Source organism: [Clostridium] clostridioforme AGR2157 (genome assembly GCF_000424325.1).
GTDB classification, from domain to species: Bacteria; Bacillota; Clostridia; order Lachnospirales; family Lachnospiraceae; genus Enterocloster; species Enterocloster clostridioformis_A.
On the sequence record NZ_AUJR01000006.1, the window covers coordinates 114513 to 169131 of the forward strand.

General features: G+C 51.0%; 50 protein-coding genes and 4 pseudogenes (1 of these 54 running past the window's edge). 45 read left to right on the forward strand and 9 right to left on the reverse strand.

Going from position 1 to position 54619, the window contains the following annotated elements; genetic code table 11:
• From G614_RS0103570 to G614_RS0103615, 10 genes and pseudogenes are all read left to right on the forward strand, one after another.
• Window positions 1-241, forward strand: partial view of an NAD(P)-dependent oxidoreductase gene (locus G614_RS0103570; protein WP_027640831.1) — the 3' portion only. 719 nt of this gene lie to the left of the window's left edge; the window shows 241 of its 960 coding nt (coding positions 720-960); its start codon lies off the left edge, out of view; it ends in the stop codon at window positions 239-241.
• A 74-nt stretch (window positions 242-315) separates the two neighbouring features.
• Window positions 316-1041, forward strand: a complete 726-nt coding sequence (locus tag G614_RS0103575; RefSeq protein ID WP_027640832.1) for a FadR/GntR family transcriptional regulator — start codon at window positions 316-318, stop codon at window positions 1039-1041.
• A gap of 198 nt (window positions 1042-1239) precedes the next feature.
• Complete coding sequence (locus G614_RS0103580; RefSeq protein ID WP_027640833.1) at window positions 1240-2094, forward strand: sugar phosphate isomerase/epimerase family protein; 855 nt, start codon at window positions 1240-1242, stop codon at window positions 2092-2094.
• 48 nt (window positions 2095-2142) lie between these two features.
• The gene (locus G614_RS0103585; protein ID WP_027640834.1) at window positions 2143-2802 is read left to right on the forward strand and encodes an aspartate/glutamate racemase family protein; all 660 of its coding nucleotides are present in this window, start codon (window positions 2143-2145) and stop codon (window positions 2800-2802) included.
• Window positions 2803-2804: 2 nt separating this feature from the next.
• Window positions 2805-3632: a transketolase gene (locus G614_RS0103590; RefSeq protein ID WP_027640835.1), complete on the forward strand. Its 828-nt coding sequence runs from the start codon at window positions 2805-2807 to the stop codon at window positions 3630-3632.
• A complete protein-coding gene (locus tag G614_RS0103595) occupies window positions 3632-4567 on the forward strand; it encodes a transketolase family protein (protein ID WP_027640836.1) in 936 nt (311 codons plus the stop codon). The genes G614_RS0103590 and G614_RS0103595 overlap by 1 nt, the downstream gene beginning before the upstream one ends.
• 217 nt (window positions 4568-4784) lie before the next feature.
• A complete protein-coding gene (locus G614_RS0103600; RefSeq protein ID WP_027640837.1) occupies window positions 4785-5687 on the forward strand; it encodes a sugar phosphate isomerase/epimerase family protein in 903 nt (300 codons plus the stop codon).
• A 93-nt stretch (window positions 5688-5780) separates the two neighbouring features.
• The gene (locus G614_RS0103605; RefSeq protein WP_027640838.1) at window positions 5781-6740 is read left to right on the forward strand and encodes a D-2-hydroxyacid dehydrogenase; all 960 of its coding nucleotides are present in this window, start codon (window positions 5781-5783) and stop codon (window positions 6738-6740) included.
• Between the two features lie 142 nt (window positions 6741-6882).
• Window positions 6883-8784: a sigma 54-interacting transcriptional regulator gene (locus tag G614_RS0103610; protein ID WP_027640839.1), complete on the forward strand. Its 1902-nt coding sequence runs from the start codon at window positions 6883-6885 to the stop codon at window positions 8782-8784.
• A 70-nt stretch (window positions 8785-8854) separates the two neighbouring features.
• Window positions 8855-9088 (forward strand): annotated as a pseudogene (locus G614_RS0103615) (RpiB/LacA/LacB family sugar-phosphate isomerase); the annotation flags it as partial.
• 98 nt (window positions 9089-9186) lie between these two features.
• On the opposite strand, the gene G614_RS0103620 reads toward G614_RS0103615, so the two are convergent.
• From G614_RS0103620 to G614_RS0103635, 4 genes are all read right to left on the reverse strand, one after another.
• Window positions 9187-9984: a GntR family transcriptional regulator gene (locus tag G614_RS0103620; RefSeq protein WP_049948040.1), complete on the reverse strand. Its 798-nt coding sequence runs from the start codon at window positions 9982-9984 to the stop codon at window positions 9187-9189.
• A 242-nt stretch (window positions 9985-10226) separates the two neighbouring features.
• The gene (locus G614_RS31880) at window positions 10227-10391 is read right to left on the reverse strand and encodes a hypothetical protein (protein ID WP_166430214.1); all 165 of its coding nucleotides are present in this window, start codon (window positions 10389-10391) and stop codon (window positions 10227-10229) included.
• A 17-nt stretch (window positions 10392-10408) separates the two neighbouring features.
• Entirely contained in the window at window positions 10409-11701 is a 1293-nt protein-coding gene (locus tag G614_RS0103630; protein WP_027640842.1) for a cytosine permease, read from the reverse strand.
• 63 nt (window positions 11702-11764) lie between these two features.
• The gene (locus G614_RS0103635; RefSeq protein ID WP_027640843.1) at window positions 11765-12250 is read right to left on the reverse strand and encodes a nucleoside deaminase; all 486 of its coding nucleotides are present in this window, start codon (window positions 12248-12250) and stop codon (window positions 11765-11767) included.
• A gap of 86 nt (window positions 12251-12336) precedes the next feature.
• On the opposite strand from G614_RS0103635, the gene G614_RS0103640 reads away from it, so the two are divergent.
• Window positions 12337-12534 carry a hypothetical protein gene (locus G614_RS0103640; protein WP_027640844.1) on the forward strand — a complete coding sequence of 66 codons (198 nt, stop codon included), beginning with the start codon at window positions 12337-12339 and terminating at the stop codon, window positions 12532-12534.
• A 62-nt stretch (window positions 12535-12596) separates the two neighbouring features.
• Entirely contained in the window at window positions 12597-12914 is a 318-nt protein-coding gene (locus tag G614_RS0103645) for an ArsR/SmtB family transcription factor (protein ID WP_027640845.1), read from the forward strand.
• 298 nt (window positions 12915-13212) lie between these two features.
• On the opposite strand, the pseudogene G614_RS26695 reads toward G614_RS0103645, so the two are convergent.
• Window positions 13213-13602, reverse strand: a pseudogene (locus G614_RS26695) (IS110 family transposase); the annotation flags it as partial.
• A 169-nt stretch (window positions 13603-13771) separates the two neighbouring features.
• On the opposite strand from G614_RS26695, the gene arsD reads away from it, so the two are divergent.
• From arsD to G614_RS0103670, 5 genes and pseudogenes are all read left to right on the forward strand, one after another.
• The gene (gene arsD, locus G614_RS33330; protein ID WP_080664465.1) at window positions 13772-14281 is read left to right on the forward strand and encodes an arsenite efflux transporter metallochaperone ArsD; all 510 of its coding nucleotides are present in this window, start codon (window positions 13772-13774) and stop codon (window positions 14279-14281) included.
• A 24-nt stretch (window positions 14282-14305) separates the two neighbouring features.
• Window positions 14306-16042 (forward strand): arsenical pump-driving ATPase, encoded by a 1737-nt coding sequence (gene arsA, locus G614_RS0103660; RefSeq protein ID WP_027640846.1) that lies wholly within the window; start codon window positions 14306-14308, stop codon window positions 16040-16042.
• A pseudogene (locus tag G614_RS34925) lies at window positions 16039-16348 on the forward strand (hypothetical protein); the annotation flags it as partial. The gene arsA and the pseudogene G614_RS34925, both read left to right, overlap by 4 nt.
• A gap of 21 nt (window positions 16349-16369) precedes the next feature.
• A complete protein-coding gene (gene arsB / locus G614_RS0103665; RefSeq protein WP_420341520.1) occupies window positions 16370-17347 on the forward strand; it encodes an ACR3 family arsenite efflux transporter in 978 nt (325 codons plus the stop codon).
• A gap of 483 nt (window positions 17348-17830) precedes the next feature.
• Entirely contained in the window at window positions 17831-18913 is a 1083-nt protein-coding gene (locus G614_RS0103670) for a transglutaminase-like domain-containing protein (protein ID WP_027640848.1), read from the forward strand.
• A gap of 36 nt (window positions 18914-18949) precedes the next feature.
• Here the strand turns inward: G614_RS0103670 and G614_RS26705 are convergent, their stop codons facing one another.
• Window positions 18950-19162, reverse strand: a complete 213-nt coding sequence (locus tag G614_RS26705; protein ID WP_044917382.1) for a helix-turn-helix domain-containing protein — start codon at window positions 19160-19162, stop codon at window positions 18950-18952.
• Window positions 19163-19510: 348 nt separating this feature from the next.
• On the opposite strand from G614_RS26705, the gene G614_RS0103680 reads away from it, so the two are divergent.
• From G614_RS0103680 to ade, 3 genes are read left to right on the forward strand one after another with little or no spacing between them, the layout of a single operon-like run.
• Window positions 19511-20749: a Zn-dependent hydrolase gene (locus G614_RS0103680; protein WP_027640849.1), complete on the forward strand. Its 1239-nt coding sequence runs from the start codon at window positions 19511-19513 to the stop codon at window positions 20747-20749.
• Between the two features lie 14 nt (window positions 20750-20763).
• On the forward strand, window positions 20764-22095 hold the full coding sequence (locus G614_RS0103685) for an NCS2 family permease (protein WP_027640850.1): 1332 nt from the start codon (window positions 20764-20766) through the stop codon (window positions 22093-22095).
• Between the two features lie 46 nt (window positions 22096-22141).
• Complete coding sequence (gene ade / locus G614_RS0103690; RefSeq protein ID WP_027640851.1) at window positions 22142-23920, forward strand: adenine deaminase; 1779 nt, start codon at window positions 22142-22144, stop codon at window positions 23918-23920.
• Window positions 23921-24016: 96 nt separating this feature from the next.
• Here the strand turns inward: ade and G614_RS0103695 are convergent, their stop codons facing one another.
• Complete coding sequence (locus G614_RS0103695) at window positions 24017-28348, reverse strand: 2-hydroxyacyl-CoA dehydratase (RefSeq protein ID WP_027640852.1); 4332 nt, start codon at window positions 28346-28348, stop codon at window positions 24017-24019.
• 422 nt (window positions 28349-28770) lie between these two features.
• On the opposite strand from G614_RS0103695, the gene G614_RS0103700 reads away from it, so the two are divergent.
• The 11 genes from G614_RS0103700 to G614_RS34215 all read left to right on the forward strand — a co-directional run bounded on the left by G614_RS0103700 (window position 28771) and on the right by G614_RS34215 (window position 38469).
• On the forward strand, window positions 28771-29712 hold the full coding sequence (locus tag G614_RS0103700; protein ID WP_027640853.1) for a magnesium transporter CorA family protein: 942 nt from the start codon (window positions 28771-28773) through the stop codon (window positions 29710-29712).
• Window positions 29713-29747: 35 nt separating this feature from the next.
• Complete coding sequence (locus G614_RS0103705; protein ID WP_027640854.1) at window positions 29748-30578, forward strand: hypothetical protein; 831 nt, start codon at window positions 29748-29750, stop codon at window positions 30576-30578.
• 56 nt (window positions 30579-30634) lie between these two features.
• Window positions 30635-32071 carry a pyruvate kinase gene (gene pyk, locus G614_RS0103710; RefSeq protein ID WP_027640855.1) on the forward strand — a complete coding sequence of 479 codons (1437 nt, stop codon included), beginning with the start codon at window positions 30635-30637 and terminating at the stop codon, window positions 32069-32071.
• Window positions 32072-32324: 253 nt separating this feature from the next.
• On the forward strand, window positions 32325-33593 hold the full coding sequence (locus G614_RS0103715) for a diaminopimelate decarboxylase (protein WP_027640856.1): 1269 nt from the start codon (window positions 32325-32327) through the stop codon (window positions 33591-33593).
• A gap of 96 nt (window positions 33594-33689) precedes the next feature.
• The gene (gene proC, locus G614_RS0103720; RefSeq protein WP_027640857.1) at window positions 33690-34487 is read left to right on the forward strand and encodes a pyrroline-5-carboxylate reductase; all 798 of its coding nucleotides are present in this window, start codon (window positions 33690-33692) and stop codon (window positions 34485-34487) included.
• Between the two features lie 41 nt (window positions 34488-34528).
• Entirely contained in the window at window positions 34529-35125 is a 597-nt protein-coding gene (locus G614_RS0103725) for an NUDIX hydrolase (protein ID WP_027640858.1), read from the forward strand.
• Window positions 35126-35217: 92 nt separating this feature from the next.
• On the forward strand, window positions 35218-35760 hold the full coding sequence (locus G614_RS0103730) for a hypothetical protein (protein WP_027640859.1): 543 nt from the start codon (window positions 35218-35220) through the stop codon (window positions 35758-35760).
• Between the two features lie 39 nt (window positions 35761-35799).
• The gene (locus G614_RS0103735) at window positions 35800-36663 is read left to right on the forward strand and encodes an EamA family transporter (RefSeq protein ID WP_027640860.1); all 864 of its coding nucleotides are present in this window, start codon (window positions 35800-35802) and stop codon (window positions 36661-36663) included.
• Window positions 36664-36816: 153 nt separating this feature from the next.
• Complete coding sequence (locus G614_RS32420) at window positions 36817-37071, forward strand: hypothetical protein (protein WP_242827992.1); 255 nt, start codon at window positions 36817-36819, stop codon at window positions 37069-37071.
• 228 nt (window positions 37072-37299) lie between these two features.
• Window positions 37300-38184, forward strand: a complete 885-nt coding sequence (locus tag G614_RS0103745; RefSeq protein WP_027640861.1) for a site-specific tyrosine recombinase — start codon at window positions 37300-37302, stop codon at window positions 38182-38184.
• A gap of 135 nt (window positions 38185-38319) precedes the next feature.
• The gene (locus tag G614_RS34215; RefSeq protein ID WP_278245976.1) at window positions 38320-38469 is read left to right on the forward strand and encodes a M56 family metallopeptidase; all 150 of its coding nucleotides are present in this window, start codon (window positions 38320-38322) and stop codon (window positions 38467-38469) included.
• A gap of 108 nt (window positions 38470-38577) precedes the next feature.
• Here G614_RS34215 and G614_RS0103760 read toward each other — a convergent pair whose 3' ends face one another.
• Window positions 38578-39684 (reverse strand): ribonuclease H-like domain-containing protein, encoded by a 1107-nt coding sequence (locus G614_RS0103760; protein ID WP_027640862.1) that lies wholly within the window; start codon window positions 39682-39684, stop codon window positions 38578-38580.
• A 219-nt stretch (window positions 39685-39903) separates the two neighbouring features.
• Between G614_RS0103760 and ruvA the strand changes: the two genes are divergently transcribed.
• The 6 genes from ruvA (at window position 39904) to G614_RS0103790 (ending at window position 48214) form a co-directional block, all read left to right on the forward strand.
• Window positions 39904-40533, forward strand: coding sequence for a Holliday junction branch migration protein RuvA (gene ruvA, locus G614_RS0103765; protein WP_027640863.1), 630 nt, complete (start codon window positions 39904-39906; stop codon window positions 40531-40533).
• Window positions 40534-40574: 41 nt separating this feature from the next.
• Window positions 40575-41567 (forward strand): Holliday junction branch migration DNA helicase RuvB, encoded by a 993-nt coding sequence (gene ruvB / locus G614_RS0103770; protein WP_027640864.1) that lies wholly within the window; start codon window positions 40575-40577, stop codon window positions 41565-41567.
• Window positions 41568-41885: 318 nt separating this feature from the next.
• Entirely contained in the window at window positions 41886-42764 is an 879-nt protein-coding gene (gene zapA, locus G614_RS0103775) for a cell division protein ZapA (protein WP_027640865.1), read from the forward strand.
• Between the two features lie 82 nt (window positions 42765-42846).
• Complete coding sequence (locus G614_RS0103780) at window positions 42847-45339, forward strand: U32 family peptidase (protein ID WP_027640866.1); 2493 nt, start codon at window positions 42847-42849, stop codon at window positions 45337-45339.
• A gap of 5 nt (window positions 45340-45344) precedes the next feature.
• A complete protein-coding gene (locus G614_RS0103785; RefSeq protein ID WP_027640867.1) occupies window positions 45345-46700 on the forward strand; it encodes an FtsW/RodA/SpoVE family cell cycle protein in 1356 nt (451 codons plus the stop codon).
• Window positions 46700-48214, forward strand: a complete 1515-nt coding sequence (locus tag G614_RS0103790) for a peptidoglycan D,D-transpeptidase FtsI family protein (RefSeq protein WP_027640868.1) — start codon at window positions 46700-46702, stop codon at window positions 48212-48214. Before G614_RS0103785 ends, G614_RS0103790 begins: the two co-directional genes overlap by 1 nt.
• Window positions 48215-48270: 56 nt before the next feature.
• On the opposite strand, the pseudogene G614_RS34930 reads toward G614_RS0103790, so the two are convergent.
• Window positions 48271-48378, reverse strand: a pseudogene (locus G614_RS34930) (LysR family transcriptional regulator); the annotation flags it as partial.
• 154 nt (window positions 48379-48532) lie between these two features.
• Between G614_RS34930 and G614_RS0103800 the strand changes: the two are divergent.
• The 8 genes from G614_RS0103800 to G614_RS32135 form a co-directional block, all read left to right on the forward strand.
• Window positions 48533-49327, forward strand: coding sequence for an FAD binding domain-containing protein (locus G614_RS0103800; protein WP_022202628.1), 795 nt, complete (start codon window positions 48533-48535; stop codon window positions 49325-49327).
• Window positions 49324-49782 carry a (2Fe-2S)-binding protein gene (locus G614_RS0103805; RefSeq protein WP_027640869.1) on the forward strand — a complete coding sequence of 153 codons (459 nt, stop codon included), beginning with the start codon at window positions 49324-49326 and terminating at the stop codon, window positions 49780-49782. The genes G614_RS0103800 and G614_RS0103805 overlap by 4 nt, the downstream gene beginning before the upstream one ends.
• A 4-nt stretch (window positions 49783-49786) precedes the next feature.
• The gene (locus G614_RS0103810; protein ID WP_027640870.1) at window positions 49787-52153 is read left to right on the forward strand and encodes a xanthine dehydrogenase family protein molybdopterin-binding subunit; all 2367 of its coding nucleotides are present in this window, start codon (window positions 49787-49789) and stop codon (window positions 52151-52153) included.
• 254 nt (window positions 52154-52407) lie between these two features.
• The gene (locus G614_RS0103815) at window positions 52408-52860 is read left to right on the forward strand and encodes an NUDIX hydrolase (RefSeq protein ID WP_002567924.1); all 453 of its coding nucleotides are present in this window, start codon (window positions 52408-52410) and stop codon (window positions 52858-52860) included.
• Window positions 52861-53039: 179 nt separating this feature from the next.
• Window positions 53040-53339, forward strand: coding sequence for a hypothetical protein (locus tag G614_RS0103820; protein WP_162142729.1), 300 nt, complete (start codon window positions 53040-53042; stop codon window positions 53337-53339).
• Window positions 53340-53715: 376 nt separating this feature from the next.
• A complete protein-coding gene (locus tag G614_RS0103825) occupies window positions 53716-53955 on the forward strand; it encodes a hypothetical protein (RefSeq protein WP_027640872.1) in 240 nt (79 codons plus the stop codon).
• Window positions 53930-54361 carry a PIN domain-containing protein gene (locus G614_RS0103830; RefSeq protein ID WP_049948041.1) on the forward strand — a complete coding sequence of 144 codons (432 nt, stop codon included), beginning with the start codon at window positions 53930-53932 and terminating at the stop codon, window positions 54359-54361. The genes G614_RS0103825 and G614_RS0103830 overlap by 26 nt, the downstream gene beginning before the upstream one ends.
• A 55-nt stretch (window positions 54362-54416) precedes the next feature.
• The coding region (locus G614_RS32135) for a hypothetical protein (RefSeq protein WP_027640874.1) at window positions 54417-54619 on the forward strand (203 nt) is incomplete at its 3' end.

Consider the following 54619-nt stretch of genomic DNA (forward strand, 5'->3'; position numbering starts at 1 on the left):
CATCGTAGATGAGCGCGCCCTGGTGGATGCCCTTAATAACCATAAGATTAAGGGGGCGGCGCTGGATGTACATGAGTTTGAACCAAATATCTCGGCTGATATCGCTGAGCTTCCTAATATTGTAATCACGCCTCATTGCTGTACAAATATAGCGGAGGTCAGGGTTGGCATGCTGCATGAGCTGTTGGAGGGAATCAGGCAGCTGTTAGAGGGAAAGAATGCCCATAATATTGTCTGCTGACGGACAGAAGATATGTTTAAATCTGGCATAAAAGGTGGTATACTTTAAGGAAAAGAAAAAAGGCGGTATTTGTCATGAACTTAAAAGCTGTCAAGAAAGTTAATATTGGAGACCAGGTGTACAATCAGATGAAAGACCAGATTATGTCGGGTGTTTGGGTGCCAGGCGAGAAGATACCTTCGGAAAATCAGCTTATGGAAGTATTTGGAGTCAGCCGGGGGACAGTGCGCCAGGCGATTCAGAAGTTGTCAGCAGTGGGACTTCTGGAAACCAGGAGGGGGGAAGGATCATATGTGGGCCAGCTGGGGCTGGCCAACTACTTTCAGAGTGCTGTGCCGGCTGCTTTCTTAAATGAAGATGAATTGAAAGAAGTGTTTGAGTTCAGGATGCTGTTTGAATGTGGGGTGGCTGAGATGGCTGCGGAAAATGCCACTGATGTTCAGATTAGGAAGCTGGAGAAAAATTATAAAAAGATGCTGCAAAACCTGGGGAATCTGGAAAAATACATAGAGATTGATTTTGAGTTCCATTGTCTTCTGGGAGAATGTACCCATAATACGTTAGTGTGCCAGATGTATAAAACCATAGAAGATGCGCTGGTAATGTCCATCAGGGAAGGCACGGAGATGATTGGGTTTGAGCATGGCAGGAAGGACCACGGGCTGATTCTGAAAGCAGTACAGAATCATGATTCCCAGGCGGCCAGAGAAGCTATGCGGCATCATATAATCGATCATCCGGCACTGGCACTGGATGTTCCGGCTGAAACAAAAGTTGACAGCTTAGTGAAACACATTTAAACGTATTTAAACAACTGAGACGATTGAAACAAAACGAAACAAAATAAGCGGGCATAAAACATGACGTTCCATTGAAAAAAAGGATGTATATTGGGGAACAATGGAGTTGGCATGTTTTTTGCTTATTATATAATTTACAGAAGCTGCTGCTCTCAGTGCACAAGGGTAAGCAAGGAACAAGGTAAGGAGGAGTGTAAGGTGAAACTATGTTATCAGGTGGCTACGCCGGATGTGGCGATTGCTGATTCCGTGACAGCATACCAGGGAAGCCTGGATAAAAGTTTCGGGGATCTGGGAAGGCTGGGATATGACGGGGTGGAGCTTATGACCTTGAATCCCGGTGAATTAGACTGGAAGGAAGTTAAGGATACAGCAGAGAAGAATGGCTTGTCTGTGGTCCTGGTGTGTACCGGGGAGATTTACGGGCAGTTGGGCTTAAGCTATACGAATCCGGATGAAAGAATCCGTATGGAGGCCATCCGCAGGAGCAAGGAAATCATTGACTTTGCCAGTTATCTTGGGGCGAATATCAACATTGGCCGGGTACGGGGACAATATTGTAAGCAACTGACCAGAGATGAAACACAGGAACTGGCAGTGAAAGCCTTCCGGGAATTGGCAGATTATGGGGCGCCAAAGGGAGTGAATATCGCGCTTGAGACAGTGACAATCATGCAGACAAATTTTATCAATACCCTGGCAGAGGGAGCGGATATGGTTGACCGGGTGGACCGGCCTAATTTCCGCCTGATGATGGATATCTTCCATCTGAACCTGGAAGAGAAGGATATATATGAAGCCATCCGCCGTTACAATCCGTATAATATTCATGTACATCTGGCGGACAACAACCGGCGGTACCCTGGCCACTGCGGACTGGACTTTGAGAAGATATTGAGCACCTTTAAGGAATGTGGTTATGATGGGAATTACTGTACCGAGATATTTCAGATTCCTTCGATGGAAGAGGCGGCGAAAGGGGCAATCGCCCACCTGAGGCCCATTGCAGACAAGGTGTATGGAAAAAAGACGGAAAACTTATATAATAACTGATAACAGATAACTGGCAGCGCCAACTGCCGGTTGGAGTCGGAGGATCACATGAAAAGTATAGCATTAATCCATACAGTAAAGAGCGTGGCGGCAGGCTTTGACGACAGCCTGAGGAATTACCTGGGATATGAAGTGAAGATACATAACCTGTGGGACGATTTTCTGGCAAATAATCCCAACGAGATTGGGGAGTTCACCATACAGAACCGCAACCGCCTGCTCTGCGATATGAAGGCCCAGGAGCTGACAGGAGCGGATATCATTGTCACCACCTGCTCCACGCTGACCCCTGTGGTGGAGATGATTCGGCCCTTTATCCGGGTTCCCGTCATTGCCATTGACGATGCCATGGCCAGAAGGAGCGTCCTCTACGGAAAGCGCATTATGGTCATGGCCACAGCGGAGAGCACGGTGGGCCCCACTGTCTCAAAGATTAAGGCTGAGGCGGATAAGGCGGGAAGGGAAGCAGACATATCCACCTGCGTGTGCATGGACGCATTCCATGCCATGAAAGCCATGGACATGAAGAAGCACGACATGATTCTCAGGGAAAAGGCCGGGGAACTTAGCGGCTATGACTGTATTGTCCTTGCCCAGGCATCCATGGCCCATCTGGAAGACGAGATAGCTTCCATCACAGGCTGCCCTGTCCTTACCAGCCCCAGGCTGTGCATGGAAGAAATCAAGAATAAATTGGAGGAGATATAGAGATGACGAATGAGAGAAAAGAGGAGTTACAGAGACAATGCAGCAAATTCCGGAACGACCTGATTGACCTGCTTCACAGCATCCAGACAGGCCACCCCGGCGGTTCCCTGTCATGTACGGAGATACTGACGTCCCTTTATTTTGAAATCATGCATGTGAATCCCGAGAATCCTGAGATGGAGGGAAGGGATCACCTGATTCTGTCCAAGGGCCACGCGGCACCCATGCTGTATCTGGTGCTGGCAGAGAAAGGCTTTTTCGCCAAGGAGGAGTTAAAGACCCTGCGCCAGATGAACAGCATGCTTCAGGGCCATCCGTGCGTACATAAGACTCCGGGCGTGGAGCTGTCCACAGGTCCTCTGGGGCTGGGACTTTCCGCCGGCCTGGGCATGGCCATGGCAGACAGGATTAAGGGACTGGATTCCTATACCTATGTGGTCATGGGCGACGGAGAGATTGAGGAAGGCTGTATCTGGGAAGCTGCCATGTCCGCATCCAAGTTCGGGGCAGACCATCTGATTGGAATACTGGACAACAACGGAGTACAGCTGGACGGCACCCTGGAGGAAATCATGCCAATGGGAGACATCGGGGCAAAATGGAGAGCATTTGGGTGGAACGTGGTAACATGTGACGGCCATGATGTGGAGGATTTCTGCCGGGCCGTTGAAGAGGCGAAGAAGACCAAAGGCCAGCCTTCCCTGATTCTTGCAAACACCGTGAAGGGCAAGGGCGTTTCCTTCATGGAAGGAAAGAACACCTGGCACGGCAAGGCCATCAATGATAATGAATACGCACAAGCGAAAGCAGAATTAGGAGGTGCCAGATAATGGGAGAAAACATAGCAATCCGTGACGCTTACGGCGCAGCGCTTAAGGAGCTGGGAGAACAGAATGAGAAAATCGTGGGCCTGGAGGCGGATGTGGCTTCCTCCACAAAGAGCGGTATTTTTGGAAAGGCATTTCCGGAACGTTACTTTAATGTGGGCATAAGCGAGCTGGATATGGTATCCATGTCAGCCGGGGTTGCCAGGGAGGGGTTGATTCCTTATGTAAATACATTCGCGGTGTTCCTGACCACCAGAGGAGCAGACCCCATACAGAGCCTGATTGCCTATGACAAGCTGAACGTGAAGCTCTGCGGCACCTACTGCGGGCTTTCCGACTCCTATGACGGGGCCAGCCACCAGGCCATTACCGACCTGGCGTTTGTAAGAGCCATCCCCAATATGACGGTGATTACAGTGGCTGACGCAGTGGAGACAAAAAAGGCGGTATTTGCCATCGCAGACCATCAGGGCCCTGTATATTTAAGGCTCAGCCGCGCGGCAGCTCCTGTGTATTATACTGAGGACATGAAATTTGAGATTGGCAAGGGCATCACGGTCAGGGAAGGCAGGGATGTGACCATCATCACCACGGGAACCGTGCTGCACAAGGCCCTGGCAGCGGCAGAGCTTCTGGAAGCAAAAGGAATTCAAGCAAGAGTGGTGGATATGCATACCATCAAACCCATTGACGAGGAACTGATTATAGAATGCGCCAGGGAGACAGGCGCCATCGTGACAGTGGAGGAACACTCTGTCTGCGGCGGACTGGGAAGCGCTGTGGCGGAAGTCCTGGCAGAGCATATGCCTGTACCCATGACCCGCATCGGGGCGACTGACTTTGCAGAATCCGGGGATTACGAGCAGCTTTTGGTGAAATACGGCTATGGCCCGGAATCCATTGCGGAAAAATGCGCGGAAGTGATGAAACGCAAGTAGGTACAGAACGGCCAGTATAGAAAAATCAGTACAGAGAAATCAGTACAGAAAAGTCAGGAGGGAAGGCGCGCCTATAACGTACCCTGAACCTGGCCTGGGAGCTGGTGTGACAAGGACCTGATGATACAGGACCTGCATTTGATATAGATATACATTTGGAAGTAAATGGAATTGAATCAAACAAGATTTGCAAACAGAAATAAGGAGGTATATAATTATGAAAGACCCAATTCAGAAATATTTTCAGGTAGGAACCATACAGTGGATGACCCATCCTCCGGTGAATTATCCCATAGTGGATTCCGTTAAGACCATCTGCTGTGACGAATACTTCAGTGCCCTGGAAATAACCCACATCGAGGACCAGGAGACAAAGGACAAGGTAAGGGATATGCTGGCCCAGGGCCATATGAAGGTGTGCTACGGCGCCCAGCCCCGTCTGCTGGGACCCAAGCTTAACCCCAATGACCTGGACGAGGAAGGCAGGAAGAAGGCGGAGGCTGTCCTGATTGATTCCATTGATGAGGCCCAGTACATGGGTGCAAAGGGAATTGCATTCCTGGCAGGAAAATGGGAACCGGAGACAAAGGACCAGGCATATGTCCAACTTCTTAAGACCACCAGGGCTGTGTGCGGCCATGCTGCATCCAAGGGAATGATGGTGGAGCTGGAAGTCTTTGACTTTGACATGGATAAGGCAGCCCTCATCGGACCGGCTCCCTATGCGGCCAGGTTTGCGGCGGATATGCGCACCACCCACAACAATTTCGGCCTGCTGGTAGACCTTTCCCATTTCCCCACCACCTACGAGACTTCCAGGTTCGTGATTCAGACACTGCGTCCCTATATCACCCACCTGCACATCGGTAATGCAGTGGTGAAGGAAGGCTTTGAGGCATACGGCGATCAGCATCCAAGGTTCGGGTTCCCTGACAGTGCCAACGACACAGAGCAGCTTGTGGACTTCTTTACCGTCCTGAAGGAGGAAGGCTTCTTTAATAAGGAAAATCCCTATGTATTGTCTCTGGAGGTAAAGCCGTGGGCAGATGAGGACGGAGATATCATACTGGCTAACACCAAGAGAGTCATCAACAGGGCCTGGGCGCTGGTAGAGGATTAAAGCGCGTCTGTAAAATCCTTGTGCCAGGAGCGGGCCTGACAGAGGCCTGCAAGAGCGGATAGAATAGAACAATCAGAAAACGGAGGAATAAACATGAAAATCGTAGTTTTAGACGGATATACAGAGAATCCCGGTGATTTAAGCTGGGAGGGACTTGCAAGTTTAGGGGAGCTGACCGTATATGACAGGACTCCTGCTGACAAGATTGCAGAGCGGATTGGGGATGCCGAGGCGGTTTATACCAATAAGACCCCAATCAGCGCAGAGACCATCAAACAGTGCCCTAATTTAAAGTTCATCGGAGTGCTGGCTACGGGCTACAATGTGATTGATACAGCGGCAGCCAAGGCAGCAGGCGTGATCGTGTCCAACATCCCAACCTATGGTACGGATGCGGTTGCGCAGTATGCCATTGCCCTTTTGCTGGAGCTGTGCCACCACATCGGGGAGCATTCTGACTGCGTGAAGGCAGGGGAGTGGACCCACAATGCTGACTGGTGCTTCTGGAAGCATCCCCTGGTAGAGCTGGCCGGAAAGACATTTGGCGTCATCGGCTTTGGAAGGATTGGACAGAGGACAGCCAAAATCGCGGAGGCACTGGGCATGAAGGTGCTGGCGTATGACGAGTATCCCAACAAGGCGCTGGAAACAGACAACTGCAGATATGCTTCCCTGGACGAGCTTCTGGCACAGGCTGATGTCATCAGCCTTCACTGCCCGCTGTTCCCGTCCACAGAGGGAATCATCAACAAGGATTCCATTGCAAAGATGAAGGATGGAGTAAAAATCATCAATACCTCCAGAGGTCCTCTGATTGTGGAAAAAGACTTAAGAGAAGCGCTGGACAGCGGAAAGGTCAGCGGGGCAGCCGTGGACGTGGTATCCAAAGAGCCTATCCGCGAGGACAATCCTCTTCTGGGCGCCAAGAATATGATTATTACCCCACATATTGCCTGGGCTCCGAAGGAATCCAGACAGAGACTTATGGACATTGCAGTGGATAATCTGAAACATTTTGTAGACGGAGCGCCACAGAATGTGGTAAATAAATAGTAGGACAGTCAGACAGCCTGCAGCGCAGGCCCATGACAGACGCCGGGCGGAGAAGCGGGCATGAGAATGCTTTGATTCCCCCCGGCGTATTTCCGTATTGGCGGATACGGGGCAGATACAGAGGGAAAGAGGGCGTGAATTCATGGTTACAGTGCGGATGTTTATTCCATATATGAATATGAAGAGCAGGTTCGAGGCGGCGGTGAGCCGTCTGGAGCCTCAGGATGATGTCAGGGTGGAGCTGCTTCACGTATTCGGCACCCCGGAATCCCTGTCGCGGTACGGGGACGCCGACATTTTAGTGGCCAGGGGCATGACCTATGACCGTCTCAGGTATCTGTTTCCGGAGAAGCATGTGGTGGAGATACAGCTCTCCAGCTTTGATATACTGAAAGCCCTGATTTGCGCCAGACAGGAGTTCCATCCTAAGAAGATAGCTCTCTGTGTGCGGTATATGGATGAGAGCGCTGTGTCCGAGCTGGAGAAATTGTGCCAGGCGGAGATTGCGTATTATACGGTCCATGACGAGGCATCCACCCTGGAGGCCATCCACAGGGCCAAGGCAGGCGGCGCCGACGTGTTCGTGGGAGCCGGAACCATGTGCGGACTGTGCGATAAGGAGGCATTGAACCGGGTCCATATCCACACAAAGGATATAGCCATAGAGCAGGCCCTGAAGCAGGCCATGGATGCGGCCAGGACCATCAATATGGAGCGGGCCAGGTCCAAGATGACCAGCACCATTCTCAACACCAGTGCCGATGCCCTGATTGCTGTAAACGGCAGCGGGCTGATTCAGGCGTTGAACAACCAGGCATACCGTACCTTTCAGCTTTCCTCCCAGGCTGACTTCACAGGCCGTCCCGTGGAGGAGGTCTGCCCTGCCCTTAAATGGAAGGATGTGGTGGAGACTGGACGGGAACGGGAGGAGGTTATCCAGTGGAAGGACAGGAAACTGTACACTGAATACCGGCCCGTACTGGTGGACAAGATGGGAAAGGGCGCCATCATTGTTGCCCGCTACACCGAGCAGATTATTGAGGCAGAGACTAAAATCCGGCAGAGCCTTGCGAAACAGGGACTTACGGCCAAGTATTCCTTTGACGACATCATTGGAAGCAGCCTTGCCATCCGGGAGAATATCCTTATGGCAAAGCGTTACAGCCGGGTGGATTCCAATGTGCTGATTGTGGGAGAGACAGGAACCGGCAAAGAGCTTTTCGCTCACAGCATCCACCGGGAGAGCAGGCGCAGCGCGGAACCTTTTGTGGCGTTAAACTGTGCCGCCCTGCCTGAAAACCTGCTGGAGAGCGAGCTCTTTGGATACGAACCCGGCGCGTTTTCCGGGGCGTCTAAAAACGGTAAGACGGGCCTGTTTGAACTGGCCCATAAGGGAACCATTTTTCTGGATGAAATCGGGGAGATTCCCATATCTCTCCAGGCAAAGCTGCTGAGGGTGCTTCAGGAAAGGGAAATCCGCCGCATCGGCAGCAACCGGGTACAGCCGGTGGATGTGCGTGTTATTTCCGCTACAAATATAAATATTGAGGAAAAAATCCGGGAAGGACAGTTCCGCGCTGACCTGTATTACCGCCTTAACCTGTTGGACATCACCATCCCGCCTCTCAGGGAACGGGGAGACGATATCCGGGAAATGGTGGATTTCTACCTGACCCGCTTTGCCTGCGAGATGGGAAAGCCTATCCCCAGGCTGTCAAGGGAGGCAGTGGATTTGATGACCCATTACGGCTGGCCCGGCAATGTGCGGGAGCTGCGCAATATCTGCGAGCGTCTGATTGTGCTGAGCGACACCACGGAAATCGGACTCAGGGAAATACAGATGCTAAAGATATTCCGGAAAAAAGAAGGCCTCTTGCCCGGCACAGAGACGCCTGTAAAGGAACAGGCCCTGCCGGAAACCGAGATTATGTATGCCAATCTGAAGCCCAGGAAGAAAAAACAGGATATAGCAAAGGAGCTGGGGGTCAGCAGGACGACCCTGTGGCGCATGGAGAAGATGGCGCGGGAACAGAAGAAACAGTGATGTCTGTTTATGATGTCTATTGACAGAAAAACCTTTGGGAGATATGCTTACAATATCAGGAAAAACCAAAGGCAAGGCAGCGGATTATGTGATTACGGACTGCGGCACGGGCGAGGGAGCCATGCTGGCCCGCAACTCGTTCCCAGGTGTGATTTGCGGCCATGTGGAGGATGCGCTGGACGCCTATACATTTGCCCAGATTAACGATGGGAACGTTGGCTGGGGAGGCGATCTGAACCTGGAATATATATTTGAGAAACTGTTCTGCGAGCCTTCCGGCCAGGGATATCCCAGGGAGAGGGCTGCTGGTCCAGTCCCTTAAAGATTTCCACCAGGTCTTTTAAGGAGGTGCCGCCAATGGCCTGAATGCGTTTCTCTGCATTGATAGGAACACCGCTATTTTTATGTCACCTTTTCATAATGAAGAATTCTCTTACGTATCTGGCTATACTTCAATATATTAGTATCCACATACTCCCAAGTATAAACTGCCGGCGTACTGTCCTCATCAAAGTTAACGCCTTTTAAAAGGAGAAATGCTTTAGGGGGAATCCCTGCTTCTCCCAGTAGCCGGTCTAACAGCTCCACATCTTTGCTGTACACCGCATTCAGCTCCACCTTTTCCCATTCCAGTTTTTTCCTGCTGGCTCTGTACATGAAGTAAAATACAGAATTAACATAGGTGTCCAGTTCATCCATGTCAATCCCATTTAAATAGGAAAGAGGGATATAGTCCCGGGTGACGGCGCATATCTGCATGTCAGCGTAGAAAATCTTGTCACACTCAAGGGCATCCCGCCCTTCTTCCATGCCCAGATGGGAAGCCACATCCCTGTCTGCCCTGACAATCCGGTGGTTAATCATCTCCACCCTGGGCTTATATCCGCTGTTACGTATCATATCTGCAAAATGCATTACAGGATTAAAACTCACTTTTATTTCAAAAAAGCTGCTGTTTACAAAGGTTCCTTTCCCGTGTCTGCGAAATATCATGCCTTTGGCTGCCAGGTCGTCCAGGACACTGCGCAGGGTGATACGGCTGACCCCCAGCATACGGGCAAGCTCTTCCTCCCTGGGAAGCTTGCTGTTCACTGCTAAATCCATTTGCTTGATAAAACGGAGAAGCTCCTCCTCCACCTGTACCTTCAGGTCAGTTTTCCTGACCCGTCTGGGTACGGATTCCATATAATCTTCCGCCATTTTTCCCTCCCATAAATGCCGCTGGCACTGCACTCCGTAAGCTTCGTGCTTACATGATGCAGTACTGGGAGCATGTTCTTAATATACTCCCGGCAAACAAATATAAATTATGCCTACCCTGTCGCTTATAGACAGGGCAGGCACGTCCCTACAAAGGACAAATACATTATTTATATGATAACATGTTTCCCGCTTTCTTTCAAGCGGACCGAAGGTTTTAACATTTGTTCCTCAATATCTGTTTATGGCTGCCACTTGAAATACCCATATATCATAATAAGAATACTCACAATCAAAAGTCCATTTCCTATATTGATAAACAGTGGATTTTCAGCCAGACATCCCATAAAGGAGCCGATACCCATAATAACTGTTCCGAATAAAGCACTGAATTTATATCTGTCCATATATACCATACCCCTTTCTATTCTTCTGAAGCCACACTGGTGGTTACACGCTGCTTACTTAAGGCCATAAGGACTGTATAGATAACTGAGCCCAGAATAATTCCATTTAGGGATGGCAGGCCAAAGGGAACCATGTACACCAGGGCAATTGAGATGGCCCAGGTAATCCAGGGAACCGGATTCCATTTACAAAACTGCGCCTTGTCATATGCAGCGTAGCTGCCCTTATGTACCAGAAAATAATCTGACAGGATGATTCCTGAAAGGGGAGGTACCACGGTGCCAAGTATATCAAGGAAGGTGAACAGAAAGCCAATTTTATATGGCTCTGTCAGGGTGGCCAGTGCTGACAGCGCCAGCAGGATGGACAGCATCTTCTTGCGCTCCATCTTGAATGCATTGGAAAGATTCAGGGATGTGGAGTACAGGTTGGCTGCATTGGTGGTGAAAATGTTGGTGGTCATGAGAATCAGGCTGGGGATGACCAGGCCAAAGCCCAGAAGGATTACGGTCAGGTCACTGTTCTGCATGGAAATTGCTGCAATGGCACCGCAGACAATCATCAGGATATTGCCCCCCAGCAGTCCTGTAAGGGTGGCTGACACCGCTGCCTTGGTATCCTTGGCATAGCGCATGATGTCGGCAATACAGGTTGCAGTGGACAGGATCCAGGTGCCTATAACGGCTGTGATGCCTGTAAACAGCGGCATGTCAGTAGCCGGGACATAGGAGAACAGGGCATCCACCCCGCCTATGACTCCTAGGGAACGGATGGCAGTGGCAATGGACAGGAATACAATGGCCGGGATGGCAATGTAACCCAGAATGGTGATGGCGCTGATTCCAAACATGGCGAATATACCCATGATAATAGCGCTGGCAGCCATGCACACTCCCTCGCCAACATGATCCAGATTGAATACCTGTGCCACGAAATGTCCATAGGTTGCTGCCTGGATGGTGTACCAGCCAAGGTTAACCACCGGCACGAAAATGGAGGCTGCCTTGGAACCGCCGGAACCAAAACTGTAGCTGGTAAGCAGTGCAAAGGTAAGGCCTGTCTTACAGGCAATGATACTGATTAACACGGCAATGATGCTCAGGAAAATATTACCTCCCAAGGTTGCCAGTATAATATGCTTAAAATCCATTCCAGCGGCAAGTCCGCCTCCTGCCATCATACTGGTGATGACAAATACAAATCCGGTCCAGACAATGGTAAGGCTGAAGTATGTCTTACGCTGGTTTAAAGGTACGGCGCAGCGGGAATATTCCGTATCTGCTGCCTGATTCTGATTCTTCTGCTCCATCTCATATCCTCCACGTATCCACTATATTAGTTTTTCCTGTACATTCTGATTCGCACATCCCTGCTAATTATTCCAGTATCCCCTGTGTACGTCTGTTATCTCCTCCACCAGTTCGGGAAATGGCCCCACTACTTCAATGGCTTTCTGTCCTCTTGCAAATACCACACGGCAAGGAAGGTCAAAGGTAGGATTCTGCGGGTCAGCCCCGGTCTGTGCCAGCAGGTCCTTTTCCGTCATGCCATATACCACACGCCCTATGCCTGCCCAGTAGATGGCGCCTGCACACATGGCGCATGGTTCTGCCGTGGTGTAAAGGGTGCAGTCCTTGAGGTAATCCTTAGTGTACAGCTGGGATGCCCGCTCAGCAACCTGAGTTTCTGCATGTCCGGTACACTTATTCTCTGTGATTTCAATGTTGGGCTGTTCCAGCAAAATGTTGCCGTCCTTATCTGCCAGCAGCGCGCCAAAGGGAGTGTTGCCGCTTTCACGTGACTGCCTGGAGATTTCTACACAGCGTTTTAAGTTCTTAATGTCAATTGAGTGCTCCATCATTATCCTCCTATGTGATATAAGGTATTACCTTATATTTGTGATTTTAATTTAACATAATCCAAGGGGGGTTGTAAATCATTAATATGTATAAGGAAAAGGAAATTTATTGTGCATATTTGCAAATGGAAACTATCTTCGTGGGCCTGGATGACCGTCTGTCCATTTCCTGGGATAAGGATGCAGGCGGCGGAATGGTAGTTAAAGATATCACACCAGATATAACAATACCATATAATATAGGGGGAATGAACTGGAATAAGAATTTTTCTGTTTTTGGTTGACATGAAAGAAAAAAGCGCATATAATAACATATAGAAAATATTCTATACAAGAGGTGAGCGATTTGGAACAGATTTATACTGATACATCGAAAATGTTAAAGGCGATTTCTGATTCGAAACGCTTACGCATAGTGGATATGCTTTCCTGCGGAGAGTTGTGTGCCTGTAAAATCCTTGAAGCGTTCCATATCACCCAGCCGACCCTTTCACATGATATGCGGGTGTTGATTGAGGCAGGACTTGTGAATGATCGGCGTGAGGGTAAGAATATTTTTTATTCGCTCAACAAAGCGCGTCTTATCGAACTTGAAAACACCTTGCATAGAATTATGACACCAAAGGCAGATTGTATTTGCCATTCGGGAGACTGTTGCAAATAAAAATGATACCGATGCTTATGAATACTGTAACATTCTGGCATCGGATTTCATAAAATCTAAATTTAGAATAATTTCTATATTTTAAAGGAGGACTTAAGGTTGAAAATGAAAAGTAGAGGGTATCCATCCCCTTAATCGCACGACAAATAAGCCATCTTTCGGTGGCTGCTTTAAAAATTGAATATTGGGAATGTTAAGGTTATGCAGTTGCTGACGGTCTGCTGCAGGTATGTGCTGGTTACGACAGCATTGGCGCACTGTAATGGCAAGTTCCTGCTGATAGGGAGCGGCGAGCGCAAAGCTGGCGGATGTCAGCAGGGGGCATAAAGCTACCGGCAACAAGATCGTGCTTAAAGAGGTCAGCAATCCATTTGGCATCTTTCTTGTCAGTTTTCTTTCCACGGATAGCCTTAACATATTTGGGATGAGCAAGGACAATCGTACAATCGTTTTCTAAAACGTTGTAAACAGGAATCCAGTATTTACCAGTAGATTCCATACAGACATCCTTGCAGTTATGTTTGAGAAGCCATTGTAACAAATCTTTCAGACCGCTCGTGTAGGTCGAAAAACGGTGGCTCTCATAAGTGGTCACGCCCTGCTTGTCAGTAGAGGCGATGCAGGCCACTACAAAAGTCATGTGGACATCAATGCCACAACAGATTTTGTACACGATTTTTAAAGCCATAGGGACTCCTTACCGAACCGGGAGGTTCGCTAAAGATGATAGGGAGATTCCCCGTGATTTGTAATATACCGAGTTCCCTACAAACAAGAATTATAACGAAAAAATAGGCTCAGGAAAACATTTTCATTACGTTTTGTGCCTGAGCAAAGCGAAAGGAATGGATATATCTATGAAAACCATGAAAATCTTTGAACCGGCTATGTGCTGCCCCACGGGACTTTGCGGTGTAGGTGTTGACCCCGAACTGCTCCGCATTTCCACCGTACTGAACACGCTGAAACAGAATGGTGTGGAGGTACAGCGGTTTAACCTGACCAGCGCCCCAACGGAATTTGTGAAGAATAAGGCTGTCACTGAATATTTGCGGAAGTTTGGCCCGGATAAACTGCCGGTAGTGCTGGTGGATGATTTCATCGTGCTTGCTGGACGCTATCCGACCAACGAGGAATTTACAAGCTGGCTGGAATTGTCTGCCGATATTCTGGGCGTTTCCTGTTGTGGGAATGATACTCCCTGTTGTTGCGATACATCTGCCCCCGCAAGCTGCTGCGGAGAGGACACCGACACCGAAAGCTGCTGCTGTTGTGGCGATACCTCCGCAACTGACGGATGCTGCACTGCTGATTGCTGCTCTGACGGTTCTGCCCCGGAGGGATGCTGCACGAATGGCTGCTGCTGATTTAATCAAGAAAGGAAATCGCCTATGAATACGTTTAATCCGCTTGAAGTGACAAAAACCAAATATTTGTTCTTTACTGGAAAGGGCGGCGTAGGTAAGACTTCGGCTGCCTGTGCTACTGCCTTATCGCTGGCCGATTGGGGGCAAAAAGTTCTGCTTATCAGCACCGACCCGGCTTCCAATCTGCAAGATGTGTTTGCAATGGAATTAACCAATAAAGGGACGCCCATCCCTGCCGTTCCCAATTTGGTAGTGGCGAACCTTGACCCCATCCAAGCAGCGGCTGAATACCGGGAAAGTGTAATTGCCCCTTATCGTGGCATCATGCCGGATTCAGTAATTGCCAATATGGAGGAACAACTTTCCGGTTCCTGTACCATCGAAATTGCAGCGTTTAACGAGTTTTCCAACTTCATCACTGACCCGGACGTACAGCAAAAGTACGACCACATCATTTTTGACACTGCTCCTACCGGCCACACCTTGCGGATGCTCCAGCTTCCTTCTGCGTGGAGCAACTTTATCAGTGAAAGCACCCACGGGGCGTCTTGTTTAGGCCAGCTCTCCGGTTTGGAAAGTAAGAAGGCGGTCTATAAAGAGGCGGTTGCGACATTAGCCGATAGAAAACGCACAACCCTTATTCTTGTAACTCGCCCGGAAGATGCCCCGCTGAAAGAAGCGCAGCGGGCTTCATTGGAACTGGCTGATTTGGGTGTGAATAATCAAATTCTGGTGGTGAATGGCGTCCTGCTCCAAAGCGACGATGCCATATCTGAAAAGCTATACCAGAAACAGCAGGCAGCATTGGCAGCTATTCCCGATAGTCTGAAGGCACTCCCCACTTACCAGATACCGCTGCGGGCCTACAACATCACCGGCCTTGAAAATGTCCGCTCTATGCTGCGGGAAGATCGTCAGGAGGTAAAAGTAGAGGCTCCTAACACAGAACATTTTTATGGGCTACACGATGTTGTGGATTCCATTGACACAGCCGGGAGAAAGGTCATTTTCACAATGGGCAAAGGTGGTGTAGGCAAGACAACTGTTGCCGCCGCTATCGCCCTGGGGCTGGCGCAGAAAGGGAAAAAGGTTCATTTGACGACCACTGACCCCGCGGCCCATCTGAAATTTGTGCTGGAACGGGCTGACAATATCACTATGAGCCATATTGATGAACACGCCGAACTGAAAAAGTATCAGGAGGAAGTGTTGTCCAAAGCAAGAGCCAACGGCCTTTCCGGGGAAGATATTGCCTATATTGAGGAAGATCTGCGTTCCCCCTGCACACAGGAAATTGCCGTGTTCCGTGCATTTGCAGAAATTGTGGAAAAGGCAGACGAACAGATTGTTGTCATTGATACAGCTCCCACCGGCCATACACTGCTCCTGTTGGAATCCACCGAGAGCTACGACAAGGAGATACAGCGTACCAAGGGCGAAACGCCGGAATCTGTCAAGCGGCTGCTGCCCCGGTTGAAAAGCGAGGAAACAGAGGTTGTCATCGTTGCCTTGCCGGAGGCCACCCCGGTCTATGAGGCCCTGCGGCTAGAAGATGATCTTAAGCGGGCACAGATTGCGGCGAACTGGTGGGTCATCAATCAATCTTTCTATCAGGCGGGAACCACCAACACCCTGCTGAAAGCAAAGGCCAGTAACGAAGTGGAGTGGATCAACCGCATCGACAAACACATGGGCGGAAAGTTTGCTCTTGTGGCATGGAGCGCCGACCAGATTAAAGGCGATAAACTGCTGGAACTATGAGAGGAAAAATTGTGAGCCAAAAACCAAAAGTTGCTTTTATATATTCACAATTCCTGCCGAAGTCAAATTGCGGAGGCATTAGGCAGACATTTTGTTGCTGATATATTCGACAGCTATTCTGCCGGAAGTGAAACCAAGCCGCGAATCAATCAGGATGCTGTCCGGCTGATGAAAGACCTCTATGGGATAGATATGGAGAGTGCGCAATATAGTAAAACCTTTGACAGCATCCCGCAGCCACGCAAATTTAAGGAGGTGATTGCCATGAAAAAAGGAAGTGATACAGGTATCAATTTCTTTCAACGGTATCTGACAGTATGGGTATTCTTGTGCATGGTGGTAGGTGTGCTTCTGGGGCATTTTGCTCCAGCGTTCCCGGAATTGCTGGCCCAGTTTGAATATGCCCGCATTTCTATTCCGATGGTTATTCTGATTTGGGTTATGATTTACCCAATGATGCTGAAAGTGGATTTCCAGAGCATCCGCAATGTCGGCAAAAATCCAAAAGGGCTTTTTGTAACATGGATTGTAAACTGGCTTATCAAGCCGTTTACCATGTATGGGATTGCCAGTCTGTTTTTCTTTGTACTGTACAAGGGTTTCATTACACCGGAACTGGCAACGAAGTATCTGGCCGGTGCGGTGCTGCTGGGGGCGGCCCCCTGCACAGCGATGGTGTTTGTGTGGAGTACGCTGACAAAGGGAAATCCGGCCTATACAGTGGTACAGGTGGCGACTAACGATTTAATCATTTTATTAGCCTTTGTGCCTATCGTTAAATTCCTGCTGGGGGTGTCCAACGTCAGCGTTCCCTTTGATACGCTGATTTTAAGCGTGGTGCTGTTTGTAGTCATCCCGCTGGCAGGCGGCATATTAACCCGTATCTTTGTGACCCACAGCAGGGGTACAGAGTATTTTGAAAATGTGTTTGTCCACAAATTTGACTCCGTTACCACGGTGGGGCTGCTGCTGACACTGATTCTTATTTTTATGGGACAGAGTAAGGTCATTTTGGAAAATCCGTTGCACATCGTATTGATTGCGGTGCCGCTGATCTTGCAGACCTTCTTAATCTTCTTTATCGCCTATGGCGCCTGTAAGCTGTTGAAGTTACCGCACGATATTTCCGCTCCGGCGGGGATGATCGGCGCATCCAACTTCTTTGAACTGGCCGTTGCCGTTGCGGTTGCCCTATTTGGAACGACAAGCCCTGCGGCACTGGCAACTACCGTCGGCGTGCTGACAGAGGTGCCAGTTATGCTGACGCTTGTAAAGATTGCTAATAAAACTCATAAAAGATTTTAAGTAGGTGTATAGAGGTAGGCTAAAATGTGTCGCCCTTACCCTGAATTTAATAATTTTCCCACAACTCATTGATAATATTGGATACGGCTAGTCCGTAAACTCTTTCGGACTGGCTGTTCTTTCTTTAAAATATGCGCAATGTAAAGATACTGTGCATATTTTGCGTACATTTTTAAAACAGTAAAAAAAATAATAGTAAAATAATTTATTTTGCGCTTTACATTTATACAAAAATAATATATTCTTCTTAATGAAAAAATGTTTACATATTCTTAGGAGAAAATTAGGGAGGAAAGAGTGAAAAATAACTGAATGGTTTAGAAAGACTTTACCATCTGCGGGGGTGAAATAAATTCGCCACTCCTCCTTGCTCTGTAGTATATTGCTATTCCATATAAGAATTATAAAACAAAGAGTGGAGGGGCACAACATTTTTCATAACTTGTTTGTGCCTTGAGCGAAGCGAAAGGAATGATAAAAAATATGAAGAAAATATTTGTAATTCTGCTTGTAGCTGCTATGACGGCTTCACTTGCTGTTGGTTGTGGTAACAATTCAGACAGTAACAAAACAACTGATGAGGCATCCGAGGAGACGGCAGAGCCAGAGAAAAACAAAGAAGAAGGCGCAATTCAAAGTGGAACAGTTACTTGCAACATTGATATGTCTCAGTATGAAAAAGGCAAGGTTGTTCGTGTATGGCTGCCGGTTGCTCAGTCAAACGATTATCAGACAATTGAAGATGTAAACTTCGATGCAAATGGCATAGATGCAGAGATTAATGAGGATGCCCTCGGCAATCAAATGTTGTATGTTGAGTGGGATGCTGATGCAGAGCCAGAAAGCCGTACAGCAAGCTTATCCTTCCACGTTACCAGACCGGAAATTTTACGCCCTGAGTTAGTTGAAGAAGGTACCGTAGACTCAGACTTAGATGAGTATCTTGTAGCTTCCAGTACAATTCCGGTAAATGGAGAGGTAAAAGAGCTGGCTGATGAGATTACGAAAGACGAGACAACTTATCTCGGCAAGGCCAGAGCAATCTATGACTGGGTTATTGCCAATATGAATCGTGATGAAAGTGTTGTAGGATGCGGAAAAGGCGATGTGTGCGCGCTGCTAGACACAAAGAGCGGAAAGTGCACCGATATCAACTCTGTTTTCATCGGATTATGCCGATCAGTTGGTGTTCCTGCCCGCGAGATGTTCGGTGTTCGTATCAATGATACCGATATCACTAAAAATCAGCATTGCTGGGCAGAGTTTTATCTGCCTGGAACCGGATGGGTTGCAGCAGATCCGGCAGACGTTCTGAAGGCTGTTTTAAAGAATAATTGGGATAAGGAATCTGATGAAGCAAAAGAGATGCAGGAATATTATTGGGGAAATTGTGACGAGAAACGAGTTGAGCTTTCAAGTGGTCGTGACATTACGTTATCCCCTACACAGAGCGGAGAAGCACTGAATAATTTCGGATACCCATACGCTGAGATTGATGGAGAAGCAGTGGATTATTATTCTCCGGATACCTTTGTATATACCATTTCATTTGCAGAAGATAATTAGATCTCTTGTTGTTAGAATATTGCTATTATTGATATGTTATAAAGGAGTTGTTGGTGTGAGCCCCGTCAAGCAGACAATATAAAATTTTGTGTTGCCCAGTTTACGCTGGGCAACATCAGCTCCTCCATCCGGTTTATGACGGGAGACTGTCTTGTTGGTGACACCCAGCTTTTCACCCAGCTCTGCCTGGGTCATCTTTTTGTCTTTTCTCAGTCCAGCTATAAATTTCCCTATTTGATTTAGATTCATACTATCACCTCTTGGATAGAGTATACCAAATTTGAGCTGCTTTTTCTTCCCCGCAAACAGCGAATATAAATAAAATGATACCGAGCCCCATGCCGAGCTCTATGCTGTGGGCAGATGTTTGCTGATAAATGCCTGCCGGAAAATTTCTGCGGGTAGATTTTTTCGGACAAATCCTGCCCTGGCAAATTTATCCTTGGCCGGGAATTGCGAAAAACAGTATTGACAAAGATAACAATACGAGTAATAGTGATATTATAGCATTGTATGCAGAAATCGTGGAACACTAGAAACTGAATTTTTAAACAGATTCCGGTACAGCCCACGCCGCGCAGCAGAGGAGGTGTAAGTATGGATATTAACGAGGACAGGTTGTGGTCAGATATCCAGGAGTTGGGAAGGATTGGGCGAAATTCGGACGGCGGCATCACGCGTCTGTCCTTTACGCCCCAGGACCGGCAGGCACAGGACTGGCTGGAAACCAGGATGAGGGACGCCGGGCTTGCCGTGAGGGAGGATGCGGCCGGCAATCTGATCGGGGAGCTTTATGGCAGCCGGCCTGAAAAGCCATGCGTCATGTGCGGCTCCCATTACGATACCGTGCCGGAGGGCGGGCGGTTTGACGGGACCCTTGGCATCCTCTCGGCCCTGGAGGCGGTACGGAGGATTCGGGAACAGGGAATTGCCACGGAGCGGACCATACGCCTGGCAGCCTTTAAGGACGAGGAGGGAAGCCGTTTTGGATATGGGATGGTGGGCAGTAAATCCATCTGCGGCATACTGGACCCCGCGGGACTTACGTCCAGGGACAAGGATGGAATCTCCCTGGAACAGGCCATGACTGATTACGGATGCAGGCCCCGCCAGCTGGCCTCCTGCAGAATGGAGGATGTGGGGGCGTATCTGGAGCTTCACATCGAGCAGGGAAAGGTGCTGGAGGACTATGGGGCATCCATCGGAGTTGTAAGCGGCATAGCCGGGCTGGTGCGGTATACTGTGGAGATTCGGGGAGAAAGCGGACACGCAGGCGCCACGCCCATGAAGGACAGAAAGGATCCGGTTCCTGCCATGTGCCGGTGGATTGGCAGGGTGACGGAGCTGGCAGAGGGACGGGAGTCATGCGTGGCCACCGTGGGCTCCATTGCCGCATATCCCGGAGCACGAAATGTAATCTGTGAGCGTGTAGTGTTTTCGCTGGACCTGCGCTCCATCTATGAGGAGGACCTGAGGGAAATCGTGGACGAGATGGAACGATACGGGGCAGAGCTGTCCTCACTCCACGGAGTGGGAGTCGGCCTGCGGCTGGACCTGGCACTTCCCCCATGCCGCTGCCATGAACCCTTCCGGGAAGCCATAAAGAATATCTGCCGGTCAGAGGGATATTCTTTTATGGAACTGATGAGCGGGGCAGGCCATGACTGCATGAATTTTAAGGATGTGTGCCCTGCTGCCATGATTTTCGTGCCGTCAAGGGGCGGCCTGTCCCACCGGAAGGAGGAGTTTACTTCCAGGGAAGACTGCGCCCGCGGTACCAGGGTTTTACTGAGGCTTCTGCTTGAGACGGCAGGCGTTTCTGATATGATTGACTGACAAAGGAGATTACTATGGAGAAATTAGAAGAATTTTTTAAATTAAAAGAAAGGGGAACCAGTGTCAAGATAGAGGTCCTGGCGGGTATTACCACGTTCATGACCATGGCCTATGTGCTGGTGGTCCAGCCCGGCGCCATCATTGGTTTTGGGGATGCGGTATCCTTTACGGACATCAACGGGCTGGTTATCACCAAGGAGGCAATTGCGGTTACATGTGCTGTCATCAGCGCGCTCATTACCCTGCTCATGGGCTTTTATGCCAACCTGCCCTTTGCGCTGGCAACGGGAATGGGAACCAACTTCATGTTTGGCGCTCTGCTTCAGTCCAATACCCTGTCCTTTGGCGCCATCATGGCCATAACCCTGATATCCGGCCTGATTTTTGTGGTCCTGACTATTTTCGGGGTAAGGGATTTGATTGTCAAGGCCATACCTAAGAACATAAAGGTGGCCATTGGGTCGGCAATCGGTTTTTACATTGCCTATCTGGGATTTAAGAATTCGGGCATCGGCACCTTTACCAATGGAATCGGAATGGGGAATTTCAAGGAGCCGGCTGTATTCATCGCCCTGCTGGGGCTGATTATCATTGCCATTCTGACGGCATACAGGGTAAACGGCGCCATCCTCATCGGCATTATCGCGGTCACAGTGATGGGAATTCCTCTGGGCGTGACCACCCTGCCGGATACCTTTGCCAAAATGCCGGATTTTTCATCCTGGGGAAATATTGTGTTCTGCTTTGACTTCAAAGGACTGTTGTCCTTCCAGGCCATCATATATGTGTTCATTGCCTTTTGCGGGGACTTTTTTTCCACGTTGGGAACCGTGCTGGGAGTGGCCGGCAAGGCCGGTATGCTGGATGAGGACGGGAACATGCCCGGAATCCAGAAACCCTTCCTGGTAGACGCCATCGGCACCTGTGTGGGAGCCTGTACCGGCAATACCACCATCACCACCTTTGTGGAATCCACATCAGGCGTGGAGGCAGGCGGCAGAACCGGCCTTACCAGCATTGTGGTAGCCATTCTCTTTGCCGTCATGGTATTCTTTTCGCCCCTGATTCTGATGATTCCGGACGCGGCCACTGGACCTGCCCTTATCTTTGTGGGATTTCTGATGGTATCAGGTATCAGGAACATTGATTTCAGCGATTTCACGGAAGCCTTCGGCCCGTTTGTCATGATTATGTTTGTTATTTTCTGCGGAAGCATTGCGGCTGGAATCGCGGCAGGCATCCTGGCATATATCATAATCAAGACTGCTACGGGTAAGTTCAGGGAGCTGCATCCGGTCATGTATGTGCTGGCCATTCCGCTGGTCATGTATTTTGTGTTTAAATAGAAGAATTGTTAACAGAATTATATTTGTAAAGAAGGGAAGGATAGAGATGAAGATACAGCCAAGAGATAAAAGGGCCCTTCTCAGGGCGGCTCTGGGAGAGATAAAAAGTGATTTGGCCGTAAGGAATGTACAGCTGGTCAATGTTATTACCGGGGAAATTTACCCGGCCAGCGTGTTTGTATATGACGGCTTCATTGCCCATGTGGAATATAAGGCATTGGGCCAGGAAGAACAGTATGCAAAGGAGGTGGTGGACGGACAGGGAAAATACCTGATTCCGGGCCTGATAGACGCCCATGAGCATATTGAGAGTTCCATGATGACGCCCAGGAATTTTGCAAAGGCAGTGATTCCCAAAGGAACCACCACTGTCATCACAGATCCCCATGAGATTGGCAATGTCTGGGGCATTGAGGGAGTGCAATACATGCACGAGGCTTCGGAGGGCCTTCCTATGCGCCAGCTGATAGACATACCCAGCTGTGTGCCTGCCGTACCTGGCCTGGAACATGCAGGCGCCGAGTTTGGGCCGGCGGAGATTGAGGAGCTGGCAAAGCTGGAGCGCGTGGTGGGGCTGGCGGAAGTCATGGATTATCTGGATGTGATTTATGGCGGCGACCGCATGATGGACATTATCAGGACAGCTGAGGAGCACGGCTTGTACCTCCAGGGACATGCCCCCTTTGTGGAGGGAAGGATGCTGTCCGCCTATCTGTGCGGAGGCCCCAATACCTGCCACGAGTCCAGGACGGCTGAGGAAGCCCTGGAAAAGATGAGAAGCGGCATGCGGGTGGATGCCAGGGACAGCTCAATCACCAAGAATGTGGAGGCCATATGGAGCGGGGTTAAGAATTGCCGTTTCTTTGACAACTTCTGTCTGTGTACCGATGACAGGGAGGCGGATGATATCCTCCACAACGGCCATATCAATGATGTGGTCAGGGCAGCCATAAGATACGGCATGGAGCCGGTGGCGGCCATCAAGAGCGCTACACTGAATTCAGCCAGGGAGGCAGGATTGCAGAACCTGGGCGCTATTGCGCCGGGATATGCGGCTGATATGCTTCTGGTAGATGATTTGAGGGAACTGACGCCCAGCCACGTGTTCTATGGAGGTAAGCTGGTGGCACAGGACGGCAGGCTTCTGGCAGAAATTGAGGACAAATCCTACCCGCTGGAATCAGCCAACTCAGTCCACGTAAGGAAGCTGACACCGGAGGACTTTACCATCCACCCGCCCGTATCCCAGGGAAAAGTAAAGGTCAACCTGATGAAATACTATGATATGAACCTCTCCACCACGGATATCGTGTGTGAGGAGGTTTGGGTGAAGGACGGCAGAATCGATATAAGCGGGGATGAGGACCTGAAGTTTGTGGCAGTGGTCAACCGCTATGAGGGCAATGACAACATAGCCCTGGGTCTGGTCAGGGGCTTTGGCACAAAGACAGGCGCCCTGGCATCCACGGTATCCCATGACAGCCACAACCTGACCATTGTGTACGGCGACCCGGAGGAGGCCCTTATGGCGGCAGAGGAGCTGGCGCGGACAGGCGGCGGTATGTGCGCCGTGAAGGAGGGAAAGATTCTTCATACTTTGGCTTTGCCTCTGGCAGGCCTTATGTCCCTCAAGCCGGCAGAGGAGCTGGCAGAGGACAGCGCCATGATGAAGGATGCCAACCGGGTCCTGGGCCTGACCAACATGGAAAATCCTTTACTTCGCATTGTGACCCTTGCCCTTCCGGTCATACCCGATGCCAAGATGTCGGATATGGGGCTGGTGCAGGTGACTGCAAAACGGATTGTGCCGCTGTTTCCGGAATAGTATAGGATTCTATAATATGTAATCCAACTTAAATATACAGATAAAAAAGGGGGCTGGAAGTGCTATTCAAGCACACTCCAACTCCCTTTTATTATCTTATGTATGAGACATGGTTCCCAGGCAGGGGCTGTAGGCAGCTACAGGACGCCTTCCGTTTCCGCGGTCCTCCCTGGAACTCTCTGTTTTCAGGTTCTTATGAGCTGTGGCCAGCATCAGCTTGATTCTGTTCAGCTGGTTCACTTCGCTGGCGCCAGGGTCGTAGTCCACGGCAATGATATTGGACTGGGGGTAATTCCGGCGCAGTTCCTTGATGACGCCCTTTCCCACGATGTGGTTGGGCAGGCATCCAAAGGGCTGGGTACAGATGATGTTGTTCACGCCGCTGTGAATCAGCTCCAGCATCTCGCCTGTCAGGAACCATCCTTCGCCGGTCTGGTTGCCCAGGGATACAAAGCCCTTGGCCATCTGGGCCAGCTCGTTGATGGCTGACGGAGGCGTAAAATGCATGCTGGCCGTCAGTTCCTTCCTGGCTGTCCTGCGGAAATACTCCAACAGGGCAATTCCCGCGTTGCACAGCCTGGCAGTGGATTTCCTGGAGCCCAGGTGCTCGGCCTTAAAGTTGCTGTTGTAGAAGGAATACAGCAGGAAATCCATCAAATCCGGCATCACTGCCTCGGCGCCCTCGGATTCCAGCAGCTCCACAATGTGGTTGTTGGCCAAAGGAGAGAATTTCACCAGGATTTCCCCTACAATGCCCACCTTTGGCTTCTTTACATCCAGCCTGGGGAGAGCGTCAAAATCCCGGATGATTCCCTTTATATTGCGTCCGAATTCCATCATGGCTGCATTTTTCTTGGACAGGGAGGCAATACAGCGGGCCTTCCATTTCTCATGAAGGGCATTGGCACTGCCTGGCTCCGCCTCATAGGGCCGGGTGGCATAGAGCACCCGCATGAAGATATCGCCGTACACAATGGCCTGCATGGCCTTTGTCAGCAGGGGCACGGTGAAGGTAAAGCCGGGATTGGTCTCCATGCCGTTGGCATTGACGGAGATAACCGGTATCTGGGGCATTCCCGCCTTTTCCAGGGCCCTGCGGATGAAGCCGATGTAGTTGGATGCACGGCAGCCGCCGCCGGTCTGGCTCATGAGGACAGCCGTGTGGTCCAGGTCATATTTGCCTGACAGCAGAGCGTCCATGATTTGTCCGATGACAATGAGGGACGGGTAGCAGGCGTCGTTATTAACATATTGGAGTCCCACATCCACGGCGTTGCGGTTGTGGTTCTGCAGTACTTCAATCTTATATCCAAAGGAGCGGATAGCCGGCTCCAGAAGGTCAAAATGAATGGGCGACATCTGCGGGCAGAGAAGGGTGTAATCCTTTTTCATCTCCTTGGTGAACATCACGCGGTGATAGGCGCTTGACACCACTCTGCGCTCAAAATGTCTCTGGTCCCTTACCTTTAAGGCTGCAATGAGGGAGCGGATTCGTATTCTGGCAGAACCCAGGTTATTGACCTCGTCAATCTTTAATACCGTATAAATCTTGCCGGAACGGGTCAGGATATCAGCCACCTGGTCCGTGGTCACTGCATCCAGTCCGCATCCAAAGGAGTTGAGCTGAATCAGATCCAGATTATCCTGGGTCTTCACAAAGCTGGCAGCCGCGTAAAGGCGGGAGTGGTACATCCACTGGTCCGTCACCACCAGAGGCCGTTCCACCCTGCCCAGATGGGATACGGAGTCCTCGGTGAGGACGGCAAATCCGTAAGAGGTAATCAGCTCCGGTATGCCGTGGTGAATCTCAGGGTCCACATGGTATGGCCTGCCGGCCAGGACAATGCCTCTCTTCCCATGTTCCTTCAGCCAGGCCAGAGTCTCCTCGCCTTTTTTCATCAAATCATCGCGGGAGGCAGTCAGTTCCTGCCAGGCGGCATGGGAAGCCATCCTGACTTCGGCAGCCGGAATCTGGAATGTCCTGGAAAATTCCTTTACAAGGGCATCGGTGAGAATCTCCTCATTGGTAAACGCCATAAAGGGATTCATGAAACGTACGTTTTCCTCGGCCAGCGCCTCCACGTTATTTTTAATGTTTTCCGCATAGGAGGTGACCATGGGACAGTTGTAGTGGTTGCCTGCGTCCGGGCTCTCATTGCGCTCATAAGGGATGCAGGGGTAGAAGATGAACTTTACGCCCTGCCTGATAAGCCAGGTCACATGTCCGTGTACCAGCTTGGCAGGATAGCATTCGGATTCGCTGGGGATGGATTCGATTCCCAGCTCATAGAGCTGCCTGGTGGACTGGGGAGACAGCACCACATGGTAGCGCAGCTTCTTAAAAAACACAGCCCAGAAGGGGAAGTTCTCATACATGTTGAGCACCCTTGGAATGCCCACCGTACCGCGGTCCGCCTGGTCCAGGGGCAGGGATTCGTAGTCAAACATCCGGTGATACTTGTAATCAAACAGGTTGGGTATCTCCTTCTTGGCCTTTTCAAGGCCAAGTCCCCTCTCACAGCGGTTGCCTGAGATAAAGCGGCGTCCGCTTCCGAACTGGTTGATGGTCAGCACACAGTGGTTGTTGCATCCCTTGCAGCGGGTCATGGAGGTGCTGTACTTAAGACCGATGATTTTCTCAAGGGAGAGCATGGAGGTCTCCGGTTCATTGGCCATGTGATAGCGTTCCCTGGCAATGAGGGCAGCGCCAAAGGCGCCCATGATGCCTGCGATGTCCGGGCGCACTGCCGGGCATCCTGATATTTTTTCAAAGCTTCTGAGCACGGCGTCGTTGTAGAAGGTGCCTCCCTGGACCACCACGTGGTCTCCAAGGTCGGAAGCGTTTGTAATCTTAATTACCTTGAATAATGCGTTCTTGATGACGGAATAAGCCAGACCTGCGGAAATGTCGGCCACGGTGGCCCCTTCCTTCTGGGCCTGTTTTACGTTGGAATTCATGAATACCGTGCAGCGGGTGCCCAGATCAGTGGGATTTTCCGCAAACAGGGCCTCCCTGGCAAAATCCTCCACACTGTAGTTCAGGCTCTTGGCAAATGTCTCGATGAAGGAACCGCATCCGGAGGAGCATGCCTCGTTGAGCTGTACGCTGTCCACTGTGCCGTCCTTAATCTTGATGCATTTCATGTCCTGTCCGCCGATGTCCAGGATACAGTCCACATCCGGCTCAAAGAAGGCAGCCGCATAGTAGTGGGATATGGTCTCCACCTCGCCTTCATCCAGCATCAGAGCTGCCTTTAACAGGGCCTCGCCGTAACCGGTGGAACAGGAGAACGCGATACGGGCGGTTTCAGGCAGCTGCTCCTTTATCTCCCGGATAGCCCGGATGGCGGTGGCCAGAGGGCTTCCGTTGTTATTGTCATAGAAACGGTACAGCAGTGTGCCGTCCTCGCCTACCAGGGCAGCCTTGGTGGTGGTGGAGCCGGCGTCAATGCCCAGGTAGCAGCACCCCTCATAGGTGGACAGGTCTCCGCTCTTTACATGGTTGCTGGCATGACGGGCACAGAACCGGTCATAGTCTGCCTGGTCCTTAAAGAGGGGATCCATGCGCTTGACCTCAAAATCCATCTTAATGCCTGAGGACAGTCTCTGAATCAGGGTCTCCAGGGGAATGGCCTCCTGGTTATCCTGGGGATTCATGGCTGCTCCCACAGCCGCGAAGAGGTGGGAGTGGTCCGGCGCAATAACCTGCTCCGGTGTCAGGCGGAGCGTGCGGATGAAGCTTTCCCGAAGCTGAGGCAGGAAGTGGAGGGGACCGCCTAAGAACGCGACATTTCCCCGAATGGGCTTGCCGCAGGCCAGACCGCTGATGGTCTGATTGACCACTGCCTGGAAAATGGAGGCAGCCAGGTCTTCCCTGGTGGCGCCCTCATTAATCAGGGGCTGTATATCGGATTTTGCAAACACACCGCAGCGGGCCGCAATGGGGTAGATGGCCTTATAATGTTCCGCGTAATCGTTAAGGCCGGAGGCGTCTGTCTGGAGCAGGGCAGCCATTTGGTCAATAAAAGAACCGGTGCCTCCCGCACAGATTCCGTTCATTCTCTGGTCGATGCCTCCGGTGAAATAAATGATTTTTGCGTCCTCACCGCCCAGCTCGATGGCAACATCGGTCTGAGGAGCGAAGTCCTGAAGCGCAGAGGCCACGGCCACCACCTCCTGGACAAAGGGAACCTCCAGATGGGAGGAGAGAGTGAGCCCTCCGGAACCGGTTATGACAGGGATTACCTGAATGGGGCCGGTTATCTCACGGGCTTTTTTTAAAAGTCCCGCCAGAGTTTCCTGTATATTGGCATAATGGCGTTCGTAATCGGAGAATACTATATGGGAAGCCTGATTTAACAGTGCAACTTTGACGGTTGTGGAACCGATATCGATTCCAAGCGTAAGGGTATTTGTATGTAATTTCATATATGCGGGGTTTTACCCTGACCTCCTTTGTAACTTGACGGCTGTTCTGCCATGCCATGGGGAAAACCATGTCCGGCAGTACTGGGGGACCGTAAAGCTGTTTTACATGTATCATAATACAGTTTTATGGGGAATACTGTGACTTATGCAACAAATTCCGGCATTGGGATGCTGGATATTCATAGTAGAGTTTAACATAAAATATGTATAAATACAATTGGGGACAGGCGTTAAAAAGTCGTGAAGAAATGGCGAAAATTGTGCATGTTTCTACGGGTCCCATTATACTGTTCAGGTAAAATTTATGTATTCTCTCTGAAAAATATTCGGTATAATATTAAATGAGAGGCTATTTCATTTGACAAAAGCGGGGGCAGTCACTATAATGAGAACGTATAATTTCAGAATGGGGGAGAGTTCGCATGATACGGATTTTTAAGACCGAAGACGGTGCTATGCACGAAAAGGAAGAGATGCAGCCTGGCTGCTGGATTGCGTTAACAAACCCTACAGCCTCAGAAATCATTGACATCGCAGATGCCTATCAGATTGACCCGGACCATTTGCGGGCGCCTCTGGATGAGGAGGAGCGGTCCCGTATAGAGGTGGAGGATGAATACACCCTGATTCTGGTGGACATTCCTTCCATTGAGGAGCGCAACGGCAAGGACTGGTTTGTCACCATCCCTCTGGCTATCATCACCACCAAGGATGTGCTGATTACGGTCTGCCTGGAGGAGACGCCTGTGCTCACTTCCTTTATGGACGGAAGGGTGAGGGATTTCCACACCTTCATGAAGACCAGGTTTATCCTGCAGATTCTCTATAAAAATGCTACCCAGTTCCTTCAATACCTCCGAATCATTGATAAGAAGAGCGAAGTCATTGAGCGCAAGCTTCACCAGTCTCAGAAGAACGAGGAACTGATTGAGCTTTTGGAGCTGGAGAAGTCTCTGGTATACTTTACCACGTCCCTTCGTTCCAACGAGGTGGTGCTGGAGAAGCTGCTGCGCATTGAGAAGATAAAGAAGTACCCGGAGGACACGGACCTGCTGGAGGATGTAATCGTGGAGAACAAGCAGGCCATTGAGATGGCTAATATATACAGCGGCATCCTGAGCGGCACCATGGATGCATTTGCATCAGTCATCTCCAACAACCTTAATATTGTCATGAAGTTTTTGGCTACCGTTACCATCGTGCTGTCCATACCAACCATGATAGCCAGCTTCTACGGCATGAACGTTAACTCACATGGGATGCCTTTCGCGGACAGTCCCTATGGATTTGCCATTGTACTGGGCCTGACCCTGCTGCTGTCACTGTTTGTTGCGTATATATTTAATAAGAAAGACCTGTTTTGATTTAAAACATACAGGCAAATGAAAAGGATGATAGGATGAGATTTTTTAATAAGCTTGAGCGCAGGTTTGGCAAATATGCCATCCATAACCTGATGTATTACATCATCATTATGTATATCATGGGTTTTGTCATGATGTACATGGACCCCATGTTCTTTACCCGGTACCTGAGCCTGGACGCGGAGGCCATTCTTCACGGACAGGTCTGGAGGCTGGTGACATTTCTGCTGTACCCGCCCACACTGAGCCCATTCTGGATTATATTTGCGGCGCTCATGTACTATTCACTGGGCCGTTCCCTGGAGGCAGTGTGGGGGGCGTTCCGTTTTAATGTGTTCTTTTTTATGGGAGCCATCGGCATCATACTTGCCGAGTTTATTGTATACTTTATCTGGGGCTGGGATATGCACCTTAACACCTCATACCTGAGTATGTCCATATTTCTGGCATATGCGGTGATTTTCCCGGAGGATTACTTTTATATTTACTTTATACTTGCCATCAAGGCTAAATGGCTGGCGCTGTTTGACGCCTTTTTCCTGGTGTTCGGGTTCGTATACGGCAGTTTACCCCAGCGAATCGCCATTTTCCTGTCCCTTGCCAACTTCATCATTTTCTTCCTGATGACAAAGGATTTTAAGAAGTACAGTCCTAAGGAAGTGAAGCGCAAGCAGGATTTCAAGGTAAAGACCATGCGGCCCGTAAACCGCACCCATCATAAGTGTGCGGTCTGCGGCAGGACGGACGAGGAAAGTCCTGGCATGGAGTTCCGCTATTGCTCAAAATGTGAAGGCAGCTATGAGTACTGCATGGATCATTTATATACACATCAGCACGTGAAGAAATCGGATTCCCCCAAATCATGATTCCGTTTCACGTCTGAATCTGTCGTTACACTATAAACTTTTATGGAGGAAAAATCATGAAAAAAACCAAGATTATCTGTACTATGGGCCCCAATACCAGCGACAAGAATGTTATGATGGAGCTTGCCAGGAATGGTATGGATGTGGCCCGTTTTAACTTTTCACACGGAGACTACAACGAGCATCAGGGACGCCTGGAGCTGTTAAAGGAAGTGCGCAAGGAGTTAGATATTCCGGTTGCAGCGCTCCTCGATACCAAGGGACCGGAGATTCGTACCGGACAGCTGAAGGACGGCAAAAAGGTGACGTTGAAGGAAGGCCAGACCTATACCCTGACCACCAGGGAACTGGTGGGAGACAATACCATCGGCTATATCAATTACAGCGGACTGAATGAGGATGTTGCTGCGGGCAATCGGATTCTCATTGACGATGGACTGATTGAGCTGGAAGTGCGCGAGGTGAAGGATACGGACATTGTCTGTGAGGTCTTAAGCGGAGGCGAGCTGGGAGAGAAGAAGGGCGTCAATGTTCCCAATGTAAAGATTAAGCTTCCGGCCCTGACGGATAAGGATAAAGAGGATATCCGTTTTGGAATCAGACAGGGATTTGACTTCATTGCGGCATCCTTTGTACGCACGGCTGACTGTATAAAGGAAATCAAGGCCATGCTGGATGAGCAGGGTTCCAGCATGAAGGTCATTGCAAAGATTGAGAACGCGGAGGGCATCGAGAACCTGGACGCCATCATAGAGGCAGCGGACGGCATCATGGTAGCCAGAGGCGATATGGGTGTGGAGATACCGGCTGAGAAGGTTCCCCACATCCAGAAGAAGATTATCCGCAAGTGCAACGAGGCATGTAAAATTGTTATCACGGCAACCCAGATGCTGGATTCCATGATCCGCAACCCAAGACCTACCAGGGCTGAGGTGACGGACGTTGCAAACGCAGTGTATGACGGCACGGACGCGGTGATGCTTTCCGGCGAGACAGCCATGGGCAAGTATCCTGTGGACGCCCTTAAGATGATGGTATCCATTGCACTGGAGACAGAGATGCATCTGGACTATGCAGGATACCGTCAGAGGAAGGTGACAGAGCAGAACATGAAGAATGTTTCAAACGCCGTGTGCTTTGCCTCGGTGTCAACCGCTCATGACCTGGATGCGGATGTCATCATCGCTCCCAGCATCACAGGCTTCACCACCCAGATGCTCTCCAAGTGGAGACCGGGTGCCAGAATCATCGGCATGTCCCCCAGCATGGCTACCGTACGCCAGATGCAGCTTCAGTGGGGCGTGGTACCGGTATGGTCCCGCCGCGCAGAGTCCACGGACGAACTGATCGAGAACTCCGTGGAAGAGCTTAAGGACAGAGGACTTGTGGAGGAAGGCGAACTGGCTGTCATCACAGCCGGAGTCGTAACCTACGCAAGACGCCATGAGGCAGCCACCCAGACCAATATCATGAGAGTCATTAATATTGAATAAAGGACATCTTCCCGCCCCTGAGAGGCGGGAAGATGTCCGCTACCCAAACGGAGCGTAGCGGAGTTCGGGTTTCCCGGGCCCGCCCCTGAGAGGCGGGAAGATGTCCGCTACCCAAACGGAGCGTAGCGGAGTTCGGGTTTCCCGTACAATTGAAAAAAACACTGGACAAGGAAGTCTGCCCGGGAGTACAATTGAACATATTGTACTTCCTGACAGGCTTTTTGCGCAAAAAGGGAAAGGAGACACATAGATAATGGATAAGAAGCCATTCGTAACACTGGAACAATTAAGAGAGATTGAGAAGACATACCCCACGCCCTTTTATCTATACGATGAGAGGGGAATCAAGGAGAATGCAGCCAGGCTTAAGCAGGCGTTTTCCTGGAACAAGGGATATAAGGAATATTTTGCAGTCAAGGCCACGCCCAATCCATTTCTGTTAAATATACTGAAGGACATGGGATGCGGCACGGACTGCTCATCCATGACAGAGCTTATGATGTCCAAGGCATGCGGTTTTTCCGGCCCTGACATCATGTTTTCCTCCAACGATACGCCCCCTGAGGAATTTGCCTATGCAGAAAAGCTGGGAGCTATCATTAACCTGGACGACATCACCCATATACAGTGCCTGGAGGAGACTCTGGGACATATTCCGGAGACCATCAGCTGCCGCTTTAATCCGGGCGGTCTGTTTAAAATCAGCAATGACATCATGGACAATCCCGGAGATTCCAAATACGGAATGACCACAGAGCAGATTGGACAGGCATTTAAGATTCTGAAGGAAAAGGGCGCAAAGCATTTCGGCATACATGCGTTCCTGGCCAGCAATACGGTGACCAATGAATATTACCCCATGCTGGCAAAAATCCTGTTTGAGCTGGCTGTTAAACTGAAAGAGGAGACAGGCGTCCATATCGCATTCATCAATCTGTCCGGCGGCATCGGGATTCCCTACCGTCCGGACCAGGAGCCCAATGACATCCTGGCAATCGGTGACGGCGTAAGGAGGGTCTATGAGGAGATTCTGGTTCCTGCCGGCATGGATGATGTGGCTCTGTGCACGGAACTGGGGCGTTTCATGATGGGGCCTTACGGCGCCCTGGTGACAAAGGCCATCCATGAGAAACACACTTATAAGGAGTATGTGGGCGTGGATGCCTGCGCCGTGAACCTGATGCGGCCGGCCATGTACGGCGCTTACCATCACATCACTGTCATGGGCCGGGAGGATGAGCCCTGCACCCACATGTATGATGTGGTAGGTTCCCTGTGCGAGAACAATGATAAATTTGCCATTGACCGTATGCTTCCGGAAATCAGAAAGGGAGACCTTCTGTTTATCCACGATGCGGGCGCCCACGGATTTGCCATGGGATATAATTATAACGGCAAGCTGAAATCAGCGGAGCTTCTGTTAAAGGAGGACGGCACTGTGGAGATGATACGCAGGGCAGAAACTCCTGAGGATTACTTTGCTACCTTTGATTTTTGTGATATACTGAGGGATATTGACTGATGAATGAAGCGGCATCAGGTATGCCCGGGAGCCCTGGCGCACTGCAGAAGGCAGTCTGCCGGGGCTTTGCTGCGGTTTTGACAAGGAGGTATGAGGTTGGTAAGGATTGGTTTCATAGGAATGGGCAATATGGGAAACGCCATTTTAAATGGGCTTCTCAAGACACATGGACCGGAGGATATGATATTTTCAGCGGCCCGTCAGGATAAGATGGAGGCAGTGACAGCCAGGACAAAGGTGCCCCATGCCTGTTCCAACAGGGAATGTGCAGAAGCAGTGAAGTATCTGATACTGGCAGTAAAGCCCCAGTATTTTGACGCGGTGTTTTCGGAAATAAGGGATGTGGTAACGCCGGAGCAGGTGGTGATATCCCTGGCGCCCGGCATCACCATTTCCAATATCACGGAGCGCCTGGGAGGGAATGTGCGGGTGGTAAGAGCCATGCCCAACACGCCTGCCATGCTGGGAGAAGGCATGACCGGCGTGACCTATGGGGAAGCGTCCTATACAGAGGAGGAAAAGGAAACCATCCGGGACATCTTTTCCTCCTGCGGAAGGGTGGAATTGGTGGAAGAACGGCTTATGGATGCAGTTGGCTGCGTCAGCGGCAGTTCGCCGGCTTTTGTGTACATGTTCATTGAGGCCCTGGCTGACGGCGGGGTCAAATACGGCCTTCCCAGAAAGACAGCCTATGCCATGGCGGCCCAAACTGTGCTGGGAAGCGCGAGAATGGTTCTGGAGACAGGAAAGCATCCGGGGCAGTTAAAGGATGAGGTGTGTTCCCCCGGCGGCACCACCATCGCAGGTGTATCAGCCCTGGAGGAGCATGGCCTGAGAAATGCGGTCATCAAGGCGGCGGACGCCTGCTATGAGAAAACGCAGCGCATGAAATAGGATAATGATATTCAAATCATAACAGAGAGGATGGAACAGACATGGAAGAAAAGGAAAATAATACGCAGATACCGGTTATACGGCTGGACCGCCAGCTTAAATATGAGGGAAACATTCTTAAGATATATGAGGACAAGGTCCTGGCAAACGGTCATGAGGCAAGGTGGGATTTCATCCATCACGATGGTGCCGCAGCTGTCCTGCCTGTTGCTGACGATGGAAAAATCCTTATGGTGCGCCAGTACCGCAATGCTCTGGACCGTTATACCCTGGAGATTCCGGCAGGCAAGCTGGATGAGCCGGGAGAGCCAAAGGTGGAGTGCGCGTTCCGGGAGCTGGAGGAGGAGACCGGATACAGAGTGGAGTCACCGGAGAAACTGGAGTATCTTATGAGCCTTACCACGACTGTTGCGTTCTGCGATGAGGCCATTGACATATTCGTGGCCCACAACCTGATTCCATCCCATCAGCATCTGGACGAGGATGAGGTGATCAATGTGGTTCCATGCAGCCTGGAGGAACTGGAGGACATGATATACACAGGAAAGATTACGGACGGCAAGACCATTGCCGCCATTATGGCCTATGCCAGAAAATACCGTTCTGAGGATAAGAAGGACAGTATGGTGCGGGGCTAAGTCATAAACCATGAATTTCTGTCATACAGTAGTGGGGGAGAAGCTGCAGCGGATATGTTTCTTACCTGTAAACTGGGACAGGAGGATAATGCATGGTAATGAGGTGGTTTAGGCTGCGTCTGGGGACGCTCACCTATGAGGACTGGCTGTTGTTCTGCTTTGTGTCAGGAATTTTTTGCGGTACGGCAGCCGCGCTGGCATTTGGCGGTCCTACGGTGCAGGGGTGTATCCTGGGGGCAGCGGGCTCCCTCGGAGGCGGAAACAGGGGAGTGAAGGAATTTATGACCGTATTCAGGCAGAGGGCGCTGGAGACCTGCGGCGGCTGGCTGGCCGGAATCACGGTGTGCAGCCAGATGCTGTTTGGATTCCTGACCTTTTATGCAGGGATGAGCCTGGCAGTGGTCCTTTCCGTGCTAACCATCCGCAAGGGACTTTTGGGAATCGCCGCATTTTTATGTACGGTCCTGCCCCATGGTCTGGTCTATCTCCTGGTGTGGTACGTGCTGTCAGGCTGGTCCGGACAGGCGCAGAAAAAGCTCCATATCCTGCCGGGACTTCTGCTGTTAATCATCACCGGCGCAGGGGCGTTTCTGGAGGTTTTCGTTTCACCCTTCCTGTGGGGGATTTTTGGATAACGGAGCACAGGACACAAAGGATAAGTGGGGGAAGTAATTATGGAGTGGCTGTTGTTTGCTTTCGGTTCAGCCGTGTTCGCCGGTCTGACTGCCGTCTTATCGAAAATCGGCGTCAGGGATACGGACTCGGATTTGGCTACCGCGGTCCGTACCGCAGTGGTTCTTGTGTTTTCGTGGATTATGGTGTTCCTTACCGGAACGGCTGGTTCCATAGGAACCATAAGCGGCGGAACCTGTCTGTTTCTGGTACTGTCCGGTGTGGCCACAGGGGCTTCCTGGCTGTTCTATTTCAAGGCTCTTCAGCTGGGGGATGTGAACAAGGTGGCTCCCATTGATAAATCCAGCACTATCCTGACCATGTTTCTGGCTGCCCTGATTTTGGGAGAGGGTCTTGGGGGAATGAAAATCCTGTGCATGGTCCTGATTGGGACAGGCACCCTGCTGATGATTCAGAAGCGGGAGGGAAGGGCGGAGCAGCCGGGGAACAGCGGATGGCTTGCGGCTGCCCTTTTATCGGCTGTATTTGCCAGCCTGACCGCCATTCTGGGAAAAATTGGAATACAGGGAGTGGAATCCAACCTGGGAACAGCCATCCGCACCTGCGTGGTGCTGGCAATGGCCTGGCTCCTGGTGTTCCTTCAGGGAAAGCAGAAGCATCTGGGGAGGATTGCGCCAAAGAGCTGGTTTTTCCTCATTATTTCGGGGTTTGCCACAGGAGCCTCCTGGCTGTGTTATTACAGGGCCCTGCAGGACGGGCCTGCCAGTATCGTGGTTCCCATTGATAAGCTCAGTATTCTGGTGACCATACTGTTTTCCAGGATATTCCTGGGGGAGAAGCTGGACCGCAAATCTTTCACAGGTCTGGTTCTTCTGACCGCAGGCACGCTTCTGCTGTTATTATAGGAATCCAAAAGGAGAGATGTACGTGAAGAAGAGAAAAACAGGACATGTCTGCCTGAAGCGGCTGTTCCTGGCTTTGTACATAGAGCCAGTATCTGTTTCAACGAAGAGACAGCGGATGCTCCGGGTGTTTATTACCAGAGCTATGCATCGGTCATGAGGGATTTCCTCAGAGATCCCCTTCTATGGTTTCCCTACCTTATCATCCGGGCCGTGGATGGTAAAAACGACGGGCTGGTGACACCGGAGTCCGCCATGTGGGGCGAATTTAAAGGAACCCTTTCCAACCGTAAGCACAGGGGCATATCCCACGGTGATATGATTGATTTAAAGCGTGAGGATTACAGGGGATTTGATGTGACGGAGTTTTATGTGGAGCTGGTAAAAGCACTGAAAGAAAAGGTATTCTGATGTTTTTTTGAGTTATGTGAGAAAAAAATTTTACCATTGCTTTACAACATATTGACATACAAAAATACCCCCTTCCAACATGTTGTATGTTTTATGTTAATCACTTGAAAATGGGGTCCAAAGTGGGAAAAATGTGTTTGATTTTATAGAAAAATGCAGATATAATGATAGTCAGCATACGATTTTGGGCTACTTTTTGTGAGAAACGGGTTAGGGGAAAATAGCGATATGACGTCCGATATAAAAAGCTTTGTGAGCTACCTGAGGGATGTGAAAAAGACCTCCAGGAACACGGAAATTTCCTACCAGAGAGATTTGATGCAGCTGGCGTCTTTTCTGGAGGATAAAGGAATAACAGAAGTTGAAAAGGTGACTAAGACCAGTCTGAATTCATATATCCTTTTTTTGGAAAAAGAGGGGAAGGCCACGACCACCATATCCAGGGAACTGGCATCCATGAAGGCTTTTTTCAATTTCATGTTCAAAGAAGGACGAATCCGCAAGGACCCGGCAGAGCTCCTGAAAGCGCCCAAAATTGAGAAAAAGGCCCCTGTCATACTGAGTGTCAATGAGGTCAACGCTCTGCTAAACCAGCCCGGCATGACAACATCCAAGGAGATACGGGACAAGGCCATGCTGGAGCTTTTGTACGCCACGGGCATACGGGTGTCAGAGCTAATCGGGCTGGAGCTTTCAGATCTTAACATGCAGGTGGGCTACATCACTTGCAGGGATGGACAGAAGGAGCGCATGGTTCCTTTTGGAAAACCGGCCAAGCAGGCTTTGAGTGTGTATCTGGAAAAGGGACGTCACGAGCTGCTTAAGGGTAAGGAATCCCAGTGGCTTTTCACCAATTGCAGCGGCAAGGCCATGAGCCGCCAGGGCTTCTGGAAGATTATCAAGTACTATGGGGAAAAGGCCGGTATCCAGGCAGATATAACCCCTCATACCCTGCGCCATTCCTTTGCTGCCCATCTGATTCGGGGCGGCGCCGATATCCATGCGGTCCAGGCCATGCTGGGACATTCGGATTCCACCACCACCCATATGTACGCTGCCTATTCCGGCAATACGGTGGGAGAAACCTACCGGGCGGCTTTGCCCAGGAAGTAGGGAAGATGCGGTAATGATGTTTTAGTAAGTCCTGTCTTTTTGACAGGGCTTTTTTTGCGTGGTGCAGGACCTAGGCGGCAGTTTATATGAAACCTGTACAGGGAAATCATTTCATGGAAGAGTGGAACATATCCCATCCGGCCAGGAGGAACATACGGTGTTTTACGGCATGAGTATGTGCACATAAGACGGTTTGATAACCTGTGGAAAATCCTGGTGTTCACTGCGGTTTGCATCCATTGGTTCAACCCCATGGCCTTTAAGGAATATCAGGAATTGGGATAGCGGGCAGCTTTACATGGTAAGGCTGCCTGTATCACGTTGGCCGGCGGGATGATATAGCTCGGGCAGGATAATATAGGCCCGGCATGACGATATATCCCCGGCAGGATATTAAAGCTCCTTTGCCTGGCTCACATAAGAGAGAATCTGCCTGGCATAGGCGTCAGCGATGCCGCCCGGAGACAGCATTTCCGGTTCATATTCCGCGTAGGTGAGGGATGCCTTATATTCCTGCATGAGGGCAGGGGACCAGAGGCAGCCGAACTGTGGAAGAAAAAGTCCCTGCTTTTTGGTGTAGCAGGTTCTGGCAGTGGCCTTTGTACGCGCATCCCTGTCCACATATTCGCCTACGCTTTTATGGATGGCCGTGTCTTCCATGGGCAGGTAATAATAGTCCTTATAGTTGGAATAAAAGTACTTGAGCTCTCCCTGGAAGAGGGCAATATTGCACACAAGAGTGTCCCGGCTCAGCTCCAGGCTTACCGGTGCACTGTCGTATTCCAGGGGCACCGGGATGGCGCAGGGGCTTTTTAAGGTCAGGCTGAGGAAGGGGCAGGCGTTTCCGGCCATGTCATCATAGGTGAAAAGCTGCTGGGATTCCAGTGAAAACGGGGCTTCCATCATATCCGCGTAGCTCAGGATGGGCAGGATGGAGGGCATGCCCTTTAAGTCGTCCTCATTGTGGAGAATCAGCAGGTCGTACAGGAAGGATTCATGGGTCATCAGGTATTCACGGTAGACCTCTATGAGCTGCCCTCCGTTGTATTTGTCTTCCCGGGCAACACCCAGGAACTGCTCTATGGATTTCTGCTTCATGTTCTCAAGGCCCAGCAGCTTACGGTAGGGCTTTATTTTTTTGTAGATATCCACGCTTTTTATGCGGTCAAAATCATAGGGCAGGTCCAGCCGGCGGCAGCATTTTAAAAGATATGGGATATCAAAGCCGTCTCCGTTAAAATGTACCAGTATCTTAAAGCGCTCCATGAAGGTGAAGAAGGCTGTCAGAATCTCCCTCTCGGATTCGCGCGAGTTGGCAAACCACTGTATGAGCCTCCAGCCAAAGCCGTCGTGGTATGTGCAGCCGATCAGGTACAGCTGGGATGTGTCGCCGGAAAAACCAGTGGTTTCTATATCGAAAAACAACAGGTCCTTAAGGGGGCCAATGCGCTCCAGAGGATATGTATCAGGTAAATCTACGGGATGTTTAACGGTTATCATGTGTAATCACTCCTTTTTTAGCGGGAACCGGATATGAGCTGCGGTAAACTCCGGATATCCCCTATGGGTTAGTGTATACTAAAAAATCCGGGAACGCAAGTGTCTGATGCCCGGAGTTTGGCCCAAAACAGAATATTTGTTCGGCAGACTTGCATTGGATTCATGGGTATGATATGATGAAGGGCAGGACATTAGAGAGAGAAAGAACAGGAAGAATATATGATTTCTTACGTAAAAGGGCCTCTCGTGGCCATTGAGGAAGACGTTATCGTGGTGGAGGCAGGTCATGTGGGCCTGGCCATCCACGTGCCTGTCTCCCTGCTTCCGGAGCTTCCGGGAATGGGGAAAGAGGTGACGGTTTATACATATTTTCAGGTAAGGGAGGATGCCATGACGCTCTATGGCTTCCTTCACAGTCAGGACAGGGACATGTTCAGGCAGCTGCTGGGGGTGAACGGCATCGGACCAAAGGGCGCATTGGGAATTCTCTCCGTGCTCCGACCGGACGACCTGCGCCTGGCCATTGTCAGAGAGGATGTGAAGGCCCTGGCCAAAGCGCCGGGCATTGGCAACAAGACGGCCCAGCGCCTGATTCTGGATTTGAAGGACAAGATATCCATGGACGACGTGCTGGGGAACATGGCCGGCGGGGCCGGCATGGGTGCTGTGGATACAGGCGCATCCGTGGCAGGCATGGTGGAAGCGGCCAAGGAGGCAGTCCAGGCGCTGGTAGCCCTTGGCTACACCAACACGGAGGCATCCAGGGCAGTGAAGCAGGTGGAGGTCACGGACGGGATGACTTCGGAGGATGTGTTAAAGGCGTCCTTGAAGCATCTGTCCTTCCTGTAAGGATTCTGGCAAACGTGAAATTGGGATATGCAGAGGTGTAAATGGAACGCAGGATTATAACAACGCAAGTGACGGCGGAAGACGAGCGCATAGAGACCACGCTCCGACCCCAATGTCTCAGGGATTATGTGGGGCAGGAGAAGATTAAGTCCACCCTGAACATCTATATAGAAGCAGCCAAGACCAGAGGGGAGCCCCTGGACCATGTGCTGTTTTACGGCCCGCCGGGCCTGGGCAAGACCACGCTGGCAGGTATCATTGCCAATGAGATGGGAACCAATATGAAGGTCACCAGCGGCCCGGCCATTGAAAAGCCGGGAGAGATGGCGGCCATTCTGAACAATCTCCAGGAAGGAGATGTGCTATTCGTGGACGAGATACACCGTCTGAACCGTCAGGTGGAGGAGGTGCTGTACCCGGCCATGGAGGATTTTGCCATCGACATCATGCTGGGAAAGGACTCCACTGCCAGGTCCATACGCCTGGACCTGCCCCATTTTACCCTGGTGGGAGCCACCACCAGGGCAGGACTTCTCACCGCGCCTTTAAGGGACCGGTTCGGAGTGATTCAGCGGCTGGAATTCTATACGCCGGAGGAGCTGAAAATCATTATCCTCCACTCTGCCAGGGTCCTGGGCGTGGAAATCGAAGCAGGGGGAGCCATGGAGCTGGCCAGACGTTCCAGGGGAACCCCAAGGCTGGCCAACCGGCTGTTAAAGCGGGTCAGGGATTTTGCCCAGGTCAAATATGACGGCGTTATTACCCGGGAGGTAACTGATTTTGCCCTGGACATCATGGATGTAGACAAACTGGGACTGGACCAGAACGACAGGAATATCCTGCTGATGATTATAGAAAAATTTTCCGGCGGTCCCGTGGGATTAGACACCCTGGCAGCGGCTCTGGGAGAAGATTCGGGAACCCTGGAGGAGGTATACGAACCATACCTCCTTATGAACGGCCTAATCAACCGCACCCCGAGGGGCCGCATGGCCACCGAAACAGCCTATCATCACCTGGGCTTAGAAATGTAGAAACCGCCTTGTTAAGAAGGCTGGGGGTGTGGTATAATGTCCACGTAGGCAATGAGCAGTGCGAAAAAAGGCATGGGCAGATTGCCGTTGTGCCTGCACATAAGGAAATCTGCCCATGCCTTTTTTCATAGGGCGAAGCCCGTGAGTGAGATGGAGCGCAGCGGAATCGAGCGTGCGCAGCGGAATCGAGCGTGCGCAGCGGAATCCGCCGTGCACTGCGGACCAGGCAGACGCACCAGCGCACCGGCAGGCCCGCAGGAATCAGCCGCACAAATCATCAGGCCACAAACCAGCAAAGCAGGAAAGCAGGGGAGCAGAATGGATACAAAAAATTACACCCAAGTTCTAATAGACGGAAAAGTATACACACTGGGCGGCAGCGAGGATGAGAGCTATCTCCAGAAAGCTGCCAGCTACGTAAACGAGAAAAACAGCGCCATGAGGAAGGTACCGGGATTCACCAAACAGAGTGCGGATTACCAGATGGTCATGACGGAGTTAAATATAGCAGACGATTATTTCAAAGCCGTGGAATGGGGCGAGGGAATGGAGCGTCAGAAGAACGATATGGAGAAGGAGACCTACAGCTTAAAGCACGAGCTGGTCAGCACACAGATGAAGCTGGAGGCAGTGCTTAAGGATTTGGAGGAGCGCCAGAGGGAGCTGGATCGTCTGAACCGCCGCACCGCCCAGCTGGAAGGCGAATTAAAGGAAGCCAGGGAAAACCTTCAGAATCTCAGAAATAACCCATCCGCTGAGACCGAAAATAAAGCCAGAGTGCAGGCAGAGGCAGTGGAGGAGATAAAGGAAACCGTGGAAGTGGAGGCCGGCATTACACTGAATGCCTCCTGTCCGGAACCTGTTTCCGGTTCCGGTGTCCGGGAAGCTTCTCAGCCGGAGGCCGTTTCACAGACACCGGATGCAGACGCATCTGCGCGGCAGCCGGCCACATCGGCAGACCAGTCTGAGGAGAAGCAGCCGGCACCGTCTCTGCGGGTGTTAAACCCCGCGTCAGAAGCAGGCAGGGGAATGACAGTAGCTTCCACTCAGGCCGCGGCAACCGCGGTACCGCCCGCTGCGCCTGTTACGGCACCCGCTGCGGCGCCTCTCACAGGGGGGATGACGGATGAGGAGCTTGCCAGAAAGGCGCTGCAGGCAGCCAGAAAGGCCGGTTCCCACAAAGGTGGAAGAAGATAAGAAGATTACGAGGGGGATGTCTCATGGGGATACGTGAGGCATCTTTTATTTCAGGGTAACAGTTCAGGAAAGGTTGGACAAAATGGAGAAGAGACAGGTAGAGATACTGGCGCCGGCAGGGTCATTTGACAGTATGAAGGCAGCAGTGGCAGCGGGAGCTGACGCAGTCTATATGGGGGGCAGCCGGTTCGGAGCCAGGGCCTATGCGGATAACCCGGATGAAAAGGGGCTTTTGGAGGCCATCGACTATGTTCATCTGCACGGACGCCGTCTGTATATGACAGTCAATACCCTGTTCAAGGAAGATGAGCTGAAGGAGCTGGAAAACTACATGCGTCCCTACTGCGAGAGGGGATTGGACGGTGTCATAGTCCAGGATCTGGGAGCACTGGCTTTCATGCGCCGGCATTTTCCGGGTCTGGAGCTTCATTCCAGCACCCAGATGACAGTGACCAGCGTATACGGGGCCAGGATGATGAAGGAAATGGGATGCAGCCGGGTAGTCACTGCCAGGGAAATGTCACTGGAGGAAATACGGCGAATCCATGATGAGGCAGACATAGAGATAGAGAGCTTTGTACACGGAGCCCTCTGTTACTGCTATTCAGGGCAATGTCTTATGAGCAGCCTTATTGGCGGCAGAAGCGGAAACAGGGGACGCTGCGCTCAGCCCTGCCGTCTTCCCTACTCGGTATATGAGCCGGGGGACATAAGCCGGATGAACGGCAAACATTCCGTGCCTGAGCAGGCCGGACAGGCTGGAGCCAGGTCCCGAATCAGTGAACAGACCGGAAAAAAGAACCGGGGCAAAAAGCCGGCCTCCTCCGGCCAGCCAGGTCCATCCCCTCTCAATAAAAGCAGCGAGAGATATGTGCTGAGCCTGAAAGATTTGTGCACCCTTGACATCCTGCCCGATATCATAGAGGCAGGCGTGTACTCCCTGAAGATAGAGGGGAGAATGAAGAGCCCCAGATATACGGCGGGCGTGGTGAGCATTTACCGCAAATACGTGGACCGGTATTTGGAGCAGGGACGGGACGGATACTGTGTGGAGCCGGAGGACAGGAAGATGCTCCTGGATCTCTTTGACAGAGGCGGATTCACAGACGGCTACTACGCCCGGCACAATGGCCGCGGCATGGTTGCGCTGAGGGAAAAACCGGAGTTCAGGGAGGGAAACCAGAAACTCTTTGAATATTTGGATAAGACCTATGTGGAGGCCGAACTGAAGGAGAAGGTACGGGGGCATGTGGAGCTGGCAGAGGGAGAGCCCAGCCGCCTGACGCTGGAGTGCCGCAAAGAAAAGGTCCAGGTTCTGGGCCAGACGCCCCAGGCAGCCGAAAAACAGCCCATGACCCGGGAGAAGGTATTAAAACAGCTGAATAAGACGGGAGGGAGCCCCTTTTGTTTCGAAACACTCACAGCCCAAATAGAAGGAGATTTATTCCTTCCGGTCCAGGCGCTTAATGAGCTGCGCCGCACCGGCTTTCAGGAGCTGGAGAAAAAGCTTACCGGCGCCAGAGCAATGACGGGTGAAGGCGGCATGGGGGCGGAATCCCGGCAGGAGGAGAATGGGGCAGATGGCGCTGCATTGGTCATTGGACATTCTTCCGCGGCCCTGGAATCCCGGTCTGTCCTCATCCAAACCGCGGCCCCGCAGTCCCAGCCTGGTCTTACCCAATCCCAAGCCCAACCCCCAGCCCAACCCCCAGCCCAACCCCCAGCCCAACCCGTCCTCACGGCCTTCCTGGAAGAAACAGCCCAGCTTTCTCCTGTCCTGGCCCGCGGTGAGATATCGGTGGTTTATCTGGACGCGGACGGTTTCAGCCCGGACCAGTGGAGGGATATTGCGAACCGCTGCCACGACAGGGGAAAACAGTGCTGGCTGGCCCTTCCGCAGATATTCCGGTCCCATGCGCAGAGATACCTGGGGGCCAGCCGTCATCTGCTGTGTCAGGCAGGCTTTGACGGCGTGTTAATCAGGGCACTGGAGGAGACAGTATGGCTGAAAGACCTTATGGAACAGGAAAAGCCTGAACTCCCCCTGCCCTTTGGCATGGATGCTTCGGTATATGGCTGGAACAGCCGGTCCGCCAAGGTGCTGGCATCTGTGGGGGCGTCCGTACTCGCCATGCCCTGGGAGCTGAACAGCCGTGAGATGGAGCCTGTTCTTGAGACATGCCGCGGCCTGGGGCTGACCAGCGAGCTCATTATCTATGGAAACGCGCCTATGATGGTATCGGCCCAGTGCATCACCAATACGGTAAAAGGATGTACCCATAAACGGGGGACACTTATGATGAAGGACAGGACAGGCGCCGTACTTCCTGTAAAGAACCATTGTTCCTTCTGTTACAATACCATTTACAATCCCGCGCCCCTGTCCCTGCTGGGCAGCGAAAAGCTGGTGCGCCGGCTCAGGGCAGAGCGCCTGCGCCTTCAGTTTACGGTGGAGGGAACAGAGCAGACAGAAAAGGTACTCGACGCATTCATCGGTTCCTTTGTATATGACAGGGATGTGGAAGTCCCCTTCAGGGACTTTACCAGGGGACATTTTAAGCGCGGAGTGGAGTGAGGCTTATGACCAATCTGATTGTAGAAATATCCAAATATCTGATGATACTGCTGATGGCGGTCTATACCTATGCGAATTTCCGCTTTTTTTCCTTCCCGGATATGGAACGCAAGCGCAAGGTATGCGCCAGGCAGAACCGGGCCATGTTCGCCATTCATTTTCTGGCGTACCTGGTTATGTTCCTGAAGACAGAGGACGAGGGGATGCAGGCCATGCTTCTGGCGTTTTACGGGGCCCAGGTGGTCTTTTTCCTGTGCTATATTTACCTGTACCGCCTGTTGTACCGGAATGTGTCCAGACTGCTGGTAAACAACGCCTGTATGCTGTTATGCGTGGGCTTCATCATGCTTACCCGGCTGTCCATGGCAAAGGGTCTGGACAAGGCCCTGCGCCAGTTTGCCATCGTGGTCATATCCGCGGCCCTGGCCTGGCTGGTGCCCTATATCATGGAGCGGGTATGGCAGCTTTACAAGCTTCAGTGGGTGTATGCGGGGGCAGGGCTCCTCATTCTTCTGGTGGTATGGGCTGCCGGTAATGAGAGCTTCGGGGCCCAGCTGTCCCTTACCTTAGCAGGTGTGTCCATCCAGCCGTCGGAATTTGTGAAGCTGACCTTTGTATTCTTCGCCGCGTCCATGTTCTATCAGTCCACGGATTTTAAGACCATATTCCTGACAACGGCCGTGGCCGGTGCTCATGTTCTGGTGCTGGTACTGTCCAAGGATTTGGGAAGCGCTCTGATTTTCTTTGTCACTTACCTGCTGATGCTGTTTGTGGCCACGGGAAGCTGGCTATATCTGATAACGGGAAGCGCTCTGGGAACAGGAGCCGCCCTGGCAGCCTATCAGCTGTTCGACCATGTGCGCCGCAGGGTGGCGGCCTGGAGCAATCCGTGGGCTGATATAGAGAACAAAGGATACCAGATTACCCAGTCCCTTTTTGCCATTGGCACAGGGGGATGGTTTGGCATGGGACTCTGCCAGGGAATGCCGGGAAAGATACCGGTGGTGGAGAAGGATTTTATATTTTCGGCGGTGTCGGAGGAGATGGGAGCCATTTTTGCCATCTGCGTACTTCTTATCTGCCTGGGCTGTTTCATTCAGTTCATGATGATTGCAGCCAGAATGCAGGCCGTGTTCTACAAGCTGATAGCATTTGGCCTGGGGGTGGAGTATATCGTGCAGGTATTTCTGACTGTTGGCGGCGTGACCAAATTCATACCGTCCACAGGAGTGACGCTGCCCTTTGTCAGCTACGGAGGAAGCTCTATCCTGGGAACATTCCTGCTGTTTGGTATTATCCAGGGGCTTTATATCCTGAAACGCAACGATGAGGAAGAAACCGGAGAGGAGGTGATGCCATGATTAAGAAGGCGGATACCGGCCCAAAGTCCAACTCAAAGTCCAATCCAAAATCCAACCCAAAGCCTAACCCAAAGTCCAACTCAAAGTCTAATTCAAAGTCTAATTCAAAGTCCAACCGCAGCATTCTGGGCATCACCTATGTGGTGGTGGCCCTGTTCCTGGGACTGGCAGCCTATCTGGGGTATTTTCTCCAGGTGAAGAGCGAGGATGTAATAAACAACTCCTATAACGCAAGGCTGGACAGCTTTTCGGACCGTATCGTGAGGGGCAGGATTCTGGCATCGGACGGCACGGTGCTGGCCCAGACCCAGATGGACGGCGAGGGAAACGAGACAAGGGTGTATCCCTTCGGAGATATCTTTGACCATGCGGTGGGCTATTCCACCAAAGGCAAGACAGGAATCGAGGCTCTGGCCAATTTCTATCTGCTGACCTCCCATGTGAATCTGATGGAGCAGGTGGGAAATGAACTGACCGGCAATAAGAATCCGGGAGACGATGTATACACCACCCTGGATACAGAACTTCAGCAGGCTGCCTACGCCGCGCTGGGAGCCAGAAAGGGCGTGGTCATTGCCATGGAGCCGGATACCGGCAAGATACTTGCCATGGTATCAAAGCCCGGTTACGACCCCAACAGCCTGCTGGGGGACTGGGAAGCCCTGACTGCGCAGGAGAATAAGGAGGGCCAGCTTTTAAACAGGGCCACCCAGGGCCTTTATCCCCCTGGTTCCACCTTTAAGATAATGACTGCGCTGGAATATATGCGGGAACATCCCGCGGATTATAAGAATTACCAGTTTGACTGCGACGGCGTGTACGAGAACGGAGAATACCGGATTAAGTGCTACCACGGTACGGCCCACGGCCATCAGGATTTCACCCTGGCCTTTGCCAATTCCTGCAACGGCGCGTTTGCCGGCCTGGGTCTTAAGATGGACCTGGGAAAATGGAACAGCACCGCGGGAGAGCTTCTCTTTAACGGACCTCTCCCTTTGAGCGGGATTCCCTATAAGCAGAGCACCTACAACATGAAACCCGGAGCCGGAACCTGGGAAATCCTGCAGACCTCCATCGGACAGGGAACGACCCAGATTACGCCCCTTCACAATGCCATGATTACGGCTGCCATAGCCAACGGCGGTACCCTGATGAAGCCCTATTTTCTGGACTCTGTTGTCAGCGCAGGAGATGAAACCATCAAAAAGTTCATGCCCGCCGCGTACGGAAGCCTTATGAGCGCGGAGGAGGCAGCGGGACTTACGGAGCTTATGAGAGCGGTTGTCACAGAGGGAACGGGTTCGGCTGTGCGCACAGATGCTTATACGGTGGCGGCCAAGACAGGGTCTGCCGAGTTTGAGACAGGAAAGGAAACCCACGCCTGGTTCACCGGCTTTGCCCCGGCTGAATCTCCGCGGCTGGTGGTGACGGTTCTGGTGGAGGAGGGCGGCAGCGGCGGAAAGGCGGCGGCCCCCATAGCCAGACAGCTCTTTGATATCTATATGGGCCGTTGAGCCGGATTATCGGCAAACAGCTCCTTTAATTCCCGGATGAACTGCTTCTCCCGGGAATTCATCCGGTACCGCTGTTCCACCACGTCGCGGATGGTCTGGATAAGGCCGGTTTCCTTAAATGAGTCCTCGCAGGCTGTGGGCGGTTTTTTCTTCTTGAACGGACCATTGTGGCCATACCAATCAGCTCATTGTTCATGCATCTATTATTTTAAAGAATAACGGTATATGTAGAAAACAGGGAGATTTCATGATATAATCTCCCTGTTTGCTTTATTTTAGGGCGTGTATTCACGCATTTGAGAAGAGAGGAGAATCTACGTGTTCCGAGCAGAGGATTATGTAAAAGTGGACAGTCTGTCCGAGGCGTATGAACTATGTCAGAAGCGCAGCAGCCTGGTTGTGGGAGGCATGGTGTGGCTTAAGATGACCAGTGTGACCAAACGTACCATCGTGGACCTGTCCGGCCTGGGACTTGATAAAATCGAGGAAACCAAGGAAGAATTCAGGATTGGCGCCATGTGCACCCTGCGCCAGTTGGAGACAGACCAGGGGCTTAACCAGTATTTCGGAGGCATTTTTAAGGAATGCACACGCCATATCGTGGGTGTTCAGATGCGCAACCTGGCTACGGTGGGAGGCAGCATTTACAGCCGCTTTGGTTTTTCCGACATCCTGACCTGCCTGATGGCCCTGGATACATATGTGGAGCTTTATCACGGAGGAATGGTTCCTCTGGAAGAATTTGCCAAACGGCCTGTGCGCCGGGATGACAGGGATATTCTGGTGCGCATTATCATAAAAAAAGACGGAAGAAAGGCAGCCTACACCACCCAGAGAAATTCGGAAACGGATTTCCCGGTCATAGCCTGCTGTGTATCCCGGTGGGGCAATGACTGGTATGTGGCAGTGGGAGCCAGGCCGGGGAGGGCGCAGGTCGTGAAAATCAGGGACGACGGATACGACAGCCTTGCACAGCTTGCCGGGGAGGCAGCTGATTCCTTTACCTATGGCAGCAATACGAGGGCAAGCGGACAGTACCGCCGCCAGCTGGCTGCTGTGTATACAAGGCGCCTTATGGAGAGACTTACAGGAAGGAGCGTAAGCAAAGGATGAATATAGAGTTTCGGTTAAATGGAAAAAATGTGCAGGCAGAGGCGGAGCCGGATGACCTTCTCCTGGATTTGGTGAGAAGTCTGGGATGCTACAGCGTGAAACGCGGCTGTGAGACAGCTAACTGCGGCCTGTGCACCGTATGGCTGGACGGAAAGCCTGTGCTGTCATGTTCCACCCTGGCTGTGAGGGCAAACGGCCGCCATGTCACTACTCTGGAAGGACTTCAGAAGGAAGCAGAGGAATTCGGCATGTTTCTGGCAGCGGAGGGCGGAGAGCAGTGCGGATTCTGCAGCCCCGGCTTCATCATGAATGTGCTGGCCATGGAGCGGGAGCTTAAAAATCCGGATGAGGAGACCATCAAGGAATATCTGGCCGGCAATCTGTGCCGCTGCAGCGGATATATGTCCCAGCTGCGGGCGGTTAAGAAATATCTGGAATCGAAACAGGAGGTGTGAGCAGATGGGATATACAGACGATAAGACATCTGAGGGTACAAGGGGCGGTAGTGACAGCACACATGCCGGACGGAATTTCCGGGTGGTAGGCGCCCCCTTTATCAAGAAGGATGCAAGGGCCCTGGTGACAGGCAAGCCGGTGTTCACGGACGATCTGGCTTTAAAGGACTGCCTGGTGGTAAAGGTGCTCAGAAGCCCTTACGCCCATGCCATGGTCCAGGAGATAGACTGCGGCGTTGCTGCCAAGATACCGGGGATTGAGTGCATCCTCACATGGAAGGACGTGCCGCAGAGCCGTTTCACCATGGCGGGGCAGACCTATCCGGAACCCAGCCCCTATGACCGGCTCATACTGGACCGCAGGCTGCGTTTCGCGGGAGACGCGGTGGCAATCGTGGCAGGAAAGGACGAGGCCACGGTGGACCATGCCATGCACCTCATACGTGTAAAATATGAAGTGCTGGAGCCGGTGCTGGACATGCACGACGCCAAGGACGGCAATGTTCTGGTGCATCCGGAGGAGGACTGGAAGAGTCTCTGCGATGTGGGCGCTGACAACAGACGCAATCTCTGCGCCTCCGGCATTGAGGGCCATGGGGACCTGGAGCAGGCATTTGCGGGCTGCACTCATGTGATAGAGCGGGTGTACCACACCAAGGCCAACCAGCAGGCCATGATGGAGACCTTCCGGGCCTTCACCCATCTGGATGTGTACGGAAGGCTGAATGTGGTGGCCTCCACCCAGATTCCATTCCATACCAGAAGAATCCTGGCCCATGCCCTGGATATACCCAAATCCAGGATTCGCGTCATCAAGCCCAGAATCGGAGGCGGTTTCGGGGCAAAGCAGACGGTTGTGGCGGAGGTATACCCTGCCATCGTGACCTGGAAGACAGGGAAACCCGCCAAAATCATTTACAGCCGTTATGAGTCCCAGATTGCGTCCTCACCCCGCCACGAGATGGAGGTACGGGTGAAGCTGGGATGCGATGACAACGGTATCCTGAAAGCCATGGATGTATATACATTGTCAAATACAGGGGCCTATGGGGAACATGGACCCACCACTGTGGGCCTGTCCGGCCATAAGTCCATTCCGCTGTACCACACGCCTGAGGCATTCCGGTTCAGCTATGACGTGGTCTACACCAACCGGATGTCGGCCGGGGCATACCGCGGATACGGGGCAACCCAGGGAATCTTTGCCGTGGAATCAGCGGTAAGCGAGCTGGCGGCAGAGCTGGGCATGGACCCGGTGAAATTCAGGGAACTTAACATGGTCAAAGAAGGAGACGTCATGCCGGCCTATTACGGTGAGACAGCGGACAGCTGCGCTCTGGACCGCTGTGTGGCCAGGGTCAAAGACATGATAGGATGGGACGGGAAATACCCCAGACGCCAGGTAAGCGGCTCAAAGATGCGCGGCGTGGGACTGGCCATGGCCATGCAGGGTTCCTCCATATCCGGGGTGGATGTGGCAGGCGCTACCATTAAGATAAACGACGACGGTTTTTACAACCTGATTATCGGTGCGGCCGACATGGGAACGGGCTGCGACACCACGCTGGCCCAGGTGGCTGCCGAATGTCTGGGCTGCGAGCTGGATGATATCGTGGTATTTGGGGCTGATACGGATATATCCCCCTATGATTCCGGTTCCTATGCTTCCAGCACTGCCTATCTGACCGGAACAGCAGTGGTAAAGACTTGTGAATCACTGAAGAAAAAAATTCTTCACAAGGCAGCCAAATACCTGGAAACAGGAGTGGAGGAGCTGGAGTTTGACGGAAAGCGGGTATATAAGCCGGCCTGCGGGGAGGACGGCACCAGAAAGGAAATCTCCATAAAGGACCTGGCAAACAGGGTGCAGTGTGCCAATGAGGACGCCCTTCAGGTGACCCAGTCCCATTCCTCGCCCATATCTCCGCCGCCTTTTATGGCAGGAGCCGCCGAGGTGGAGGTGGATCTGGAGACAGGACAGGTGGAGTTAATCAAATTCGCTGCCGCGGTGGACTGCGGAACGCCTCTCAATGAAAACCTGGCAAGGGTTCAGACAGAGGGCGGACTGGTCCAGGGAATCGGCATGGCCCTGTATGAGGATGTAAGCTATTCAAAGGACGGAAAGGTCCATGAGAATTCCTTTATGCAGTATAAGGTGCCAAGTCGTCTGGATGTGGGCAGGGTACAGGTGGAGTTTGAGAGCAGCTTCGAGCCCACAGGTCCATTCGGCGCTAAATCCATCGGTGAAGTGGTGATCAACACGCCGTCCCCGGCCATTGCCAATGCGGTTTACAATGCAGTGGGCGTGAGAATACGGGAACTTCCCATAACCGCGGAGAAAGTATTTAAAGGGATGAACGGGCTGGATTAAAGTCTGGCAGGATACCGGTATCAGCATGGCTGTCCGGCGTTTACCCAATCCCCGCCTCCCAATACCTGCCAGCCCTGAAATAGCAGATAAGCCTTGCATATCCTTTCCAAAAGTTGTATACTAAGACCAGTTATGATTGCGTAACCGGGACGATTGATGCTGTGCTGCACACATGCGGGACGCACGCGGGGCCTAAAAGGACCCGTCCGGTAAAGACGCAGATCAGGTTCACACCAACACCAGGAGGAATTGCAATGATTGAAGCAACGAGCTGCGGCGGTGTGGTTATATTTCGCGGGAAAATCCTCGTCCTTTATAAGAATTACAAGAACAAGTATGAGGGATGGGTTTTGCCTAAGGGAACAGTAGAAGCTGGCGAAGAGTATAAAGAGACGGCCCTCCGTGAAGTGAAGGAGGAGACCGGTGTCAGTGCATCCATTATCAAGTATATCGGCAAGAGCCAATACTCCTTTAACACTCCCCAGGATGTGGTGGAAAAGGACGTACACTGGTATCTGATGATGGCCGACAGCTATTACAGCAAACCACAGCGGGAAGAGTACTTTCTGGATTCCGGGTATTATAAGTTCTACGAGGCATACCATCTGCTGAAGTTTTCCAATGAGAAGCAGATACTGGAAAAGGCTTATAATGAGTATCTGGATTTGAAGAAGAGTAATCTTTGGGGAAGCAAGAAGTATTTTTAAGCGAATAGTGACGCAATTAAGGGCGCTCCGGCTTGGCTGGGGCGCCTTTTGACACCAATTTGACACCAATTGGATGTACGTAGAGGGTGGGTATGTTATAATTACACTATAGAATATAGGATGTAAAAAATGCGGCAAAAAATTTTTTTGGTCAGTTCTTTAACTAAAGGCGCAAGTGATTGAAAATATTTGATGGAGGACAAATGATTTATGATTATACGACAGAGAAGTTCAAGATAGGTGATGGAATAGCGGAGTTCGGTGTTCCTGATTGGCGGTATATCAGGAAAATTAGGATTAATCAATTCTCTAATCAATATGTTTCTGAGGCATTGAAAGGAGAATTTACAGGATGGTTCAAAAATGATGTTCCGGCAGTTTTTATATCTTCTCCTACCGGATCAGGAAAAAACTTTTTTATTGAACTGCATAATACCGTTTGTCAACATATGTCATGGAAATATTCTTATTTTGAGTAATAGGATTGCATTAGGACTATAATAAATTAAAGTTGTATGACCTACAATTCTGGGCGAGAATAAAGAAACTAATGGATGAAGGTTGTGAAAATGTTGTTTTAGCCGAAATATGCCATTGGTTGGGGCTAACGCTGTAAAATGTTAAGTTATATCATTCGGAAGAAAAGAAGATAGCAGAACAAAAGCTTATTGATTATCTGGAAGCGAGTATTGGCAGAGTAACAAAAGATGAGTTTTCCAATGAGTTCTCAAGGTTATATGTACACGCATATGGGACTAATGTAAAATATGCAGGTATTCTTGAATCTATTAGTTAAATAGCATATAATAAATATAGATACTATGATTTATGGATTCAACACGGAGGTGAATATAGATGATAGCAGTACAGGGCATGTATGACAACGGGAGGATTCAACTGGCAGAGAATGCCCCGATGGAGAAAGCCAAGGTAATCGTCATTTTTCCTGGGGAGAATAATAATAATGGTTCCAAGCTGACTAAAGAAGCGGCAAGGACTCTGTTTGATGAATTTACAGGGAGTATAAAACGTAATATTGATGAAAGGTCAGAACGGTTAGGAGCATTGGATGAAAAATATTCGGGTATTAATTGATACGAACATTGTTTTGGACTGGCTTATGTGCCGTGAGCCTTTTCAGGAAAATGCTCGGTTTATTATGGAAAAATGTTTGTTTGGTGACTTGGATGGATATCTTACTGCGCATTCAATATCGGATCTGTTTTACATTCTACGTAAAGATTTCGATGTAAATAAAAGGAAAAAATTATTATTGTTATTATGCGATAATATGAACGTTATAATTGAAGATAAGGATACTATAAAAACGGTTTTAATGAATGAAAAGTGGACAGATTTTGAAGATGGATTGCAAATGCAGTGCGCTTTAAGGGAAGAATTGGAATATATTGTAACACGTAATATCAAGGACTTCCAGGATTCCTTAGTTATGCCTGTATTGCCGGGACAGCTAATTGCACTGTATAAATCACGACAATAATATAGCTTGATGTTAATGAAGACTCCCATGGCGTAATGTCATGGGAGTTCTTTTTATGGGCTTTAGCCTGTTGAGTATGTTGGAGTTTTTCGTGTTCCGAAAAATGGAGACATGCGAAACTAAAAACCACCCGCTTTGCGGGTGCGAGTCAAGATGTTATACAAAATCACCTTTCCGATTTATGATAGAGGTGTCCAAGCCGCTATCAAAGAAAGGAAAGGTGATTTATATGGCGAAGAAAGCCAATGATTTAGCACA

Excerpts from the sequence above, each read along its gene's own strand:
- G614_RS0103575 (WP_027640832.1), top strand. The coding sequence starts at position 316 with ATGAACTTAAAAGCTGTCAAGAAAGTTAATATTGGAGACCAGGTGTAC.
- G614_RS0103585 (WP_027640834.1), top strand. The coding sequence starts at position 2,143 with ATGAAAAGTATAGCATTAATCCATACAGTAAAGAGCGTGGCGGCAGGC.
- G614_RS0103590 (WP_027640835.1), top strand. The coding sequence starts at position 2,805 with ATGACGAATGAGAGAAAAGAGGAGTTACAGAGACAATGCAGCAAATTC.
- G614_RS0103595 (WP_027640836.1), top strand. The coding sequence starts at position 3,632 with ATGGGAGAAAACATAGCAATCCGTGACGCTTACGGCGCAGCGCTTAAG.
- G614_RS0103600 (WP_027640837.1), top strand. The coding sequence starts at position 4,785 with ATGAAAGACCCAATTCAGAAATATTTTCAGGTAGGAACCATACAGTGG.
- G614_RS0103605 (WP_027640838.1), top strand. The coding sequence starts at position 5,781 with ATGAAAATCGTAGTTTTAGACGGATATACAGAGAATCCCGGTGATTTA.
- G614_RS0103610 (WP_027640839.1), top strand. The coding sequence starts at position 6,883 with ATGGTTACAGTGCGGATGTTTATTCCATATATGAATATGAAGAGCAGG.
- G614_RS0103620 (WP_049948040.1), bottom strand. The coding sequence starts at position 9,984 with ATGGCGGAAGATTATATGGAATCCGTACCCAGACGGGTCAGGAAAACT.
- G614_RS31880 (WP_166430214.1), bottom strand. The coding sequence starts at position 10,391 with ATGGACAGATATAAATTCAGTGCTTTATTCGGAACAGTTATTATGGGT.
- G614_RS0103630 (WP_027640842.1), bottom strand. The coding sequence starts at position 11,701 with ATGGAGCAGAAGAATCAGAATCAGGCAGCAGATACGGAATATTCCCGC.
- G614_RS0103635 (WP_027640843.1), bottom strand. The coding sequence starts at position 12,250 with ATGGAGCACTCAATTGACATTAAGAACTTAAAACGCTGTGTAGAAATC.
- G614_RS0103640 (WP_027640844.1), top strand. The coding sequence starts at position 12,337 with ATGTATAAGGAAAAGGAAATTTATTGTGCATATTTGCAAATGGAAACT.
- arsD (WP_080664465.1), top strand. The coding sequence starts at position 13,772 with ATGAAAACCATGAAAATCTTTGAACCGGCTATGTGCTGCCCCACGGGA.
- arsA (WP_027640846.1), top strand. The coding sequence starts at position 14,306 with ATGAATACGTTTAATCCGCTTGAAGTGACAAAAACCAAATATTTGTTC.
- G614_RS0103670 (WP_027640848.1), top strand. The coding sequence starts at position 17,831 with ATGAAGAAAATATTTGTAATTCTGCTTGTAGCTGCTATGACGGCTTCA.
- G614_RS26705 (WP_044917382.1), bottom strand. The coding sequence starts at position 19,162 with ATGAATCTAAATCAAATAGGGAAATTTATAGCTGGACTGAGAAAAGAC.
- G614_RS0103680 (WP_027640849.1), top strand. The coding sequence starts at position 19,511 with ATGGATATTAACGAGGACAGGTTGTGGTCAGATATCCAGGAGTTGGGA.
- G614_RS0103685 (WP_027640850.1), top strand. The coding sequence starts at position 20,764 with ATGGAGAAATTAGAAGAATTTTTTAAATTAAAAGAAAGGGGAACCAGT.
- ade (WP_027640851.1), top strand. The coding sequence starts at position 22,142 with ATGAAGATACAGCCAAGAGATAAAAGGGCCCTTCTCAGGGCGGCTCTG.
- G614_RS0103695 (WP_027640852.1), bottom strand. The coding sequence starts at position 28,348 with ATGAAATTACATACAAATACCCTTACGCTTGGAATCGATATCGGTTCC.
- G614_RS0103700 (WP_027640853.1), top strand. The coding sequence starts at position 28,771 with ATGATACGGATTTTTAAGACCGAAGACGGTGCTATGCACGAAAAGGAA.
- G614_RS0103705 (WP_027640854.1), top strand. The coding sequence starts at position 29,748 with ATGAGATTTTTTAATAAGCTTGAGCGCAGGTTTGGCAAATATGCCATC.
- pyk (WP_027640855.1), top strand. The coding sequence starts at position 30,635 with ATGAAAAAAACCAAGATTATCTGTACTATGGGCCCCAATACCAGCGAC.
- G614_RS0103715 (WP_027640856.1), top strand. The coding sequence starts at position 32,325 with ATGGATAAGAAGCCATTCGTAACACTGGAACAATTAAGAGAGATTGAG.
- G614_RS0103725 (WP_027640858.1), top strand. The coding sequence starts at position 34,529 with ATGGAAGAAAAGGAAAATAATACGCAGATACCGGTTATACGGCTGGAC.
- G614_RS0103730 (WP_027640859.1), top strand. The coding sequence starts at position 35,218 with ATGGTAATGAGGTGGTTTAGGCTGCGTCTGGGGACGCTCACCTATGAG.
- G614_RS0103735 (WP_027640860.1), top strand. The coding sequence starts at position 35,800 with ATGGAGTGGCTGTTGTTTGCTTTCGGTTCAGCCGTGTTCGCCGGTCTG.
- G614_RS32420 (WP_242827992.1), top strand. The coding sequence starts at position 36,817 with ATGAGGGATTTCCTCAGAGATCCCCTTCTATGGTTTCCCTACCTTATC.
- G614_RS0103745 (WP_027640861.1), top strand. The coding sequence starts at position 37,300 with ATGACGTCCGATATAAAAAGCTTTGTGAGCTACCTGAGGGATGTGAAA.
- G614_RS0103760 (WP_027640862.1), bottom strand. The coding sequence starts at position 39,684 with ATGATAACCGTTAAACATCCCGTAGATTTACCTGATACATATCCTCTG.
- ruvA (WP_027640863.1), top strand. The coding sequence starts at position 39,904 with ATGATTTCTTACGTAAAAGGGCCTCTCGTGGCCATTGAGGAAGACGTT.
- ruvB (WP_027640864.1), top strand. The coding sequence starts at position 40,575 with ATGGAACGCAGGATTATAACAACGCAAGTGACGGCGGAAGACGAGCGC.
- zapA (WP_027640865.1), top strand. The coding sequence starts at position 41,886 with ATGGATACAAAAAATTACACCCAAGTTCTAATAGACGGAAAAGTATAC.
- G614_RS0103780 (WP_027640866.1), top strand. The coding sequence starts at position 42,847 with ATGGAGAAGAGACAGGTAGAGATACTGGCGCCGGCAGGGTCATTTGAC.
- G614_RS0103785 (WP_027640867.1), top strand. The coding sequence starts at position 45,345 with ATGACCAATCTGATTGTAGAAATATCCAAATATCTGATGATACTGCTG.
- G614_RS0103805 (WP_027640869.1), top strand. The coding sequence starts at position 49,324 with ATGAATATAGAGTTTCGGTTAAATGGAAAAAATGTGCAGGCAGAGGCG.
- G614_RS0103810 (WP_027640870.1), top strand. The coding sequence starts at position 49,787 with ATGGGATATACAGACGATAAGACATCTGAGGGTACAAGGGGCGGTAGT.
- G614_RS0103815 (WP_002567924.1), top strand. The coding sequence starts at position 52,408 with ATGATTGAAGCAACGAGCTGCGGCGGTGTGGTTATATTTCGCGGGAAA.
- G614_RS0103825 (WP_027640872.1), top strand. The coding sequence starts at position 53,716 with ATGATAGCAGTACAGGGCATGTATGACAACGGGAGGATTCAACTGGCA.
- G614_RS0103830 (WP_049948041.1), top strand. The coding sequence starts at position 53,930 with ATGAAAAATATTCGGGTATTAATTGATACGAACATTGTTTTGGACTGG.